We start from the raw sequence: 56,935 nt of genomic DNA on the forward strand, positions 1-56,935 counted from the left end.
GGTTGCGACGGCAAGCCCGCGTCGCCGATGACGAGCATGTCGCCATGGCCCAGCGACGCGATCAGTTGCGACAGTGCGATATTGAGCAGCGGTGATTTTTTCATGGGCGTGGTGTCGTTAGAACAGCTCGTGCAAGTGGGGGATCGACGTTTGCGCGCCGGGCTTGGTGACGCTCCAGGCGGCCGCGCGCTGGCCTTGCTGGATCGCTTCCGCCTCGTCCATGCCGGATGCCAGGCCTGCCACAAAACCGCCGATGAAGGTGTCGCCGGCGGCCGTCGTGTCGACGGCTTTCACCACTTCGGCGGGGAAGGTGAAGTCGCCGCCGTACAGGGCCGCGTGCACGCCCTTGGAGCCCAAGGTGATGATGACGTTGTCGCTGCCCAGCTTTTGCAGCGCGGCGGCCAGCGCCTTGGCATCCGCGCCTTCCGGGCTGACGCCGGCCAGCATGGCCGCTTCGATTTCATTCGGGATCAGGTAGTCAACCAGTTCCAGCACGCCTTCCGGCAGGCTGGCGGCCGGGGCCGGGTTCAGCACCACGGTCTTGCCCAGCGAACGGGCCAGCTTGATCGCGTGCACGACGGTGGCCATCGGCGTTTCCAGCTGCAGCACGACAATATCCGCCTGTTCGATCAAGCCTTGCGCCGCGTCGATGTGCGCAGGGCTGAGCAGATCGTTGGCGCCGCCGGCGATCACGATACTGTTCTGGCCGTTGTCGTCCACCAGGATGGAAGCGATGCCGGACGCCACGCCCGGCAAGGTGGTGATGTGGCTGTCGATGATGCCGTCGCCCACCAGCGCCGCGCGCAAGGTGGTACCGAACGCGTCGTCGCCCACGCAAGCGACCATGGCCACTTGCTGGGCGCCCGCCACTTTGCCGCTCAGGCGGGCGCAGGCGACGGCCTGGTTGGCGCCCTTGCCTCCAGGAATGGTTCGAAAAGCGCCGCCCGTCAGGGTCTCGCCGGGGAGGGGCATGCGCGGCACGCGCAAGACCAGGTCCATATTGATGCTGCCGATAACCACGATCATGATGTCATTCCCATCAGTTCAGTTGCAGGTGAAGAAGTAGGTGCGGAAGAAGGTAGCGTGACGGCCGCGCTGGAGCCGCGCACGTGCAGTTCCGGGGCAATGCTGCGCTGCTGGCGCGGCAAGGCGGGATCGGCGATGCGCGCCAGCAGGCAGGCGGCCGTGATGCGGCCCAGTTCGCGCGTATTTTGCGCCACGCTGGTCAAGGCCGGATGCACGAAGCTGGCCAGGTCGATATCGTCGAAGCCGACGACGGCCAGTTCGCCCGGCACGGCAATCCCGCGCTCGGCGGCGGCGCGCAAGGCGCCGAAGGCCATCAAATCATTGCAGCAGAACAAGGCGTCCGGGCGCTGGCCTGGCGGCAGCGCCAGCAAGTCCAGCGCGGCCGCATAGCCGCCCGCACTCGTAAAATCGCCATGGCGGCACAGCGTATCGGCCAGAGCCACGCCCGCCTCCGCCATGGCGCTACGCACGCCGGCTATGCGGTCATTCGAGATGCTCACTTCACGGGGACCGGCGATGCAGGCGAGGCGCCGGCGTCCCAGCTCCAGCAGATGGCGCGCGGCAAGGGCACCGCCGGCGCGGTTGTCGACGGCCACGGCATCGATGGACAGGTCGCTGGGCGCGCGGTCGAGCAGCACGGCCGGCACCTTCATCTTGCGCAGCAATTCGCCATCGCTGTCGGCCAGCGCGGACAGAATCAGGCCGTCGCAGCGCTTGGTCAGCAGCACGTTCAGATAGTCGCGCTGCTTGACGGGGTCGTCATCGGAATTGCACAGGATCACGCTGTAGCCGGCCGCGTAGCAACTGTCCTCGATGCCGCGCGCCACTTCCGAGAAATACGGGTTCGTATTATTCGGAATGATCAGGCCGATAGTGCCCGTGCTGCGGCTGCGCAGGGAACGCGCCAGCGCGCTGGGCACGTAATGCAATTGCTCCGCCGCCGCCAGCACGGCGCGGCGCGCCTCGTCGCTGACGGGGCGGGTATTGTTGAGGACGTGCGAGACGGTGGTAAACGACACCCCCGCCGCCTGCGCCACTTGCTTGATGGTTGCCATGGGCGATGTGGCGCTTAGGCGCGTTCGCCGCGGCGGCGGTAGGTGTCGAGCACCACGGCCGCGACGATCACCAGGCCCGTGACGATGCGTTTCACGGGTTCGGACACGCCCACTTGCGCCAGGCCCGCTTCCAGCACGGAAATGATCAATACGCCGATAAAGGTGCTGATGACGGAACCGCGCCCACCCATCAGGCTCGTGCCACCGATCACGACGGCGGCGATCACTTGCAATTCCATGCCCACGCCGCCGTTCGGGTCGGCCGCTTCCAGGCGCGACACCTGGAACAGCGCGCCCACGCCGGCGAGAAAGCCCATCAAGGCAAACACCAGTACTTTCGACGGTTTTGTATTGATGCCGGACAAACGCACGGCTTCTTCATTCGTGCCGATGCCGATCCAGTGGCGGCCCAGCACCGTGCGCGTGAGCACCAGGTGGCCGATGACAACGATGGCGATCGAGGCGATGAAGGCGGGCGACAGGCCGAAGGCGATCGGCGAACTGATGCCGTCAACGGCGCTGCCGATGTATTCCGTGCGCGAATTCGTCACTTGATACGCGAGGCCCCGTGCCATTTCCAGCACGCCCAGCGAGACGATGAACGAGGGAATGCGCCAGCCGACGGAAATCAAGCCCGTGGTGGCGCCGCACAGGGCGGCAACGAACATGCCCAGCAGGGCGGCGCTCCACACGGGCCAGCCCCAGTGCACGACGGCCAGCGACAGCACGGAAGCGGCCAGCGCCATCACGGAACCGACCGATAAATCGATGCCGCCGATGATCAGTACAAACGTCATGCCGACCGCCATCACCACCAGGGTGGGGATGTTGTTCGACAGGGTGCTCAAGGTCGCCAAGGTAAAGAAGTTTTCGCTGGCAAACGAGAACAGCACGCACATGGCGACCAGGGCGCCGATCAGGCCCGCATAGTTTTTCAGGTCGGCCAGGCTGCGCTGCAGATACGAAGGAGAGGAATTGGTGGTCATGGGAATCTTTCCGGCGATCAGGCCGCAGCTGGAGTGGAAGTGGGGGTCAAATAGCCGGAGAAGGCGGCCGACAGCAGAGCGTCCTGGCTCCAGGCGCCGCGCTCGAAGGTGTCGACGATGCTGCCCGCGCTCATGACGGCGATGCGGTCGCAGATCAGCATCAGTTCGCGCAAGTCGCTCGAAACGATGACGAGGCCCTTGCCCTGGCGCGCCTGTTCGGCCAGCACCTGATAAATATCAAACTTGGCGCCGATATCGATGCCGCGCGTGGGCTCGTCGAACAGCATCACGGGGCAGTCGCGGTACAGCCAGCGGGCGATCACCACCTTTTGCTGGTTGCCGCCGGATAGCTCGGCCACCGTTTGCGCGCTGTTGCGCGAGCGGATACCCAGGCGTTGGATGTAGTCGTCGGCCACCGATGCTTCGGCCGTATCGTTGAGCCAGCCGGCGCCGCTGACGGTATCGAGCGACGCCAGGGTCGTGTTGACGGCAATCGACTGGCGCAGCAACAAGCCTTGTCCCTTGCGGTCTTCCGTGATCATGGCGATGCCGGCTTTCACTGCTGCCTGCGGCGAGTGCAAGGCGGCGGGCGTCGCGCTGTCGCCGAGGAACACCTCGCCGGCATCGGCGCGGTCGGCGCCAAAGATCAGGCGCAGCAATTCCGTGCGGCCCGAGCCGATCAGGCCGGCGATACCGAGGATCTCGCCGGCGCGCAGGTCAAACGAGGTCGGGTTGACGACCTTGCCGCGCGCCAAGCCACGCACGCGCAGCAGCGGCGCGCCGATGGTGCGGCCGCTCAAGTCGACGGCATCGTCGGCCGAGCGGCCCACCATCAGGCTGACCAGGTCGGCGGCGGAGTGGCCCGCGATATCGTCGTCGCACACGAGCTGGCCATCGCGCAGCACGGCGATGCGGTCGGCCACGCGCTTGAGTTCTTCCAGGCGGTGGGAAATATAGATGATGCACACGCCTTCGGCTTTCAGGCGTTCGATTTGCAGGAACAGCAATTCCACTTCGCGGTGCGTCAGCATGGCCGTCGGCTCGTCGAGCACCAGCAGGCGGCAGGCGCCGATCAGATTGCGCGCGATCTCGATCATCTGCTGGTGGCCGATGCCCAGTTCGCCGACCAAAGTCCACGGGTCGAGACCGCCCAGGCCCACTTTCTCCATCTGTTCGCGCGCGTCGCGCTCCAGGCGCGTACGGTCGATGAAACCGAAACGCTGCGGCAGGTTTTTCAGGTACAGGTTTTCCGCGATCGACAGGGTGGGAATCAGATTGAGTTCCTGCATCACCATGCGGATGCCCAGCGCTTCGGCGGCGCCGCGCGAGGCGGGCTGGTAAGGCTTGCCGTCGAGCAGCATCGTGCCCGTGGTGGCTTGCTCCAGGCCGCAGATGATCTTCGACAGCGTGCTCTTGCCCGCGCCGTTCTCTCCCGTCAGCGCCAGCACCTGGCCAGGGGCAAAGCGCAGACCCACGCCACCGAGGACGGGGCCGACATAGGACTTGCCGATGTTGTCGAGCGTTAACAAGGGGATGGCGGCTGGCGCCGGTGAAATGTCGGTGGGCATGATAAAACTCCGCGGTAGTGGCGGCGGGGCCGGCGCCGCCTACTCGGTGAGTACGCAGGCGCCGGCCCCGGCGGGATCAAACGATCAGGACTTGGCGCCCTTGGCGACCAGTTCGACCTTGGTTTCGATGACGCCACCAAGCTCGGCCTGTTTCTTCTTCTGCGCCAGGGCTTTCAGCACGGTCTCGATGCCGAACACGGCTTGCTGCGAACCGAACTGGTCGGCGGTAGCCAGCACGCGGCCATCGGCCAGCATCGGCTTGATGGCGTTGATGTTGTCGTAGCCGACGACGAGCACTTTGCCCGTCTTGCCGGCCGCCTTGATGGCGGAAATGGCGCCGATGGCCATGTTGTCGTTACCGCACAGCAAAGCCTTGATATTCGGATTGGCGTTCAGCATGGCGGCCGCCACCGTGTTGGCAGGAGCGATTTCCCACTGACCCGACTGCACGCTGACAACTTTTGCGCCGGCCGCATTCATGGCGTCCTGGAAGCCCAAAGTGCGCTGCTGCGCGTTGTAGGTGGTGGACACGCCTTCGATGATGCCGACGGGGTCGCCCTTCTTGATTTGCTGCGCCAGGTAATCGCCGACCACCTTGGCGCCCTTGCGGTTGTCCGGGCCGACGAATGGCACGGAAATGCCCTTCTCTTTCAGGGCGCCCGCGTCGAGCTTGTTGTCGATATTGACGACGATGATGCCCGCGTCGATGGCTTTCTTCAGCACCGGCACCAGCGCTTTCGAGTCGGCCGGGGCGATCACCAGCGCGTTGACGCGCGAAACGATCATTTGCTCGACCAGCTTGATCTGGCTCGACGTATCCGTCTCATCCTTGATGCCGTTCGACAGCAAGTCGTACTTGGCGGCATTGGCCTTCTGATGCGCCTTGGCGCCATTTTCCATGGTCAGGAAAAATTCATTGGCGAGCGACTTCATCACCAATGCCACCTTTGGTTTGGCTGGCGTCTGCGCCATCGCCGGCACGGCGGGCAAGGCACACACGAGGACAGCGGCGGCAATCATTTTCAGGCGAATACGGGATGTCATGAGCGTCTCCAGAGTTGTTGGTCAAGCACGTGTACTGCATGCTTTTTAGGAAATTCGTTGCGCGCAAACGTTTGCGCGAAGCGAATAGTGCCTCAATGCCCCATACCAGTGCAAGCAAAACTGTATGTGCGGTGCAGCAAAAAGGCAGCGCCCAGAGGGAAAGGGGCAGGCTGATGCGATCAGCCTGCCGAGGGGAAATGCGCGACAGTCAGGATTTTGTTGCGGGACGGGCGCTGACCCACTGCACGGCCAGCACGCTGGCCAGTACCAGCAGCAAGCCCAGCATCGACCAGCCCGTCATGGCCTGGCCCAGCAAGGCCCAGCCCAGCACGACGGCCATCAGGGGACTGAGCAGTCCCAGCGAGGACACGGCCACGGGCGACAGCCTGGCGATACCGCGGAACCACAGCGCATACGCCAGCAGGGCGCCGGCCAGGCACAGATAGGCGTAGGCCAATACTTGCTGCAGCGACAAGGCCGGCAGCGGTGCGTCGGCCAGCCAGGCGACGGGCGCCAGCATCAGGCCGCCGAGCAGTAATTGCCAGCCCGTCAGCGCCAGCACGGGCAAGTCCGGCTTCCAGCGCCGCGTCAGATAGGTGCCGGCCGCCATGCACGCCGTGCCGCCCAGCGCGGCGGCGATGCCGACGGGTTCCCATACCGTGCGCGGCGACAACAATAAAACGCCCATGCCGGCCACACCCAGCACGCTGGCAAGCAAGGCCAGGCGGGCCGGACGGCGCCCTTCCACACCCCAGGCCAGGCCCATCACCAGCAGCGGCTGGATGGCCCCCACCACGGCCGCCAGGCCGCCCGGCAAGCGGTAGGCGGCCACGAACAGCAGGGCCTGGAACACGCCGATATTCAGCGCGGACAGGAGCAGTACGCGGATCCAGTCGCGCCGCGCGGGTAGGCGCCGCATGAGCAGCAGCAACAGCAAGCCGGCCGGCAGCACGCGGATCAGGGCCGCCGTGAAGGGCCGGTCGGGCGGCAGCAGTTCGGACGTGACGATGTACGTGGAACCCCAGATCAGGGGCGCCAGCGCCGTGAGCAGAATGTCGCCCCAGGCGGGACGGACGGAGGAAGAGGCCATACAACTATCTCGATATTAAGATAAAGCGAGTGTGGGCGCGAACTATCTTGATGTCAAGATAAACCATCCGCCGCACCGTCGGCTGACAAGCGTAAAAAAGCCCGGCATGGCCGGGCTCTGTGATGGATACGAGGCGGCAAGCTGCACCGCCTGGATCGCCGCTTAATCGCGCATGCGCCGCAGGGTCGTCACCCGCATGCCGCCCATGCTGATCTGCGCCGTGCTGCCATCGTCGCTGACGATGATGTCCATGGCCGCCTCGCCCGCGCCTTCCGGCGTGATCGTCACGGTATTGCCCTTGGTGGTGAAGGTGGCCTTGGTCGACGTCCCGTTATTGATCACGCTGTCACTTGTAAATTCCAGGACATTGCCCATCGCCGCCTGCCATTTCCCCACCGCCGGGTGGCCGCCAAAGCGGAACGCGCTCTTCAGCTTGTCCAGCATGCCGGCGCCCTGCCCGGCCGGCGCTGTGCCTATCACACCGGTCATGGCCGCCTGGCTCATCTGCGCTTCGTCGATGACTTGCCAATGCTTGTCGACCAGCGCCAGCGGCAACCGTACTTCCAGGTCGCCATCCGGCAAGCGTTGCAGGATCAGCGCGCGGTCCGCCGACTTGGCGAACCATGCCGCCTCATCGGTCAATGCCAGGGTGGCCTTGGCCATCGCCACTTGCTGTGCGCCCAGGTCGCGCACCTGGTCGTAGCCGCTGACCTTGGCCACTTTCACGCCCTTGGCCACGCACAGCTTGTCGCCGCGCAAGGCCGCCTTGCCCGGGGCAGCCAGCGCGTAGACAAATTGCGATTGCGCAACCCAGCCACCGCTGCTTTGCTCCACGGGTGCACTGTACAGCCCGCTACGCACGAGAATATCGAGCCATTGCCGGGTAGAAGTGTCGTACGAGGCAACGCGGATCTCTTCCTTCTGGTACGGCAAGTTGGTGAGGCACAGCAACTTGTCGCGCACCGCCTCGTCGGCCGCCAGGTGGGTATCGATGGCGCGGCTGAAACTGCTGGCCGAGGCCGCCTCTGGCGCCAGCAGCCACGCCAGGACGCCACCGGCCACGATGACCACCGCCAGCGCACCGCCGGCAAGGATGAGGTGGCGCCGCTGCACACCAGCCGGCCTGGCCGGCGCGGCGGGCGCCGGCGCGGCTGCGGCGGCGTTCACGGCATTGCCGCATTCATCGCAGAAGCGCGCGCCGGGGACATAGGCGGTGCCGCATTTGGTGCAGAAGTGAGCCATGGTATGCCTTACTTGAGTTTATGCGCGCATTCGCCGCAGAACACGTCATCGGACGCGACCGGTGCCTTGCAGCTTGGGCATTGCAGGCTGTCAACAGGTACGGCCGCCGGCGTGGCAGGTGCGGCTGGGGCAGTCGCCTGCTCGGCCAGGGCACGCGCGCGTTCACGCGCTTCCTCGGCTTTTTTCTTGACCGTGGCCAGGCCGTCGTTCAGGCTTGCTTCGGAGGCGCTGAAATCGACATTGCGCGTGGCGTTCAGGTAAATGATGCACACGCCCTTGGTAAAGATCAGGCCAGGCACTACGGCCGCGGCCGCCAGCAGCAAGCCGCCGCCCAGGCCGGCTGCGATGATGTAGCCGGAACCGCCACTCAGACCCGAAGCCAGGGAATACATATTCATCTGGCCGCCCAGGCCCAGGATGCCTGCGGACATGCCGCTGGTCAGCGACACGCCGGTACCGAGCACGCCAAAGATCAGCAGGGCCACAAACGAGGTGATCAGGAACAGCAGCACTTCCAGCAAGATCACGGACACCAGCTTGGTGCGCACGATCAGGTTCAGACGGGCAATGATCTGGAACACGCTGGCACCCGACCAGGCGGCAGGACCGGCCAGCGGCAGCATCACGTAGAACAGCGCAAACACCAGCACGCCCAGCACGATGGCCGACAGCGGGAAGACAACCGTGTACAGCACGGGGCCGAGCACGGGGATCTTGCAGACGAACAAGATGATGGCGATGGCGATCATGGCCGCCAGCACGATCAGGAATTCAAGGAAGACGACCGCGATCAGGCGGTGGCTCGTGTACAGCGAAACGAGCACGGCATCCACCAGGCTCATGCCCGGCTGGCCTTGCGCATCGCGCATCAGCAGGATGCCCACGGCGTTGGAACCGTAGAACATCACGAGGAAGGCCATCAAGCCGCCGAAAAAGGCCAGCAGCGGACTGCTCATGCCGCCGGCAAGCGTCGCCAGCACGCCACCGACAAGCACGGCGCCGATGAAGGTCAGGGCCAGCAGGGCAATCGCACGGAAGTTCTTGATGGCATCGGTCGCTTCGATCAGCGAGCCCACGGCGGAAGAAAAGGGAAGAGGATTATGTGCTTCGGTGGAAGTGGTCATGTAAAGCCTAGTGGAAATGAATCGGGAATGGAGCGGCCTGCCGGGCCGCCCCGTGGTACCAAGGTGTTAGTAGGCGAGCGCCAGTTGCAGCTCGCTCGCGGGCGCCTGGCGCTGGACGATCTGCAGCTTGACGTCCTGGCCGCCGACGCGCTTGCTATTCAGGTACAGCGCCGTGCGCACCGGGTAAATGCCCTGCGGCACGCCTTCCGGCATGGGAATCGAGAAGCCGCCCTTGTAAGCGCCGCTGCCGTTATTGCTGCTGACGACCTTGCGCACAGTCTTGATCAGCTCGCCATTTGGCTTGTACAGGCTCAATTCCTCTTCCACCAGCGGGTTCGGATCGCGCGTGCCGGCCGCCACTTCGATATACGAATTGGTCTGCGCCTTCTGGCCCGGACGCACGGAAGATGGCGTAAAGCCCGTCTCGTACTTCACCAGGGTCGACTGCTCGGGCAGCTTGCCCTTGTTGGCCACCTTGTAGTCGGTCTGCACCTGCTGCGCCGTCTTGACTTGCTGGCTTTGATAATTCAAGGCCACGCAGGCAAGCGCGCCCAGGCTGGCGCCCAGCGCCGCGCCGCGCACGGTATTGTTGCCGCCGCCCAGCAAGCCGCCCACGACGGCGCCGATGCCGGCCAGCATGGCCGTATTGCATTCGCCGCTGGCCGCTTCCGTGCCTGCGGTGGTGGTATTGCCGGTGGCGCCAGGGCCGCCCGGCGCGGCGCAGCCGGCCAGCATCGAGGACACGACCAGCATCGCCACCATGGGCTTGGCAATTTGTTTCAAGTTTTTCACGTTATTCTCCGGAAAGATCAAAATAGGAATGGAAGGCAAGCAGCGCGGCTTACTCGATCTGGATTTGCGACAGCGCCTTGTCCTGCGCTTCTTTCGCCTTGCGCTTGATATCGAGCGCGTAGCGGTTGCCCGTGTCCATGCGCAACACGGCATTCGCGTTGGCAATGGCACAGTCGTATTTGCGCTGGCTCATGCAATGGCTCGCTTCCGACAGGCTCTCCGTGATGACGCTTTCCAGGCCGGTCGTCTGTTTGACAGGCGCCGGTGGCGGGGTCACCTTGACGGGCTTGGCTGGTTTTTCCACGACGGGTGCCGGTGCCGGTGCCGGAGCAGGCACCGGTGCAGGTGCTGCCGCCGGTACTGACGCGGGTTCGTCCGCAGCCGCGGCAGGTGTCGCGGCAAAATCGGCCGTCGCGGGGCCATCGAGCGCAGGGTCGCTGATGGCCAGCGGCTGCTCGGCGGCAGGCGCAGGGTCCTCCAGCGCGGGCAAGGCTGGAGCGGGTTCGGATGCCGGTGCAGCTGGCTTGCCGGACAAGAAATAGTAAGCGCCCGCACCGCCCAGCAGCACCACCGCGGCGACGGCTGCGGCGACCAGTTTCATGCGCTTGCCGCCCGTTTGGCTGTCAACCGGCATGTCGGGAACGTTGTCTGCCACGGGTGCGGGAGTGGCTTCTGGTTCCGGTGCAGGCACGGGATCGGCACGGCGCTTTTCCAGCACGGGCGGTGGCGGCGGCGCGACAGGCGCCGGGATGGCAACGGGAATCGGTTCCGGGACAGCTTCCGCGACCACTTCTGCCACCGGCAGGGGCTCAGGAACGAACACACGCACTGGTTCAGGAATCGGCTCAGGAATCGGCTCAAGAACCGGTGCCGGCGACACCACTGGCGCCACGGCAAAGCTGAATGCGCACTTGGGGCAGAACTTGGCATCGGGCTTGCAGTCATGGCCGCATTGGCCACAGGCTTTGCCCGGCAGCGGGACGGCGGCAGGAGCGGCGGCAAACGTCGTGCCGCAGGAAGAGCAGAATTTTGCGCCCGGCTTATTCTCGGCCTGGCAGGAAAGGCATTTCAATTGGCATCTCTTTTCATCTAAACACTGGGTGGCGCGTACGCTGGCGCTTGCCAGAATGGCAGCTTTGTTGCCGTACGGCTAAATATCCAACGAGTATATTTTCAAACACCGAGTTGCCACAAGGGAAAATTGCCTTTTGCTCTATTCATTTTTTAAATATTGGTAAAAATCCTGCTGCCAAGGCTAGCCGCCACGCCATCCCGGGGCGCAGATAGCAAAAAACCCGGCAACGCAGTACGCGTTGCCGGGTTTCGAGAGGATGCCCCAGGTGCAGGGAACAGTGACGCTGGCTTACTTGCGCCCGCCCCGTGCCGGCGCGGGATGGCCACCCTTGGCTGGCGGCTTGCTGCCACGGCCCATCGGCACGGCGGCCGGCTTGGCCTTGGTCTTGATGGTCGACAAGATCGATGGACGTACTTTCGATTCGACGGCGCTCGCCTTCGGTGCGGCGGCCGTGCCGCCCAGGGCGATGCGGTTCTTGCCTGGCGTGACCTTGAACTTGTCCGGCGTGCCGGCGCCATGCGTCTGGCGGCTGCGTTCGCCTGCGGCCAGGCCGCCCGATTCCGACGACGTCCAGGCCGGGATCAAATGCTTGTCGCCATTGCCGATCAAGTCGCCACGGCCCATGTTGACCAGTGCTTCGCGCAGGATCGGCCAGTTGGCCGGGTCCTGATAGCGTAGGAACGCTTTATGGGTGCGGCGGATCTTGCCGCTGCGGGCCGTTTCCACCACTTCCGAGTCTGCCGTCACCTTGCGCAAAGGATTCTTGCGCGTGTGATACATGGTCGTCGCCATGGCCATCGGCGTGGGCATGAAGGTTTGCACCTGGTCCAGCTTGAAATTGTTTTTCTTCAGCCACAGGGCCAAATTCAGCATGTCCGTGTCCGTCGTGCCCGGATGGGCGGCGATAAAGTAGGGGATCAAATACTGCTTCTTGCCCGCTTCCAGGGAGAAACGGTCGAACATTTCCTTGAACTCGTCATACGCGCCGATGCCGGGCTTCATCATCTTCGACAAGGTGCCCTCTTCCGTGTGCTCGGGCGCAATTTTCAACAGGCCACCCACGTGGTGCGTCACCAGTTCCTTCACGTACTCGGGGGAACGGACGGCCAGGTCATAACGCAAGCCCGAGCTGATCAACACTTTCTTGATGCCGGGAATGGCACGCGCCTTGCGGTACAGTGAAATGAGCTTGCTGTGGTCCGTGCCCAGGTTCACGCAGATGGACGGATACACGCAGGACAGGCGGCGGCACGAGACTTCGATCTCTTTTTCCTTGCACGCCAGGCGGTACATATTCGCCGTCGGACCACCCATATCGGAAATGGTGCCCGTAAAGCCTTTGGTTTTATCGCGGATATGCTCGATTTCGCGCAGGATCGACGGTTCCGAACGGCTCTGGATGATGCGGCCTTCATGTTCCGTGATCGAGCAGAAAGTACAGCCGCCGAAGCAGCCGCGCATGATGTTGACGGAAAAGCGGATCATTTCCCAGGCAGGGATATGCGCCTTGCCATAGCTCGGATGCGGGGCGCGCGCATAATTCATGTCGTACACGCCATCCATCTCGTCCATGGCCAGCGGCAGCGGCGGCGGGTTGAGCCACACGTCGCGTTCGCCGTGCGCCTGCACCATGGCGCGCGCATTGCCGGGATTCGATTCCAGGTGGAACACGCGCGACGCGTGCGCATACATGACGGGATCATCCTTGACGACGTCGTAGGCAGGCAGGCGCACCACCGTCTTGTCGTGCTTTTCCTTGGCCATGGCCAGGCGCTCTTCGCGGCTCATGATGCGGATCGGCTTGATGACTTCGGCCGATTTCGACGCATTTTCCGTGGCGCAGGCGGTCTTGTCTTCCTGCACCATCTCGTACGGGCTGTAGTGCGGATCGATCTTGCCGGGCACGTCGACGCGGGTGGAATTGTGCACGCCCCAATCGTCGCCGGGCAACCAGCCGGACGGCACCATGAAGGCCGTGCCGCGCAAGTCACGGATATCCTTGATCGATTCGCCGGCGGCCAGGCGATGGGTCAGGTCGACCAGCGCCCGCTCGGCATTACCGAAGATCAACAAATCAGCCTTGGAATCGGGCAAGACGGAACGGCGGACCTTGTCCGACCAGTAATCGTAATGGGCGATGCGGCGCAGGGATGCCTCGATGCTGCCGATGACCACGGGCACGTCGGGATACGCTTCGCGCGCGCGCTGGGCGTACACGGTGACGGCGCGGTCCGGGCGCTTGTTCGGTTCGGCATTCGCCGTGTAGGCGTCGTCGGAGCGGATCTTGCGGTCGGCCGTATACTGGTTGACCATGGAATCCATGTTGCCGGCGGTAATGCCATAGTACAGGCGCGGCTTGCCGAGGATGCGGAACGCGTCGGCCGACAGCCAGTCCGGCTGGCTGATGATGCCGACGCGGTAACCCTGCGCTTCGAGCAGACGGCCGACCAGGGCCATGCCGAAACTCGGATGGTCGATGTAGGCGTCGCCCGTGACGAGGATGACGTCGCACTGGTCCCAGCCCAGCGCGTCCATCTCGGCACGCGACATCGGCAGGAAAGGCGCCACGGCAGCGCGGGCAGACCGCTTGGGAACGGTCGCAAATAAATTGGTAGGGGAGCTCATAGGGTACGGATTGTACCGGAATTGGCCATTTCCAACCTGACGGCCTGCTTTTTACTGTTGGATTTCAGTACAAAAAACGTTTATTTTTCAATCACTTGGGGAAAGAAGGCCCGTCCCGGCAGGACAAGGCCCGACATTTCCCACAACTTGCTTAAATGCCCATATTGGCTAAAATCTCACCCAATTCGCGTAAGGCCGGCTCCAGTTTCGGATGCTTGACGGCAAACTTGGCCGACAATTCCTGGCTGCGCTCGGCCAGTCCATAGGTGGTCGATTCTTCTTCCTGTTCCTGCGCGGCGCGCTTTTCCATCAGCAACTTGATGTCGACATCGAGTTTTTGCAGCAAACCATGCAGTTCTTCATCGACGGGGCCGCTGGTTTCCAGTGTCGAATGCAGTTGTTGCAGCGATTCCTTGAGTTTGCTATCCATGTTTTTTCCTGTCAGTCAGTAAATTGCGTGTCCAGGTACAGCTGTTCCACCTTGCTCCTGGCCCACGGGGTCTTGCGCAAAAACTTCAGGCTCGACTTGATGCTGGGATCGCTGATGAAGCAATTGATATCGATGTGCTTGGCCAAGCCATCCCAGCCGTAATGGGCCTGCAGACGCGTCACGATACCTTCCAGGGTAATGCCATTCAAATCTTGCTGACTCATATACTCTTTCGACTGCCTTCTTATTTACATCTTACTCAATTCTACGCCGCCGGCACGGAAAGCTTGCGTGCGCCATGTCAACGCAACGCAAGCTTCAGATGGGGACGCCTTACTTCGCGTTCAAGCCGCGGCGTTCCAGCAATGGTTCCACGGTGGCATCGCGGCCGCGGAAGTCGCGGAACAGTTGCAGCGCATCGACGCTGCCGCCGCGCGACAGCAATTTGCTGCGGAACCAGTCGCCATTCTTGCGCGTCAGGCCGCCGTTTTCCTTGAACCAGTTAACCGATTCCGCGTCCAGCTTTTCCGACCACAGGTAGGCGTAATACGCTGCCGAGTAGCCGCCGGAGAAGCTGTGCGAGAAATAGCTGGTGCGGTAGCGCGGTGGCACGGGTGCGTAATCGACGCCTGCATCCTTCAGCGAGGCAGCTTCAAAAGCCAGCACGTCGGTCGGGATCTGGCTCGGCGCCAGCTGGTGCCAGCGCTGATCCAGCAGGGCCGCCGACAGGTATTCCGTCGTCATGAAACCCTGGTTGAATTTCTTCGCCGCCGTGACCTTGTCGAGCAATTCCTGCGGCATCGCCGCGCCGCTCTGGTAGTGCTTGGCATAGTTTTGCAGCACTTCCGGCCAGACGGCCCACATTTCATTGACTTGCGATGGATACTCGACGAAGTCGCTCGGCACGCTGGTGCCGGCAAAGCGCGGATATTTCACGTTCGAAAACATGCCGTGCAGCGCATGGCCGAATTCGTGGAACATGGTCGTCACTTCATCGAACGTCAGCAAGGTCGGCTGGCCGGCGGGCGGCTTCGGAATGTTCAATTGGTTGGCCACCACCGGATGCGTGCCCATCAACGACGATTGCGACACGTATTCATTCATCCACGCGCCGCCATGCTTGTTGCCGCGCGCATAGAAGTCGGCGATGAACAGGGCCAGCGGCTTGCCGTTGGCGTCGAGCACGTCGTAGACGCGCACGTCCGGGTTGTACACCGGTAGATCAGTGCGCTGCTTGAAGCTGATGCCGTAGAGTTTATTGGCGGCAAAGAAGACGCCATTGTTCAGCACGCTGTTCAATTCCAGGTACGGTTTCAGCTCGTTTTCATCGAAATTGAAACGCTGCTTGCGCAGCTTGTCCGTGTAGATGGCCCAGTCGGCGGCCGCCACCTGGAAGCCGCCCTTCTCGGCATCGACCACTTGCTGCAGGTCGGCCGCTTCGCGGCGCGCGTTGGCAACGGCCGGTTTCGCCAATTCCGACAGCAGGGTGTTGACGGCCGTGGTCGTCTTGGCCGTCTGGTCTTCCAGCGAGTAGGCGGCGTAATTGGCATAACCGAGCAAGGTGGCCCGTTCGGCGCGCAATTTGGCCAGCTTCAGCACGATGGCGCGGTTGTCGAACTCGCCGCCCTGGCTGCCGCGGTTCAGCGACGCATCCATCAGGCGCTGGCGCGTCTTGCGATCCGTCAATACAGCCAGCGGCGGCTGGCCGCTGGTGTTGACGAGGGCGATGACGAACTTGCCCGTCAAGCCGCGCTCCTTGGCTGCCGAGGCGGCCATATCGATATCGCTGTCCGTCATGCCGGCCAGTTCGGCGCGCGTGTCGACGACGATGCTCTTGGCATTCGTTTCCTTCAGCACGTTTTGCGCGAAGGCAGTTTCCAGGCCCGCCTGCTCGGCGTTGTAGGCTTTCAATTTTTCCTTGTCCGCATCGGACAGCTTGGCGCCGGCGCGCACGAAATCCGTGTGGTAGCGTTCCAGCAAGCGCAGGGATTCGGCATCGAGGCCCAGCTTGTCGCGCTTGGCGTACAGGGTGTCGATGCGGGTAAACAGTTTCGGATTCAGGGTAATCGCATCGGCGTGCGCGGCCAGCTTCGGCGACACGTCCACTTCCACCGCTTCCAGCACGCTGTTCGTGTTGGTCGAGGTCATATTGCTGAAGATGCTTTGCACGCGGTGCAGCAACTGCCCCGTGCGCTCGAGGGCCACGATGGTGTTCTCGAACGTGGGCGCCTGGCGGTTGCTGGCAATCGCGTTGACTTCGGCCAGCTGGCGTTTCATGCCTTCGGCAAACGCCGGCGCATAGTGCGCGTCCTTGATCAGGCCGAACTGCGGCATCTGGAATGGCAGCGGGCTCGCTTTGAGCAGGGGGTTCTGGGCGCTGACGGCGGCGGCGGGCGCGGATTTTGCGGTGGCGGCAGCCATGGCGGACGGAGCGGCGTGGGCCAGCATGACGCTGGCGGCGATGACGAGCAGTTGTGGACGGATCATGACATCTTTCAGGAAGCGCGGGGAAGAACCGCGATCGCGTCGCGGGCCAGTGGCAGATCATAGCAGCCTGTCACACAGGCGTCATCCAACATGGGCGATCCTGTGGTGCATCACGCAAAATGCGCGGTTTACCACGGTTTACAATCAAAAACTCCAAATAAAAATGGCCGCCCGTTACGGGGCGGCCATCGATGTTCAGTACCGGCCGGGCCGGTGAACGGGTATTACTTGGCGTTCAAGCCACGGCGCTCCAGCAGCGGCTCGATCTTCGCATCGCGGCCGCGGAAGTTGCGGTAGATGTCGAGCGCATCGGCGCTGCCGCCGCGCGACAGCAGTTTATTGCGGAACCAGTCGCCGTTCTTGCGCGTCAGGCCGCCGTTTTCCTTGAACCACTCGACCGTGTCGGCATCGAGCTTTTCCGACCACAGATACGCGTAGTAGCCGGCCGAATAGCCGCCCGCGAACGCATGCGAGAAATACGTGGTGCGGTAGCGCGGCGGCGCCGGGGCGAAATCGACGCCGGCATCCGTCAAGGCGGCTTTTTCAAACGCCAGCACGTCGGTCGGGATCTGTGCCGGGGTCAGCTGGTGCCAGCGCTGGTCCAGCAGGGCCGATGCCAGGTATTCCGTGGTTTTATAGCCCTGGTTGAAATTGTCGGCTGCCGTCACTTTCGCCAGCAGTTCGGCCGGGATAGCCGCGCCCGTCTGATAGTGCTTGGCATAGTTTTGCAGCACTTCCGGCCACAGCGCCCACATTTCATTGACTTGCGACGGGTATTCGACGAAGTCGCGCGGCACGCTGGTGCCGGCAAAGCGCGGGTATTTCACGTTCGAGAACATGCCGTGCAGCGCATGGCCGAATTCGTGGAACATGGTGTTGACTTCGTCAAACGTCATCAGGGTCGGCTGACCCGCTTCCGGCTTCGGAATGTTGAGGTTATTCGCAATCACCGGCTTGCGGTTCAGCAAGGCCGACTGGCCCACGTAGGCATTCGCCCAAGCGCCGCCGCGCTTGTTGCTGCGCGCGTAAGGGTCGAGCGTAAAGATGGCCAGCTGCGTGCCGTCTTCATTGAAGACGTCGTACACCAGCATGTCGGACGTGTAGACAGGCAAGTCGGTGCGCTGCTTGAAGGTCAAGCCATACAATTTGCCAGCAGCAAAGAACACGCCCTTGGTCAGCACGCTGTGCATTTCAAAGTACGGTTTCAACTGAGTCTCGTCGAAGTTATAGCGTTCGGCGCGCACCTTGTCGCTATAGAAGGCCCAGTCGGCAGCGCCCACCTTGAAGCCGCCTTTGCCTGCATCGATGACCTTCTGGATATCGTCCGCTTCACGGCGCGCGTTGACGACGGCCGGCTTCGCCAGTTCGCCCAGCAAAGCGTTCACGGCGGTCGTGTCGTGCGCCGTCTGGTCTTCCAGCGAATACGCCGCGTAGTTCGGGTAGCCCATCAGCGCGGCACGTTCGGCGCGCAGTTTTGCGAGTTCCAGCACTTCCTGGGTATTGTCGAATTCACCGCCACGGCTGCCGCGCGCTTGCGAAGCGGCCATGATGCGTTCGCGCAGGGCGCGGTTGGTCAGCAGCGACAGCGGCGCCTGGCCCGTCGTATTGACGAGAGCGATCACATACTTGCCATCCAGGCCGCGCTTCTTGGCCAGGCCGGCAGCCACCTCGATGGCGGCCGGCGACAGGCCGTCCAGCTCTTCGCGCGTATCGACGACGACGGCCGAGGCGTTCAATTCCTTCAGCACGTTCTGCGCGAACTTGGTCGACAGGGCAGCCAGCTGGCCGTTATAGGCGCGCAGCTTTTCCTTGTCGGCCACCGACAGCTTGGCGCCGGCGCGTACAAAATCGGTGTGGTAGCGTTCCAGCAGGCGTTTCGATTCCGCATCCAGGCCCAGCTTGTCGCGCTTGGCGTACAGGGTGTCGATGCGCTTGAACAATTTGTCGTTGAGCATGATCGCGTCGCTATGGGCCGCCATTTTCGGCGCCAGTTCGCGTTCCAGGCCCTGGATCGTCTCATTCGTATTCGAACCGGACATCACGGAAAACACGGTGCGCACGCGGCTCAGCAACTGGCCCGAGCGTTCCATGGCCACGATGGTGTTGTCGAAGGTAGCTGGCTTCTTGTTATTCGCAATCGCGTTGATTTCCGCCAGGTTGGCGGCCATGCCTGCCGTAAAGGCGGGCGCATAGTCGGCGTCCTGCACCTTGTCGAACGGCGGATAGTTGAATGGCAGGCTGCTGGCCTGCGCAAACGGGTTCGAAGCGGGCAGCGTTGCCGCCGCGGTAGCGGCAGTGGCAGGTGCTGTGGTGGCGGTGGCGGCAAAAGCGGCAGCGGCTGGCGCCAGCATCAGGCTGGCGGCGATGACGAGCATTGTTGGACGGGTCATGTCTACTTTCTAGGAACGCAAGAGAGCCGCGATTGTGTCGCGGGCCAGCTTGAAATAATAACAGCCTGACACACTTGCGTCACCCGCAACGACTGACCTTAACGGGTGGGCGGGTAATGAATGGTTTTCATGCGTCCCGCTCCACGATGCCGATTTAGTAATGCGGCGGACGTTCGTTGACCAGCCCGCCATTTGCCTGCTGCGCCCCATCGCGCACATGTTCGCCCAGCTTGTGCAGCATCGCCTCAAGCTGGTCGATGCGCTTGCCCTGCTGGTACACCATCTGGTTCAGCGACTCGACCAGGTCTTCCTGCTGCGCCAGCTTGATTTCAATATCGACGAAACGTACTTCCATCTGTTCTGCATTGTCCATGTTGCTTCTGCTCATTTCTGACTGAAAGCGGCATTCTACCGCCGCAGTAGCGTGAGCCAGGACAAACCTCGTCCATTCGCCATCGGTCAGACGGCCATTGCTGCCTATTCTTTCGTTTGGCCCTCTCAAATCGCTTGACGAATGAGAACAAACGATTACAATGACTGCATCCACGCCACCCGAACCACCGCTGATCGACACGCGCAAGACGGCCGAATACCGGCGCTGGGAAGACTCGCTGCACGATGTTGCGGCCGCCGCCATCGACGCGCGCATCAAGCACTTGCAGCACGGTGGCGACTGGCGGCCAGTGGGTGAAGGCGTGTGCGAGCTGCGCTTTTTACAGACGGGACCGGGCTGGCGCGTGTATTTTCATGAAACGAACGGGGGCACCCTGATCTTGCTGCTGTTGGGCGGCAACAAATCCAGCCAGCAGCGCGACATCAAGCAGGCGCAAGCGATCCTCCGGGAGCTGAAAGCCCGGCAGGCGGCCCTCAAAAAAGCGGCGGCAAGCCCCTCCACAGGAGCACGAAAGAAATGAACCACGACATCGACCACGACACCTTCGACCTCGACGACCTGGAAGCATTGGGACTGAGCAAATTTGACCCGACACAACACCTGACCAGCAAGGCCGCTGTGGCCGCCTACATGAGCGAAATCGTCGCCACCGGCAATGCCGAACTGTTCCAGTCCGCCATGAACGACGTGGTGCGTGCCTACGGCATGGGCAAGGTGGCGGCCAGGGCCGACATCACGCGCGAAGGCGCCTATAAAGCCTTGCGCGAAGGCAGCAAGCCGCGCTTCGAAACCATTTTAAAGATGCTCGATGCGCTGGGTATGCAGCTGGCCATCGTGCCAAAAACCGCGCCGGACGGCGCCGTGGAAGCCTGAGCGCCGCTTACCCTTTCGGCGCGGCCAACAGCGCCTTCATGCGCGCCAAACGCTCCTTGGGCGAAATCACTTCCGCTTCCGTCGGCACGGCGTCGCCCACGTCGAGTTCCATTTCCTTGATGAAGCGCGACGGGTCGCAATGGACTTGCTCGCCAGCCCGCTTGCGCTTCTTGCACCACGTAATGTGCAAGGTGCGCTGGGCCCGCGTAATGCCCACATACATCAAACGCCGCTCTTCCTGGATGCGCGCGGCGATGGTTTCGGCCGGCGCGTCAGGATCGCCCTTGTGCGGCAAGATGCCCTCTTCCACGCCGACCAGAAACACGTGCGGAAACTCGAGACCTTTCGACGCGTGCAGGGTCGACATGCGCACGGCGTCCTGCTCCTCGTCCTTGCCCTCGAGCATGGTCATCAAGGCCACCATCTGCGTCAATTCCAGCACGTTCTTTTCTTCGCCATCGCGGTCCTTGCCGCCCCGGCCCCGTTCCTTGAGCCAGTTGACGAATTCCAGCACGTTCTGCCACTTGCTTTGCGCTTGGCGTTCCTCGAAGGCATCGTACAGATACGATTCGTAGTGGATTTCCTTCATCATGTCATCCAGCACTTCGGCCGCGTTGTCGCCGCTGCCGGCCGCACCCGGACGGCTGGCGCGCGATTCCAGGTCATTGATGAAGTTGCAGAAGTCGCGCAGCGGCCCCAACTGGCGGTCCGTCAGCTTGGCCTCGATGCCGCCCTTGAACACGGCCTGGAACAGCGAGCACTGCCACTGCCCCGAGAACGCGCCCAGCACCTCCAGGGTCGACTGCCCCACGCCACGGCGCGGCGTCGTCACGGCGCGGATGAAAGCCGGATCGTCATCCTCGTTGGCCAGCAAGCGCAAATAGCTAATGATGTCCTTGATCTCGGCCTTGTCAAAGAAACTCTGGCCGCCCGAAATCGTGTACGGAATGCGTTCCTTGCGCAAACACTGCTCGATGATGCGCGCCTGGTGATTGCCTCGGTACAAAATGGCGTAATCGGAAAATTTGTTCTTGCGTTCAAAATGGTCGGCCGAGATCATGATGGCGACCTGCTCCGCCTCCTGCTCGTCCGTCTGCATGCCCAGCACCTTGATCGGCTCGCCCAGGCCATGTTCGGACCACAGCGACTTTTCAAACAGTTTAGGATTGTTGCCGATGACGGCATTGGCTGCATTGAGCACGCGCATGGTGGAGCGGTAATTCTGCTCCAGCTTGATCACGCGCAAATCGGGGAAATCCGTCTCCAGGGTCTTCAGGTTTTCCACGGTGGCGCCGCGCCACGCATAGATCGCCTGGTCGTCGTCGCCCACGGCCGTAAACATCGGCTTCTTGCCGATGCCCGTCACCATCAGTTTCACCAGTTCGTACTGGCACGTGTTCGTATCCTGGTATTCATCGACGAGCAGATAGCGCAGGCGGCGCTGCCACTTGTCGCGCACGGGACCGTTGTTGCGGAACAGTTCCACCGGCAAGCGGATCAGGTCGTCGAAATCGACGGCCTGGTAGGCAGACAAGGTGGCCACATAGCTGCGGTAGATGCGCGCCGCGTTCGCCTCGTCCTCGTCCTTGGCTTGTGCCAGCGCCATGTCCGGGTCGATCAAGCCATTTTTCCACAAGGACATGGCGTTCTGGATCCCGCGAATGACCTGTTTATCGGTGGTAATGGCGAGGTCTTGCACCAGCGAAAAACAGTCGTCGCTGTCCATGATGGAAAAGCGGTCCTTCAGCCCCACGCCATTGGCTTCCTGGCGCAGGATTTTCACGCCCAGCGAGTGGAAGGTCGACACCGTCAACTGCTTGGCCTGGCGCGGCTGTTTCAACAGCTTGGCGATGCGCTCCTGCATTTCCAGCGCCGCCTTGTTGGTGAAGGTCAAGGCGGCGATGGTGCGCGGGTCATAGCCCCGGTCTTCGATCAGATGGGCGATCTTTTGCGTGATCACGCGCGTCTTGCCCGAGCCGGCGCCCGCCAGCACCAGGCAAGGGCCGTCGAGATAGGTAACCGCTTCGCTTTGGGGCGCATTCAGACCGAACTGTGGTGCTTTGGACATCAGGGTATTTCCGCAGGGAACAGCAGCCCATTGTAACAGCGTCGCGCAGGCTATTTGCATGGCGGGTCATGCCTGAAAAACAGGCAATGGCATTGATATATCGCCATCTGACGCCATCTTGACCCATGCAATGCGTGCGGCACGGCCACGCCTGGAGTACCATTCCGCCTATATCGCCCGTGTGCGCCCACTTACCGAATGGCAGTCCCATGAAATTTGAACACCTGATTGAAATCAACGATCCTTTGAACCCGCTGATCGACACCTTGACCCTGGAGCAAGTCTGGCGCGGCCTGGTCTTGCGCGCCGAGTCGCCCAAGCTGTTCGTGCCGCACCTCGATGAATGCCAGATCAGCGAGCGCAGCGATACCGGCTTCGCGCGCAGCCTGCGCTATGGCGAGCTGGTCATCAACGACAGGGTGGTGCTGGTGCCGCAACTGCAGGTGCGCTACGAAGTGCCGGCGCAAAAGGATATCAGCGCGTCCTCGCTGGTGATGACCATCGAAATGCCCGACGAAGCGAGCATGTGGGTACGCTTCCAGTACGACGACGGCCACGACGCGGCCACCGATGCGGCCAACGCCCTGTACGACGACTTCCGCCGTTCCGCCTACAAGGAGTCCGACATCGACACCGTGCGCATCATGCGCGAACTGGCAGTCGAAGGACGGCTGGATGCGGGCTTGCTGAACTAAGCGCCTGGGCTACATTCGCGCGCTGCGGCCCCACAGCTGATCAGGGCGAAACTGCAAACCCGCCTGCTCCGCACTGAGCACTTCGCGGATCGCGTGCAAGTCCACGCGCGTATCGCGCCGCAGCGGCACGTCCAGGCGCGCGCCGCGGGGGCCGATCAGTGACTGCACGTGCGGCGTGGCGGCATTCAAGCCCTTGCGCGTGACGACGCCGATTTCCCCATTGAGCAGTTTGACGAAGGTGCCGACCGGGTAGATGCCCAGCTCGCGCACCAGCAGGGACGCCAGCGGCGCATCCAGCGTGGCCTTGTCGGCCATCAGCATTTCGCGCAGGGCCACGTTCGGCAGCAAGGGCTGGCGGTAGCTGCGCTTCGAAACGCGCGCGCAATAGCGGTCGGCCAGCATGATCAGGCGCGCGCCGATGCCGATCGCCTCGCCTTGCGTGCCCAGCGGATAGCCGCTGCCATCGATATTTTCATGGTGCTGCAGCACGGCCTGCAGCCAGACGGCGTCCGTGACGCCCGCCGCGCGCAGCAGGTCGACACCGGCTTGCGGATGAGCACGCAAATAGACCCGCTCCTGCGCGTCCAGCGGCCCCGCCTTGTGCTGGAAATCCGCATGGCGTTCCAGCATGCCCACATTCATGCTCAGCGCGGCCAGCACCACGCTGCGGATCACGCCATCATCGAGTTTCAGGGCGCGCGCCAGCAGGGCCGTGATGACGGCCGTGTCGACGCTGTGGCGCACGGCAAAGTCGCCCGCGCCCTGGTTGTGCAGGATGCAAGCCAGCGCCACGTCCGCATCCAGCGCAACAGCCTCTTCCACCAGCTGCGCCAGCGGCGCGAGGGATAGGTGGCTGCCCGCCTGCCCGGCGGCAATGGCCGGCAGGACGAGGGCCAGCCCTGCCGTGACAAGGTTCAGCATGCGCAGGGCCGACGGCGCTTCCGTGGCCGTGCGCGGCACGTCCGCACTGGTATCGGCGATGACGCCATGCGCCAGCAGCAATGCGATCTGGTTCTCGCTGCTGATGACATGGCCCAGCCTGGCCAGCAGGCTGCCCGTCTCGCCGTGCACGTCCCAGGGCAGGGCCACGCCCAGGGCGAGTTCCCCCGCGTAAATGCGCCGAATTTTCACATCGTCTCCGTGTCATCGCCAGCCGCTACCCTTTTTACCATTGCGGCATGGGCGGCATGTGCCAATTGAAATGTTTTTTGCTTTTAATCAATATTTCAATGTGGCAGCGATGATCGCGCAATCATGTGAGCCTGTCTACAAAATTATATAAATCATAAAGTTGCATTCAGGGCCCAGGTGTGCAATCGGCGCAGCCGGGCGCGTGTTCCGGGTCTTTTTCCAGGTGCAGCGCCAGTTCGCGCAAGGCCGTGCGCACGCCTTCCTCGATGACGGGGTGGTAAAACGGCATGTCGAGCATGGCTGGCACCGTCAGCTGCGCCTGACATGCCCAGGCCAGCAGATGGCCCAGGTGTTCCGCCCTTGGGCCGATCAGCTCGGCGCCAAGAAAGCGCTTGCTGCCAAATTCCGCATACACGCGCAGCAAGCCCTGGTTTTGCAGCATCACGCGGCTGCGGCCCTGGTTGCCGAATGAAACGGCACCGACGGCGAAGCGGCCTGCATGGCTCACGCACAATTGCTGGTACGTCGCGCCCAGGGTGGCGATCTGCGGCTCCGTGAAGGCAATCGTCAACGGCGTGCGGCGCAAGCCTGGTTTGACGTCAGGAAAGCGCGCCGCGTTGTCGCCCGCGATGCGGCCCTCGTCGGCCGCTTCGGGCAGCAGCGGCAGTGCATTGTCGGCATCCCCGGCAATGAAGATGGCGCTCTTGCCACACTGCATGGTATGCGGGTCATGCAGGGGAATGCCGTGGCGGTCGAGTTCGATTTGCGCCGTTTCCAGGCCGATCTTGTCCACGTTCGGCGCCCGGCCGATGGCGGCCAGCACATACTCGAACTGCTCGGTTTTTTCCACGCCGGCGGCATCGCTGCTGGTGAGCAGGATGCCGCTGCCGTCCGGCGCTTTTGCCATGTGCGCGACCTTGGTCATGAATCGGATATCGAGTTCGCGCGCCAGCACGGCATCCGCCTCCCACAGCACCAGCGGGTCCGTCAGCTGCGCGACTTTATTGCCGCGCGCAAACAAGGTCACGCGCACGCCCAGCCGCGCCAGCGCCTGGCCCAGTTCCAGCCCGATCACGCCGCTGCCGACCACGGCCACGGAAGCGGGCAAGTCCGTCCACTCGAACACGGCGTCGCTGGTGATGACCCTGTCTCCCGCCGCCTGCCACTCGGGCGGCACGATGGGCGTGGATCCGGTGGCGATCACCACGCTGGTGGCCTCGACAAGCGTATGCTCATCCACCTGCAATGTGCCGGGGGAAATAAAACGTGCATGGCCACGCAGTTTTTCTTCGTCAGGGATGGCGTTGACGCCGTCGAGCACGAAGCCGACAAAACGGTCGCGCTCGCTGCGCACCCTGGCCATCACTTGCCGGCCATCGATGCGCACGGGGCCCGGGTGCACGCCAAAAGCCGGCGCGGCAGCCACGGCATGGGCCGCCTCGGCCGCCGCGATCAAGAGTTTGCTGGGCATGCAGCCCACCCTCGCGCAAGTCGTGCCGTACGGTCCGCTTTCGATCATCAGCACGCGCTTGCCCTGCATGCGCGCCGCCTTGTGCGCCGTCATGCCGGCCGTACCGCTGCCGATCACGGCCACATCCACTCGTATCGTCTTCATGGTGTTATCCATCCACTGAGGTTGCTCACAGCGTTTGATACTACCCGTTTGCCAAAAATAAGGTTTTACTTTGCAGCAATATATGCATTAGTATAACTAATCATTTTCAAAATTTATAAGCTGAGCTAATGGGATCACTCGATTATCGCGCGCTGGCCGTGCTGGACGCCGTTGCCAGCCATGGCAGTTTCGACAAGGCCGCCCTGGCGTTGGGCATCACCCAGTCGGCCGTCTCGCAGCGCATCAAGGCGCTGGAAGACGCCAGCGGGCGCCTCTTGATCATCCGTGGCCAGCCAGCCGTGCCGACGGGCCTGGGCCAGCGCCTGATCGTGCATCACCGCAACGTCAAGCTGATGGAAGCCTCGCTCGACATCGACCTGGGCAACAGCGTCAGCATGCCGGAAATCGCCATCGCCATCGATGCCGACAGCCTGGCCACATGGTTCCCCGACACGTTATCAGCCCTGCTGGCGCCACCGCGCTGCCAGCTCGACGTGCGCCTGGCCAACAGCGACAGCGCCTTGCAGATGGTGCGCGACGGCTCCGTGTTCGGCTGCGTGGCGGCCGAGTCCGGCACAGCGATCGACGCGGCGGCCGCCACCAGCGTCACGCCGCTGGGCACCTTGCGCTATGTCTGCGTGGCCACGCCCGTGTTTGCCGGGCACTGGTTCGGCGACGGTTTTATTGCCGAAGCGGTGCAACTGGCGCCGGCCGTCGTGGGCCAGCACGGCTTGCTGGCGCGTTTCCTCGCGGAACAATTGAGCATGCGTGAACCGTTTCCGCACCACACCTTGCCGGTGGAAGCGGCGCGCCGCGGCTGCGTCCAGGATGGCCTGGCCTACGGCTTGATGCCGCAGCGCCTGGCCGCACAGGCGCTGGCGACGGACCGTCTCGTGGATCTGATGCCGGGCAGCACCCTGGACGTACCGCTGAGCTGGCATGCGTGGACCCTGGACACGCCGTTTACCAAGCTGCTGTCCGAGCAGATCGTCAAGTCCGCGCGCGACTATCTGAACTAATTCAGTGACTTGATTTAAATATCCAGCGGGTCCACTTCCAGCGACCATTTCACGCGCGTCTTCATGGCGCGCAACTCCATCAGCCATTCCTTTAAAAACGCCTGCAGGGCGGGACGCGAGGCGGACTCGAGCAGCAGCTGGGCGCGGTCCACGTTGTAGACGCGCGTCATGCTCATGGGAATCGGATCGTTGATGGTCACCTGCGGGTGTTCCATGCATTCCTTGGCTGCCTGCAGGAACTCGATGGCCGTGGCCAGCTCGGGTGCTTCCGCGCGCAGCAGGGCCTGGAACAGGTACGGCGGCAGCGCCGCCTGCGTCCGCTCTTCCAGCAAGGTGGTGGCAAAGTGGTCGTAATCGTGGTTGACGACGGCGTCGTACAGGGGATGGCGCGCATAGCGCGTCTGGATCAGCACCTCGGACACGCTGCCCCCTTCCGTCTGCGCGGCGCGCCCGGCCCGGCCCGCCACCTGCATCAGCTGGGCGAACAGCCGTTCGCTGGCCCGGTAATCCTGGGAAAACAGGGCCGTGTCCGGATTCAAGATACCGACCAGGGTCAGCTTTTTGAAATCGTGGCCCTTGGCCACCATCTGCGTGCCGATCAAGATATCCACTTCGCCCCGGTGCACGGTGTCGAACGCTTCCTGCGCGCTGCCCTTCTTGCGCGTGGAATCGGCGTCGATGCGCAAGATCCGCGCCTCGGGAAACAATTGCTGCAAGCCCTCTTCCACCCGCTGCGTGCCGCGTCCCAGCGGCTGCAGGTCGACGTTGCCGCAGGTGGGGCAATGGCGGGGAATGCGCAATTCCAGGCTGCAATGGTGGCAGCGCAAGCGGTGCTCGGGCTTGTGCAGCACCATGAACGAGGTGCAGCGCGTGCAATTGCTGATCCAGCCGCACGATTCGCAGCAGATCACGGGCGAATAGCCGCGCCGGTTCAAGAACAGCAGCGACTGCTCTCCGCGCTCCATGCGCAGTTTCAAGGCGGCTACCAGATGCGAAGTCAGGCCGTCTTTCGGCTTGTCGCGCTCCATGTCCAAAATCTTGACGCGCGGCAACACCGCATTCTTGACGGCCCGTTCGCGCAATTCCAGCTTGCGGTAGCGCCCCGTCTGTGCATGGTGCCAGCTTTCCAGCGACGGCGTGGCCGAACCGAGCACGATGGGGATCTGTAATTGCCAGGCGCGCCACACGGCCAGGTCGCGCGCCGAATAGCGCAAGCCTTCCTGTTGCTTGTAGGACGGGTCGTGTTCCTCGTCGATGACGATCAGTTTGAGTTTCGGCAAGGACGCCAGGATGGCCAATCGCGTGCCGAGCACGATGCGCGCCTGGCCCTGGTGCGCGGCCAGCCAGTGCAGCATGCGCTCGCCTTCGGACAGGCTGCTGTGCAGGGTCGCCAGCATGACGCCGGGAAAGCGCGCGCGGATATTGCCTTCCAGCTGGGGCGTGAGGTTAATTTCCGGCACCAAAATCAGGATTTGCGCATCGTCCTCGCGCGCCAGCACCTGGGCACAGGCTTGCAGATACACTTCCGTCTTGCCGCTGCCCGTCACGCCGTACAGCAGGGTTGGCTTGAAACCCTGGGCGCCGCCGATGGCGTCCGCCGCTTCCTGCTGTGCCGGGTTGAGCGCCGGCATGTTCGACGGCGTGCCGTCATGCGCGTCGGCCAGCTTGCCCAGCTTCTTGATGGCGCGGTCGAGCGCCACGGTGGTCAGCACGCGCAGATTTTTCGGTAAACCCGGCAGCGCCACTTCACCGAGCGGACGCTGGTAGTAATCGGCGGCAAAGGCGGCCAGCGCCAGCCACTGTTCCGACAGGGGCGCCAGCTGGTGGCGCACGGCCAGCACGTCCTTCAGTTTCGCGGCGGGCACGTCGGTGCTGTCGGACACGCCGACAATCAGCCCCATCACTTCGCGCCGGCCGAACGGCACCAGCGCCAGCTGCCCCACTTGCGGCAGTACCACGACAGCGTCCGCACCGGCATCCACCGCCGCGTTCCAGCGGTAGTCGAACAGGGCGTTCAAGGGCGTGTCGAGCGCGATTTTCAGGATGCACGACGTCAAAATGCACTGCGACATGGAAGTAGGGCCTATCTCAATAAAAAAGCGCGCCGCAGGGGAAATGGCGCGCGGGATGTCCGGCATCAAGCCAGCGGGCCATGATACTTGTTTCACCTATCAAACGCCTAACGGCGGACAGGACAGCATGTCATCATGCCTGAAGAAAATTCTGTGGATAACTTTGTGGACAAAGCAAAATTAACTTTCAGAAAAATGTGGACAGAAAATTTCGATCGCCGTCAAGAGCGGCACGCAAGAAAAATTAACCATTTAAAATCAATGGCTTAAAAATTGATGCCCGGGAGGCTACAAATCCACAGGACATTTCCGCCGCTGTGCATAACTGAACCATTTGTAATTTATTTATACAGAAATCAGCACCACTTTGAGGCACCCGTTTGGGAAAAACGGGGGCGGCTTGCGGCAAAGTTGACAATTGCCGGGCAAGCGTTCGTTTTTACCAGCCGGGCGGCGAAACATTGTTCAATTATCATGCGCTGCAACATACACTTCACGTGAAACCTGAGCATCGACGCTAAGTATCGGTTAACAAATTACTTTTCAATTTTATCCACAGAATCTGTTGATAACTTTGTGGACAATGAAGGAATAAGGCCTGCGAACGAAAGAATAACCTTATCAATAGCAACAAAGTCCGCCGAACAAGGCATTTTTTATTTCTTAATAATCAAGCACTTGCAAAGCATCCCCGGGCATGGCTTTTCGACTGCCTCTTATTTCCGCAGCAAAAAAAATTGTGCATAAGTCGGTATTTCTTGCTAGGGCGCAGCAAAGAAAAAGGCAGGCTTCCGCTGGAAAGCCTGCCTTTTCTGTCCCTGCGCGAGGAGAGGCGCTGAAATTACTGCCCGCTGCGCATGGCGCGGCTCATGCTGTGCACGGCTTCCACCATCGCTTCAACGGATTCCGGTGGCGTGAACTGGGAAATGCCATGGCCCAGGTTGAATACATGGCCCGTGCCGGCCGATGGCGCGCCAAAGGCGTTGAGCACTTTCGCCACTTCGGCGCGGATCTGCTCGGGGCTGGCGAACAGGATGGCCGGGTCGAGATTGCCCTGCAAACCCACTTTATGGCCGACCAGCTGGCGCGCGCGCGTCAGGTTGACGGTCCAGTCCAGGCCCACGGCATCGGCGCCGATATCGGCGATCTGCTCGATCCATTGGCCACCGCCCTTGGTAAACACGATGGCGGGAATCTTGACGCCATCCTTGTCGCGTTTCAGCTGCGCCACCACTTGCTGCATGTAGGCCAGCGAGAATTCCTGGTAGGCGCCGTCAGCCAGCGCACCGCCCCAGGAATCGAAAATCATCACGGCTTGCGCGCCGGCATCAATTTGCGCGTTCAGGTACTGCGCCACGGAGGTGGCGTTAATCGCCAGGATGTGGTGCATCAGGTCCGGGCGGTTGTACAGCATCTTCTTGATGGTATGGAACTCTTTCGAGCCGCCGCCTTCCACCATGTAGCAGGCCAGGGTCCACGGGCTGCCGGAAAAACCGATCAGCGGCACGCGGCCGTTGAGTTCCGTGCGGATTTGCGTGACGGCCTTGAAGACGTAGTCGAGCGATGCCAGGTCCGGCACTTGCAAGGCCTTCACGTCCTGTTCCGTGCGCAGCGGGCGCTCGAACTTCGGGCCTTCGCCATCGGCGAAATACAGGCCCAGGCCCATCGCGTCGGGCACCGTCAGGATGTCGGAAAACAAAATCGCCGCGTCGAGCGGGAAACGCTCCAGGGGCTGCAAGGTGACTTCCGTCGCGTAATCGGGATTCTTTGCCAGGCCCAGGAAGGAGCCAGCCCGCTCGCGCGTGGCGCGGTATTCGGGCAAGTAGCGGCCCGCCTGGCGCATCAGCCAGACAGGGGTATGCTCGGTCGGCTGGCGCAGCAAGGCGCGCAGGAAAGTATCATTCTGGAGCGGAGCAAATTGTGGCATGGAAGGCAATCAATAGCTTGGAGAAGCGGTATTATCGCATCCAATCGCCGCCATTTCATTGATTCCAGTGCCGCTTTGCAGCATTTGCCACGCACAGCGATGACTTTCGTTGTGCCTGCCCTTCCATTATGATGATGCACGCCGCCGCGCGCCCTGACCCTGCCTGGCGGCCCTTGATCCCCTCACTACACGGAGCCCGCATGACCTCGACCGCATCCAGCACCCCTTATGGCATCTGGCCATCGCCGATCAGCGCGGCCATCGTCGCCGCCGGCGCCTCGCCGCTGACGCAGCTGGCCCTGGGCGGTGCGGATGGCAGCGACGTGTTCTGGCTGGCCGGACGCGCCAGCGAGGCGGGCCGCAACACCCTGCTGCGCCAGCGCGGCGCGCGTGTCGATGAACTGACGCCGGCGCCCTTCAATGTGCGCACCCGCGTGCATGAATACGGCGGCGGCGCGTATGCCGTTGCGGGCGATAGCGTGTATTTCTCGCATTTCGCCGATAATTGCCTGTACCGCGTGGACGGCGACGGCACCCCGGAAGCATTCACCACGGGCGGCAGCACGCGCCATGCGGATTTTGTGGTCGATGCGGACCGTTCCCGCCTGATCGCCGTGCGCGAGCAGCATCCGGCGGAAGGCCACGCGCATCCGGAAAACTGCCTGGTGGCCGTCGGCTTCGACGGGCGCGAAACGGTGCTGGCGCGCGGCCACGACTTTTATGCGGCGCCGCGTTTGTCGCCGGACGGCAGCCAGCTGGCCTGGATCAGCTGGGATCACCCGCGCCTGCCATGGCAAGGCACGGAACTGTGGCTGGCCGACGTGCATGCGGACGGCAGCCTCGGCTCGCCGCGCCTGATCGCCGGCGGCGCGCGCGAATCGATCTGCCAGCCGGAATGGTCGCCCAGCGGCTTGCTGCACTTCGTCTCCGACAGCAGCGGCTGGTGGAATCTGTACCGCCTGCACGGCGTCGACATCGAGGCACTGTGCCCGATGGAAGCGGAATTTGCCACGCCGCACTGGACCTTCGGCGGCAGCATGTACGGTTTTCTTTCCGACGACGAGATCGTCTGCACGTATATCCAGGCCGGCATCAGCTACCTGGCGCAATTGAATGTGGCGGCGGCCAAGCTGGAGCCGATTTCCCACCCATACCAGGAAATCCGCGAACTGCGCGTGGGGCCCGGCTTCGTCGCACTGCTGGGCGGCAGCCCCACCATTGCGCTGGAACTGGCGCGCATCGATTTGTCTAACCATGAGCTGGAAGTGCTGGCGCAATCGATCGCACACTTGCCCGCGCTCGACTATCTCTCCGTGCCGCGCAGCTTGAGTTTTACCAGCAGCAATGGCCGCACGGCGCACGCCTTCTTTTATGCGCCCACGAATGGCGACGTGCAGGCGCCGGCAGGAACATTACCGCCCGTCATCGTCATCAGCCACGGCGGCCCCACCAGCATGGCCAGCAATACCTTGAAACTGGCAACGCAGTACTGGACCAGCCGCGGTATCGGCGTGCTCGACGTCAACTATGGCGGCAGCAGCGGCTTTGGCCGCGAATACCGCGACGCGCTGCGCGGGCAATGGGGCATCGTCGACGTGGAAGACTGCATCGCCGGCGCGCGCTACCTGGCGGCCAACGGCCTGGCCGACCCCGAGCGCCTGATCATCCGCGGCGGCAGCGCGGGCGGCCTGACCACCCTGTGCGCGTTGACGTTCCACGACGTCTTCAAGGCGGGCGCCAGCTACTATGGCGTGTCCGATCTGAAGGGCCTGGACGACGATTCGCACAAATTCGAATCGCGCTACACGGATTACCTGATCGCTTCGCAACCGCAGGCCGAGGCGCTGTACCGCGAGCGCTCGCCCATCCACCACACGGATAAATTGTCGCGCCCGATGATCTTCTTCCAGGGCCTCGATGACAAGGTCGTGCCGCCGCAGCAGTCGCAGCTGATGGTCGACGCCTTGCAGGCGCGCGGCGTACCCGTCGCGTATGTACCGCTGGAAGGCGAGGGGCACGGCTTCCGCAAGGCGGAAAACATCGTGCGCACCCTGGAGGCGGAACTGTATTTCTACCAGCGCGTGTTCGGCCTGCCCGTGGCGGCCGGCGAGCCTCCCGTGCAGATCGCCAACTTGTCCGCATGAGCGAGCAGAATGGTGACCAACACCTGCTGGACGAGTTCGCCGCACTGGAGCAGCATGAACAGATGATCCTGGCCTTGCTGGCGATCACGGGCGAACCGGTGGGCAAGCATGCCGTGTATGAACACTTGCAGCGCGCCAATGTCGTCGAACCGGACGGCACGCCGTTTTCCCTGCTGGTGGTGACGAATATGCTGCTGCGGCTGACGCGCCTGGCGCTGGCGTCGGAAATCGTGGGACGGGGCTTCGCCTGCGAAGCGAGGCTGCGCTGGCCCGCCATGCGCGCCGCCATCGAACACCTGGTGTTTCGCGACCTGTGCCAGGCCATCGAGCTGATCAATCCCGTGCGCCGCAACTGGGATGGCTATGTGGAATTGCGCAGCTACCGCCAAGGCGTGGCGCGCCTGCGCATCGCCCTGCTGCGCAATGACGAGGTGCGCCACGTGGCCGCCATCCTGGCCGCCTGCATGGCGTGCTATGAAGCGCAGCAGTTGCATCCGCTGATCGAGATCTTCGGCCGGCCGTTCGAACCGGAAATGTTGTCTTTCGTCATGCCGCAACTGCAGGATGACATCCTCGCCGTGCTGCTGGGCAACGCCCCGCGCGAGCCGGCCACGGCGCACGCCATCCGCGCGTACGCGCGCGCGCATCATGCGCGCCAGGCGGCCGCCGGCGACCATATCGGCGCCGCCCTGCCATTGGCCCTGGCCGAAGACGCCCTGCTGTGCGGCGAACTCGACGCAGCCGCGCGCTACCTGGCGGGCCAGCAGGGACCGCAGGCGCTGTTTGTCGACAGCAGCATCGCCCTGTTGCGCGGCGAACACGCGCACGCCGTGGCGGGCTTCGAGACAGCCTTGAAAGGACTGCGCAAGGAGGCAGGCAAGCGCAAGCTGTGCTTCACGGGCATCGGCGGCCACCTGTACGTGCTGGCCTTGCTGCGCGGTAACGACGCCAAGCTGCTGAAGAGCGCGGAAACCTACCTCGATATCGCGCTGCACGCGCAGCCGAACCACGACAGCATCGTCTACCAGCAACTGAACACCTTGCGCCTGGTGCGCGCCGGCGTGCAACTGGCGGAAAGCATCCCCACGCGCAGCTGGGAAACGGGCTTGCAGGCGCAGCTGTTCCAGGGTTTGCTGTACTACTGGCTGGCGCTACCGCAATTGAGCGAACGCAAGGACCAGCTGCGGTCACTGGTGCAGCAAGCGGACGCGGCTGGCTACGACCTGATCGCGGCGCAGGCGGCCGGCTTGCTGGGATTGATGGGCGAGCCGCAGCAGGAGCGCTATGCGACGGCCAAGCGGGCGCAACACGGCTTGACGGACATGGCGCCGTGGTTCGAGCGCCAGGAGGCGTGGCAGCGCCAGCTGAGCGCGCTGATCAACCTGCAGCAGAACGCGCCCGCCGAAGCGCTGGGCGGCGTCTCGCGCCTCGTGTGGCTGGTGGCATTCGACCCGCGCTTCGGCCTCACGGCCGTGGAAGTGCGCGAGCAGAAGCGCGACGCGCGGGGCGGCTGGAGCAAGGGCCGCGCCATGGGTCTCAAACGCCTGGCCGAAGAGGCCGGCGACATCGATTTTCTCACGCCGCAAGACGCGCGCGTGGCGGGCAGCATCGCGCCGTTCAAACAGTATTATTCGTCGGCGCCCCGCTATGAAATCGAGCTCGACAAGGCCGCCGTCTTGCTGGTGGGCCATCCGCTCGTGTTCTGGCTCGACCATCCCGACACGCGCGTGGAACTGATCGCCGGCGCGCCCGAGCTCCTGATCAAGTCGCACGAAGGGCAGCTGTGGCTGGGCATGCAACCGCCGCTGCCCGACAACGGCAGCAATGTGATGGTGCAGCGCGAAACGCCGACGCGTTTGCGCGTGGTGCACATCCTCGACGAGCACCGGCGCATCGGCGCCATCGTGGGCCTGGGCCTGTCCGTGCCCCTGCATGCCGAGAAACAGGTGATGCAGGCGATCGGCGCCATTTCGTCCATGGTGACCGTGCAATCGGACATCGGCGGCGGCGCCGGCGACGCGGAAGCGATCACGGCCGACCACCGCCTGCACGTGCACCTGCTGCCCTACCAGCAGGGCCTGAAAATGCAGATCCTCGTGCGTCCTCTGCTCGACAACGGCGCCTATTACGCCCCCGGCAGCGGCGCCGAAAGCGTGTTTGCCGACGTGGCGGGCCGGGCAGTGCAGGCGCGGCGCGACCTGAATGCGGAACGCGAGGCGCAGCGCCAGCTGATCGGACGTTGCCTGGTGCTGGAAGAAGCGGAGGAAGAGCATGGCGAGTGGCTGCTGGGCCAGCCTGCGCTGGGCCTGCAATTGCTGGTGGAATTGCAGGCGCTGGAGCCAGACGGCATGGTGCTGGCGTGGCCCGAAGGCGAAACCATGCGTGTGTCGAAACGCATCGATAGCGGCCAGATGCGCCTGAATATCAAGAGCGAAAAAGACTGGTTTGCCGCCAGCGGCGAAGTGCAGATCGACGAAGACAAGGTAATGGATTTGCGCGCCCTGCTCGACTTGATGCAGAACAACAAAAGCCGCTTCGTGGCCCTGGGCGACAACCAGTTCCTGGCTCTGAGCGACGAATTGCACCGCCGCCTGTCCGAGCTGGCCGCATATGGCGAGGCGCATGCCGACGGCGTACACATCCACCCGCTGGCCGCCTTCGCGCTGGAAGAGCTGGCCAACGATGCGGGCGGCGTCAAAGCCGACAAACTGTGGCGCGAACACTTGCTGCGCCTGCGCGCCCTCGACGACTATCAACCGCAGTTGCCCAGCACCTTGCAGGCGGACTTGCGCGATTACCAGCTGGCCGGTTTTAACTGGCTGGCGCGGCTGGCGCACTGGGGCGTGGGCGCCTGCCTGGCCGACGATATGGGACTCGGCAAGACCTTGCAGGCGCTGGCCCTGATCCTGGCGCGCGCGCCGCACGGCCCCACCCTCGTCGTCGCCCCCACGTCCGTGTGCATGAACTGGATCAGCGAAGCGCAGCGCTTCGCGCCCACCTTGAACATCAAACTGTTCGGCAGCGGCGACCGCGCCGACATGCTGGAAACGTTGCTGCCCTTCGACGTGGTGGTGGCCAGCTATGGCTTGCTGCAGCAGGAAGCCACTATGTTTGCCGGCGTGCGCTGGCATACGATCGTGCTCGACGAAGCGCAAGCCATCAAGAATGGCGCCACCAAGCGCTCGCAAGCCGTGATGGCCCTGCAGGGCGACTTCCGCATGGTGGCCAGCGGCACGCCGCTGGAAAACCACCTGGGCGAATTGTGGAACCTGTTCCGCTTCATCAACCCCGGCTTGCTGGGGACCCTCGACCAGTTTAATTTGCGCTTCGCCGGACCCATTGAGAAAGATCAAGACAAGCGGGCGGCGGCCGGCGCGCGCCTGCGATTGCGCCGCCTGATCGCGCCATTCATCTTGCGCCGTACGAAGACGCAAGTGCTGTCGGAATTGCCGTCGCGCACGGAAATCGTGCTGGAAGTGGAATTGTCGCCGCAGGAAACAGCGCTGTACGAATCCTTGCGCCGCGAAGCGCTGGAAAAGCTGGCCATGGTGGAAGGGCCGGCATCGAAGAAAGCCATCCAGATCCTGGCGGAAATCATGAAACTGCGCCGCGCCTGCTGCAATCCGCAACTGGTGGCACCCGAGCTGGGCCTGGCCAGCAGCAAGCTGGCGGCGTTCGCCCAATTGCTGTCGGGCTTGCTGGAAAACCGCCACAAGGTGCTCGTCTTCAGCCAGTTCGTCGACCATTTGACCCTGATCCGCCAGCACCTGGAGCAGCATGACGTGCGCTACCAGTATCTCGATGGCAGCACGCCCATGCAGGAGCGCAAGCGCCGCGTGGACGCCTTCCAGGCGGGTGAGGGCGACGTTTTCCTGATCAGCCTGAAGGCGGGCGGCATGGGCATCAATTTGACGGCGGCCGATTACGTGATCCACATGGACCCGTGGTGGAACCCGGCCGTGGAAGACCAAGCCTCGGACCGCGCCCACCGCATGGGGCAATTGCGCCCCGTCACCATTTACCGCCTGGTGGCGAAACACACGATCGAGGAAGGCATCGTCGAATTGCACCAGCACAAGCGCGACCTGGCCGACAGCTTGCTGGAAGGCAGCGATGCGGCCGCGCGCATGTCGGCCAATGACATGCTGGGCATGCTGCAGGAGGGCTTGAAGCAATGAGATTGAAAAAATGAGCGGCGCCACCGCGTTCCATGCGATGATCGTTTTTCCCTGTTGCCCTCCCATGCCATGACCGACTATATCGCCACCAGCGCCGGCCAGCGCGCCACCTTTTTATGCGGCAAATCCTGGACCGCCTACGTCAGCACCTTCCTGATTGCCGTGCTGCTATTCTTTGCCGCCCTGCCGCTGGCCTTCAAGTACAACGCGCGCGCCGCCTTCGTGGTGCTGATCGGCTCGGCCCTGATCGTCGGCTACCGTCTGCTGACCATCCGCAGCTACCAGCTGTACTACGATGAAGCGGGCGTATGGCTGGCGTCCGGCATCTTGCCTTGGAAAAAGAAACTCGCGGGCGTGAAATGGCGCGACATGGATGAAGCCGTCTATGAAACGAACTTCTGGAGCTGGCTGTTCCAGTCCTATACGGTGCGTGTCAGCCAACGCTACACGCAGGAAACGGAAATCCACGCCACCGGCATGGCGCGCGGCAAGGATGCCGTGGCGGCCCTGAATGCGCGCCATCAGGAGATGCTGCGCGGCAGCGCCATCGTCGTCTAGCGCCGCGCGCGCCCGGCGCAAAAAACTGCGCAGCGGCGGCAATTAATGCTAATCTTTGGGCCGCCCAGGCAAGCAAGGCCAACCTTTCAATAGTTGTTTGTTACTTATATTATCAGTTTATTATTTTCTGATGAGGACAAACGGCAAAATATTCAAGAGATAAACTATGCTGATAAAAAATAAAGTTGCGCTCGCCGCATTGATGATGGCCTTTACCCTGGCACCGGCCAGCGCCGCCAAGAAGCCGCAGAAGCAAGGCAAGGCAACGAGCAGCAGCAGCAGCAGCAAGAAAAAAACCGTCGCCAAGAAGGCGGCCGTCGTCAGCGCCGCCACGGCAGCCACGGTAGCGGCCGTGGCCAGCGAGAACAGCAGCGACCGTTCCATGAATAACCTGAGCGGCCAGTTCCTCACGGCCCTGTGGCGCCTGGATCCGGAAAGCGCGATTTCCGTCGGCAAGTACGATGGCGCAGCCAACCTGAGCATTCCTGACGCGGCCAGCCGCCAGAAGCAACTGGCCTTCATCGAAGAATGGCTGGGCAAGTTCGGCAAGCTGAATGCCGGAAAAATGTCGGACAAGCAACGTACCGACCTGGCCTTGCTGACGAATAAACTGCAAGCGGACCGCTGGTATCTGACCACCTTCCGCGAATTCGAATGGAATCCCGCCCAGTACAACGTGGCCGGCTCCATCGACTTTATCCTGAACACGGAATATGCGGCCCAGCCGCAGCGCCTGCGCACCTTGCTCAAGCGCATCGCCAGCGTACCGCAATACTATGCGGCCGCGCGCGCCAGCATCGTCAATCCCACGCGCGAACACACGCAACTGGCCATCGCCCAGAGCGCCGGCGTGCTCAGCGTACTTGATGACCTGAACAAGACGGCACAGGGCTCCATCCTGACGCCGGCGGAAAAACAGCTGTACAACGCGCGCATCGCCGCGGCCCGCACGGCCGTGCAAGGCTACGCGGCCTGGCTGACGGAACAGGATGCAGCGCTGGCGCAGAACGGCAACGCGCGCTCCTTCCGCATCGGCAAGGAACTGTATGAGCAGAAATTCGCCTACGATATCCAGGCCAGCGTGAGCGCCGAGCAGATGTACCAGAAAGCCCTGGCCGCGCGCGAAAAGCTGCTCGAACACATGGATAGCCTGTCCGACGAGCTGTGGGTGAAAACCATGGGCAATACGGCCAAGCCGGCGGACCGCACGGCAAAGATCGGCATGGTGATCGACAAGCTGTCCAGCAACCACGTGGCGGCCGCCGATTTCGTGCCGGAAATCCGCCGCCAGATCCCGCAATTGCAGGAATGGGTGACCAGCCACAACCTGCTGACGATGGATCCGAAAAAGCCCCTGGTCGTGCGTGAAACCCCTGCCTACCAGCGCGGCGTGGCTGGCGCCAGCATCGAGGCGCCCGGCCCGTACCGTCCGCAAGACCGCACCTATTACAACGTGACGCCGCTCGATGGCGAAACACCGGAGCAGGCGGAAAGCAGCTTGCGCGAATACAACCACTGGATCTTGCAGATCCTGAATATCCACGAAGCCATTCCCGGCCACTACACGCAGCTCGTGTACGCCAACAAGTCGCCGTCGCTGGTCAAGTCCATCTTCGGCAATGGCGCCATGATCGAAGGCTGGGCCGTGTATGGCGAACGCATGATGCTCGAATCGGGCTATGGCAATAACGCGCCGGAAATGTGGCTGATGTATTCGAAGTGGAACTTGCGCAGCGTCACCAATACCATCCTCGACTACAGCGTGCACGTGCTGGGCATGACGGAAGCGCAAGCGCTCGACCTGCTGACGCGCCAGGCTTTCCAGACCAAGCGTGAAGCAACAGAGAAATGGCGCCGCGTGCAGCTGAGCTCGGTACAACTGACCAGCTATTTCAGCGGCTACAGCGAAATCATGGACTTGCGCGAACAGCGCAAGCAAGCGCTGGGCAACAAATTCGTGCTGAAGGATTTCCATGAGCAATTCCTCAGCTACGGCAGCGCGCCTGTGAAAGTCATCAAGGAATTGATGAATTAACTGGCACTCGCCATCAGCTTGCAAAGGGCGCCGCGGCGCCCTTTTTTTCGCCTTTGCATCAGCATTTGCGCCAGCGCAAACCGTCGCGGCCCATGGGCGTTAATCTGCTGTGAAGGCAGGCGCCACCGCACTCCTCACTGGCAATTGCCGATTTTCCTGCTAGGCTGGATATCAGGAGCGTCCATGCATATGCCCATCCAGTTCGACACCCTCGATTACGCCAAACGCCTCGCCTCGGCCGGCGTGCCCACCCAGCAGGCGGAAGCGCATGCGACGGCGCTGGGTGAAGTACTGGGTTCGGCCGTGGTCGTGCATGGCGAGCTGGCGGCGCTGGAGCGCAATCTGCTGGGGGAAATCAAGCTGGTGGCGCAAAAGATCGACACCCAAGCGGGCGCCCTGGAGTTGAAGATCGGTGCGCTGGAACTCAGACTCGATACGCGGATCGATGCGCTGGAGCGCAAATTCAATACCAGGTTAGACGCATTGGAACAAAAATTCGATACCAAATTAGAGGCATTGGAGCAAAAACTCGATGCCCGCCTGGAACGCCTGGACTTGCGCCATGGCGCGGACATGAAACACGTGTACTGGATGATGAGCACCCTGATCCTGCTCAACCTGGGCATCCTCAGCAAACTGATGCTGCAGTAAGCACCCACCAACTTTCTTGGCGATAAAAAAGCCGCGGCTCCCGAGGGAGGCCAGCGGCTCGTATCGGCACACGTTGCGGGCCGTCTAGGACGCTTCTTCCGGCGCCTGGGTTGCCTTGACGAAGATGGGCGCCACCAGCAAGCCCAGCTCGAACAGCAGGCACATCGGGATGGCCAGCGAGAACTGGCTGACCACGTCCGGCGGCGTGACGATGGCAGCAATCACAAAGGCGCCCACGATGATGTAGGGACGCACTTCCTTGAGTTTCGCAATGGAAACAAGTCCCATGCGCACAAGGATCACCACCACCACGGGCACTTCGAAGGTGGCGCCAAAGGCCAGACACATCGACATGACGAAATCGAGATAGTTTTCGATATCGGGAGTCACCGCGATCGACGATGGCGAAAAGTCGCTGATGAAGTGAAAGACGCGGCCAAACACGAAGAAATAGCAGAAGGCCACGCCTGCGATGAACAGCAGCGACGACGAGATGACCAGCGGCGCGATCAGGCGCTTTTCATGCGTGTACAGACCGGGGGCGATGAAGGCCCACATCTGGTACAGCACCCAGGGCAAAGCGACGATGAAGGCGATCACCAGCGTCACTTTCATCGGCACGAGGAACGGCGAAATGACGCCGGTGGCGATCATTTTCGAACCGGCCGGCAGCGAGGCGATCATCGGCTCCGCAATAAAATCGTAGATTTGCGAGGGGCCGGGCCAGTAGAACAGCACGGCACAGACGACGGCGATGCCGATCGAGGCCTTGACCAGACGGTTGCGCAGCTCGACCAGATGCGAGATAAAAGTTTCTTCCACCGGAGATTTGCTACTCATGAGTAAAAGGAGGAGGAACTGGCGCGCGGACGGAAGCGCGCCACGCGGGCGGCCGCCGACTGCACGTGCAGCTTGCCGCCATGGCGCTGCTTGTACCAGCCAGGGATGGCGGAATTGCGCACCAGCTTCTTGCGGCGGAATTCGCGCGCCTTGCGGGCCAGGTCATCGTTGGTGGCGCGCAGCATGGCTTCATGGGCATCGTGATGCCCCTCATACGAGCTGGAATCGCCGCGCCAGGCGTTTTCCACCTCGGCCAGGTTGCCGGAGATCGAGTTTTCCACGCCATGCATGGATTTCTCCACGCTTTGCTTGACGGAATGGGCCGCATCCTGCACTTCCTTCTGCAGGTTTTTCAGCTCTTCCATCTCAATTTCGCGCGACACTTCGGATTTCACCTGGTTCAGATAGCGTTGCGCGCGGCCATACAGGGTACCGGCCATGCGCGCCACTCTCGGCAACTTTTCAGGGCCGATGACTATCAACGCAACCACGCCGATGATGGCGATTTTAGAGAGACCGAGATCGATCATAAGCGGACAAGGGCTGTTACCGGACGAGGCAAGCGCCCCGCCACGCTATCAGAACTTGCTTTTCTCTTTCGTCTCGACGTCGATGGTGCTTTTGTCGGCCACTTGCGATGGCGCAGCAGGAGGGGTATTGGCTGCCGGAGCGTCATCTTCGCCCTTGACGCCATCCTTGAAGCCTTTGACGGCCTTGCCGATATCACCGCCGATATTGCCCAGTTTCTTGGTGCCGAAGACCAGCATCACAATGACCAGAACGATCACCCAGTGCCAAATACTCAATGAACCCATCACATTCTCCTTGCGGGACGGTGCCCGAATAGCGTCAACCAATGCCGGTAGTATACACGTGAACCCGGCGCACGGCGAAATCAGTGCTGGCCGCGCCAGGGACGGGGGCCACCGTACACGTGCATGTGCAGGTGATACACCTCTTGCCCGCCGTTCGGGCCGCTGTTGATCATGGTTTTGAAGCCGCCGGCAGGCGCGCCATCGGCGTCATAGCTGACGGCGCAGCCGAACTCGACGGCGAGTTTCGGCGCCAGGCGCAGCAGCTTGCCTAGCATTTCCGTATGGCTATCGTCACAATCGGACAGGCTGGCCACGTGGCGCTTCGGGATCAACAGCAGATGCACGGGGGCGGCCGGGTTGATGTCCTTGAAGGCCAGCAAGTCCTCGTCCTCATACACGATGGTCGAGGGAATTTGTTTTGCAGCAATCTTGCAAAAAATGCAGTTATCCACGCACGCTCCAATCAGGTCAGTGTTTGTCTGTCTCGCCGGCGTCGCGCAGCTCATCCTTGCGCGCCGCCTTTTCTTCCAGGCCGGACAGGCCTTCGCGGCGCGCCAGCTCGTCGAGCACCTGCTGCGGCGTCAGGTCGAACTGCGCCAGCATCACCAGCGAGTGGAACCACAGGTCGGCGCATTCATACAGAACCTTCGACGAGTCGTTGTCGCGGCGCGCATCCTTGGCGGCCATCACGGTTTCCGTCGCCTCTTCGCCGATTTTTTTCAGGATGGCGTCATCGCCCTTGGCAAACAGGCGCGCGACATACGACGTGGCGGGGTCGCCGCCATTGGCCAGCTTGCGCGATTCGATCACGGCGGCCAGGCGTTTTAACGTTTCACTCATTTGCTCTTGCTTTCCGCGTAAATCGTCTCGGGGTCTTTCAGGACGGGGTCGGTGACTTGCCATTCACCCGTTTTTTCATCGCCTTCGAACTTCTGGAAGAAGCACGAATGGCGGCCCGTATGGCAGGCGATGCCACCCGCTTGCTCGATTTTCAGCAAGACCACGTCTTCGTCGCAATCGAGGCGGATTTCCAGCACCTTTTGCGTGTGGCCCGATTCTTCGCCCTTGTGCCACAGTTTCTTGCGCGAACGGCTCCAGTACACGGCCTCGCCCAGCTCCACCGTGCGCGCCAGCGCGTCGCGGTTCATCCAGGCGAACATCAGCACGTCATTGCTGCCCGCTTCCTGCGCGATCACGGGCACCAGGCCGTGCTCGTCCCATTTGACCTTTTTCAGCCACTTGGCATTGCTTGCTACGATGGTTCCGTTTTGCATGTTCTTCTATCCTGCCTGTATTTACTGCTGATCTTTACGCCAGGCGCATGGGAATGCCCTGCTGCGCCATGAAACGCTTGGCTTCCTGTACCGTGTGCTGGCCATAGTGGAAGATGCTGGCGGCCAGCACGGCGTCCGCGCGGCCCACCTTGATGCCATCGACCAGATCCTGCAAGCCGCCCACGCCGCCCGACGCGATGACAGGGATGCTGACGGCGTCGGACACGCCGCGCGTCAAGCCCAGGTCGAAGCCGACCTTGGTGCCATCGCGGTCCATGCTGGTGAGCAAGATTTCGCCGGCGCCCAGGCTTTCCATTTTACGCGCCCACTCGAACGCGTCCAGGCCCGTGGCAGTGCGTCCGCCATGGGTAAACACTTCCCACTTGCCGGGCGACACCTGCTTGGCGTCGATGGCGACGACGATGCATTGCGAGCCGTGCTTTTGCGAAGCTTCGTACACCAGTTGGGGATTCGTCACGGCCGAGGTGTTGATGCTGACCTTGTCGGCGCCCGCGTTGAGCAGCCGGCGCACGTCTTCCACCACGCGCACGCCGCCGCCCACGGTCAGCGGAATGAACACTTGCGACGCCACGGCTTCGATGATGTCGAAGATCAGGCCGCGGTTGTCGCTGGACGCGGTAATGTCGAGGAAAGTGATTTCATCGGCGCCCTGCTCGTCATAACGGCGGGCAATTTCCACCGGGTCGCCGGCGTCGCGCAATTCCGTGAAATTGACGCCTTTGACAACGCGGCCATTCGTCACGTCGAGGCAGGGGATGATACGTTTTGCAAGCATGATGGTATCCAGATTGTCGCCAGGCCAGGGCATGCACGCGCACGCCCCGGCCAGGCAGGCTTAAACGGCGGCGTCGGTCAGTTCGTCGGCGCGTTCCTGCGCCTGCGCCAGGTCTATCGTGCCTTCATAGATGGAACGGCCGCAGATCACGCCTTCGATGCCTTCGGCCTGGACCGCGCACAGCGCTTCCACGTCGCCGATATTGTGCAGGCCGCCCGAGGCGATGACGGGGATCTTGACGGCTTGCGCCAGCTTGACGGTGGCCTCGATATTGATGCCGCCCATCATGCCGTCGCGGCCGATGTCCGTATAGATGATCGATTCGACGCCGTAGGCTTCGAATTTTTTCGCCAGGTCGATCACTTCGTGGCCCGACATCTTGCTCCAGCCATCCGTTGCCACTTTGCCATCCTTGGCATCGAGACCGACGATGATGTGGCCCGGGAAGGCGCTGCAGGCGTCGTGCAGGAAACCGGGGCTTTTCACGGCCGCCGTGCCGATGATGATGTAGGTGATGCCGGCGTCGAGGTAGCGCTCGATGGTGTCGAGGTCACGGATGCCGCCGCCCAGCTGCACGGGGATTTCCTCGATGTCGTTTTCCACGGCGAAATCCTGCACGGCTTTCAGGATGGCCTTGACGGCGCCTTCGTTCTTCGGCTTGCCGGCAAAGGCGCCGTTCAAGTCGACCAGGTGCAGCCGGCGCGCGCCTTGCATCAGCCAATGGCGGGCCATGTCGGCCGGGTCTTCGGAAAATACAGTGGCGAGTTCCATATCGCCTTGTTTCAGGCGTACGCAGTGACCGTCTTTCAGGTCGATGGCGGGAATAAGCAGCATGGTCAGTGTGGTTTAAAAGTGAGTGAGAGGCGGAAAAAAAGCCGGAGAGCCAACGTTAAGGTTGCCAGTGAACGAAGTTCTTGTACAGCTGCAAGCCAGCGGCAGCACTTTTTTCAGGGTGAAACTGTGTCGCGAAAATATTATCACGGGCGACGGCGCAAGCGAACGGCGCACCATAGACAGTCTCGCCCACCGTGTGCGCCGCCTCTTGAGGTTGAGCAAAATAGCTGTGCACGAAGTAAAAATACGCGTTGTCGGCAATGCCATCCCACATGACATGGGACGCCGTCTGCCGCACTTGGTTCCAGCCCATTTGCGGCACCTTGAAGCGCGAGCCATCTTCCTGCACCTGGCCGTCGAGCTGAAAGCGCACGACTTTGCCTGGCAACAAGCCCAGACCGGCCGCATTGCCCTCTTCGCTGCCGTCGAACAACATTTGCTCGCCGATGCATACGCCCAGCACGGGCTTGCTGTCGGCGGCGCGCAGCAGCGCTTCGAGCACGCCCGATTCGCGCAGGCTGCGCATGCAGTCAGGCATGGCGCCCTGGCCCGGCAAGACGATGCGGTCGGCGCTGTCGATATCTTCCACCGTGCCGGAAATACGTACGTCGGCTTCCGGCGCCACGGCGCGCAGCGCTTGCGCTACCGAGCGCAAATTGCCCATGCCGTAATCCACCACCACAATTTTATTCATGTTTGATCCCGGAATCTACAATATAGCGAGAGCGGCGCTTACAGGCTGCCCTTGGTCGATGGAATGATGCCGGCCGCGCGCTCGTCGAGCTCGGCAGCCATGCGCAGCGCGCGGCCAAAGGCCTTGAACACGGTTTCGCATTGATGGTGGGCATTCGTGCCGCGCAGGTTGTCGATATGCAATGTCACGCCCGCATGGTTGACGAAGCCGCGGAAAAATTCCAGGGTCAGGTCGACGTCGAAGCCGGCGATCATGGCGCGCGTAAACGGGATGTGGTATTCGATGCCCGGGCGGCCCGAGAAATCGAGCACCACGCGCGACAGCGCCTCGTCCAGCGGCACATACGCGTGGCCGTAGCGGCGGATGCCCTTCTTGTCGCCGATGGCCTTGGCCACGGCCATGCCCAGGGTGATGCCCACGTCTTCCACCGTATGGTGGTTGTCGATATGCACGTCGCCCGTCGCTTCGATATCCAGGTCGATCAAGCCGTGGCGGGCGATCTGGTCCAGCATATGGTCGAGGAAGGGCACGCCCGTATTGAGCTTTTGCTGGCCCGTGCCGTCCAGGTTGAGGGCGACGCGAACTTGCGTCTCATTGGTGTTGCGCGTGATTTCTGCGGTGCGGTTCATGGGAGGCTCTGGCGATAGGCTAAACGAGGGATGCCTTGAAGGCATCGTAAAAAAGGGAATTTTCTTCCGGGGTGCTGACGCTGATGCGCAGGCAATTGGCCAGCGCAACATGCATTTTACTCATATTTTTAATTAAAACCCTGCGGGCAAGCAGTTTTGCGCAAACATCGTCGGAATCAGCCACACGAATCAGAAGAAAATTTGCCTTCGAGGGAAACACGGTCACGCCGGGCAGTTCCGCCAGGCGCAGCGCCAGGTCGTCGCGCGCGCTGTTGAGCAGGGCCGCCTGGGCATTGAGCACGTCGAGATGATCGAGCGCGAATTCGGCCGCCGCCTGCGTCAGCACATTCACGTTATACGGCGGGCGCACTTTTTCAAATTGCGCCAGCAGGGCCGGCGCGGCCGACATGTAGCCGAGGCGGATGCCGGCCAGGCCCAGTTTCGACACGGTGCGCATCACCACCAGGTTTTCGAACTCGGGCAGGCGGCCCATGAAGCTGTGCTGCGCGAACGGCTCATACGCTTCGTCGACGACGGCGATGCCCGTGTCGCCCAGGGCCGCCAGGATGCGTTCGATATCGGCAGCGGCAAACAGGTTGCCCGTCGGGTTGTTCGGATAGGCGAGGAAGACCAGCGCCGGACGGTGCTCTTCGATCGCCGCCAGCATGGCCGGCATGTCCAGGCTGAAGTCGGCCTGCAAGGGCACGCCGACGAAATCCATGCCGGCAAACTGCGCCGAGCGCGCATACATGACGAAGGCGGGCACGGGCGCCAGCAGCACGGCGCGCTTGCCCGGCTCCTGGCGGGCGCATGCCATGGCCAGGATGGAAATGAGTTCATCGGAGCCGTTGCCCAGCATGACGTCAAAGCCGGCGGGCACGCCCAGCTTGGCGCAGATGGCCGCCTGCAGGCTGGCGTACGACGGTGGATAGCGGTTCAGCGCCACGCCGGCCAGGCGCGCGCCCAGCTCCTCGCGCAGATGCTGCGGCAGCGGATACGGGTTTTCCATCGCATCGAGTTTGATGTAACCGCTGGCATCGGCTACCTGGTAGCTTTTGACGGCCCGCACATCGGAGCGCACGGTGTTGCTGATTAACTGATCGAGGAAAGACATGCTGCAAACACTCCTGATGGAATTAAATGGAGACTAAATGACGACGTCTTCCGGCACGGCGGCGCTGCGCGCCTTGCGGGCCGGCGCTTTTTTCACGGCGGGCGGTTTCTTCACGGCGGCCGGTTTTTTGGCCGCTGCCGGTTTCTTCGCTGCCGCCTTGGCGGGCTTGGTCGCGGCCGGCGCGGCCAGTTCCTGCGTCAATGCCGCCAGCCGCTGTTCGATGATGGCGCAGTAGTCGGGGTTCAGTTCAAAGCCGACGAAATCGCGCCCGCAGCGCTTCGCAGCCAGGGCCGTGGTGCCGCTGCCCATGAACAGGTCGAGCACCACGCCGCCGGGCGGGCACGACGCCTTGAGCATGCGCTCGATGATCTCGAGCGGCTTTTGCGTCGGGTGGTCGGCCCGTTCCGGGTGTTCCTTGTGCAGGCGCGACACGCTCCACAAGTCTTTCGGGTTGTAGCCCACTTCCAGCCATTTCGCGCCGATGAAGATCGAGCGTGAACGGGCTTTCTTGGTGGCCGCGTCGTAGGCGATGCGCACCGCGTCAAGGTCGAAGTAGTAATCCTTGCGCTTGACGAAGAAGCCGATGGTGTCGTGCACCGATGAAAAGCTGCGCACGCTGCCGCCCATGGACGGCACGCGGCGGTCCCAGATGATTTCATTCATCATCGCCATGCGCTGTTTCAGCATGACGAAGATCTCTGGCGAATAGCGCCAGGTGAGGAAGATATACAGGCTGCCGTTGGCTTTCAGCTTGGGCAGCGCCGCATCGATCCATTCTTCCGTCCAGCACAGGTAGTCGGCCACCGACTGCTGGTCCGAGGCATTGCCGTAATCCTTGCCCAGGTTGTACGGCGGATCCGTCAGGATCAGGTCCACCGAGCCATCGGGAATGCGCGCCAGCCCTGCCAGCGCATCTTCGCAATAGACCCGGTTGACCCAGTCCGGCTGCTCCGCCATATTCGTCATGGCTGCGGCTTCAGACGCAGTTCGGCGCTGCGTGCGTGCGCTTGCAAGCCTTCGCCATACGCCAGCGTGGCGGCGACGCGGCCCAGGGTTTGCGCGCCCGCTTCACTGACGTGAATGATGGACGAGCGCTTCTGGAAATCGTACACGCCCAGCGGCGACGAAAAGCGCGCCGTGCGCGAAGTCGGCAGCACGTGATTGGGACCGCAGCAATAGTCGCCCAGCGATTCGGACGAGAAGCGGCCCAGGAACATGGCGCCCGCATGGCGAATCTGCTCGGCCCACTGCTGCGGGTTTTCCGCCGAGATTTCCAGGTGTTCCGCGGCGATGCTGTTGGCGATCTCGCACGCTTCCTCCATGCTGCGCACCTTGATCAGCGCCCCCCTGTCCTGCAGCGAGGTGCTGATGGTGGCCTGGCGCGGCATCGTCGGCAGCAGCTTGGCGATGCTCTCTTCGACTTGGGCGATGTAGTCGGCGTCAGGGCACAGCAGAATCGCCTGCGCCAGTTCGTCGTGCTCGGCCTGCGAAAACAGATCCATCGCGACCCAGTCCGGGTCCGTCGTGCCGTCACACAGCACCAGGATTTCCGATGGCCCGGCAATCATGTCGATGCCGACGATGCCGAACACGCGGCGCTTGGCGGCGGCCACATAGGCGTTGCCGGGGCCGACGATTTTATCCACGGCGGCAATCGTCTGCGTGCCGTAGGCCAGCGCGCCAACGGCCTGCGCGCCGCCGATGGTGATCACGCGCGTCACGCCGGCAATCGCCGCGGCGGCCAGCACCATCTGGTTTTTCACGCCGTCCGGCGTCGGCACCACCATGATGATCTCGCCCACGCCCGCCACGTGTGCGGGAATGGCGTTCATCAGCACGGACGACGGGTAGGCGGCCTTGCCGCCCGGGACGTAGATGCCGACCCGGTCGAGCGGCGTGATCTTCTGGCCCAGCACAGTGCCATCGGGCTCGGTATAGGTAAAACCGCGCAATTCCTCGCGCTGGCGTTCGTGGAAGGCGCGGATGCGCTGTGCGGCGATCTGCAGCGCCTCGCGCTGCGCCGATGGCAAGCCGTTCAGGGCCGCCTGCAATTCGGCTTGCGAAATATCAAAGGCCGCCATTTCCGCCGCGCCGCCATGCGGGATGCGGTCGAAACGGTTGGTGTATTCCAGTACGGCGGCATCGCCGCGCGTTTTCACATCGGCCAGGATTTTCGCGACCGACATTTCAATCGCTGCATCGGTGCCCGCCTCGAACGCCAGCAGCGTGTCGAGCGATTGTTGGAAACCATCCTGGCTTGAATCGAGCTTGCGTATCTGTATCGGCATAATCGGCTTTCTGCTACTGAATGTGTCTAGGCTTGCGAGGCGCGTTCAAACGCCTCGATAATCGGCTGCAAGCGCTCGCGCTTGAGCTTGAGCGCAGCCTGGTTGACCACCAGGCGCGACGAGATTTCCATGATGTGCTCGACCTCGACGAGGTTATTCGCGCGCAAGGTGCTGCCCGTGCTGACCAGGTCGACGATGGCATCGGACAAGCCGACCAAAGGCGCCAACTCCATCGAGCCATACAGCTTGATCAGGTCGACGTGCACGCCCTTGGCGGCGAAGTGCTCGCGCGCCGTGTGCACGAACTTGGTGGCCACGCGCAGGCGCGCGCCCTGGTGCACGGCCTTTTCGTAATCAAAACCGGCCTGCACCGCCACCGACATGCGGCAGGCAGCGATATTCAGATCGATCGGCTGGTACAGGCCTTCGCCGCCGTGTTCGAGCAGGACATCCTTGCCCGCCACGCCGAAATCGGCCGCGCCGTACTGCACGTAGGTCGGCACGTCGCTGGCGCGCACGATGATGACGCGCACGTTCGGATCGTTGGTGGCCAAAATCAGCTTGCGCGAGGTCTCCGGGTTTTCCAGCACCCGGATGCCGGCCGCTTCCAGCAGCGGCATGGTGTCCTCAAAAATGCGGCCTTTCGAGAGCGCCAGTATCAGCTGCGAATTGTCGCCCGTGTTCGATCCGTTCATGCTCGTTCCTTGTTATTTGATGCGTACGATGTTCGCGCCGACGGCGGAGAGCTTCACTTCCATGCGGTCGTAGCCGCGGTCGAGGTGATAGATGCGGTCGATCAGCGTTTCGCCGTCGGCGGCCAGGGCCGCGATCACCAGCGACGCCGAGGCGCGCAGGTCGGTCGCCATCACGGGCGCGCCGCGCAGCTGCTTGACGCCGGCGATGATGGCCGTGTTGCCCTCGATGGTGATGTCGGCGCCCAGGCGGTTCATTTCCTGCACGTGCATGAAGCGGTTCTCGAAAATCGTCTCGGTGACGCGGCTGGCGCCGTTGGCGATCGTGTTCACGGCCATGAACTGCGCCTGCATGTCGGTCGGGAAGCCCGGGTATTCCGTGGTGCGGAAGCTGACGGGGTTCGGACGTGCCGACATCTCGGCGCGGATCCAGTCGGCGCCGAAGGTCATCGTCAGGCCCATGGCGCGCAGCTTGTCGAGCGCCGCGTCGAGGATATCGGTGCGCACATTGCGCAGGGTGATGTCGCCGCCGGTGGCCGCCACGGCGCACAGGAAGGTGCCCGTTTCGATACGGTCGGCGATCACCGCGTGGGAAGCGCCGTGCAAGGCGTCCACGCCCTGGATCACCAGGCGGCTGGTGCCGATGCCGTCGATCTTCGCGCCCATGGCCACCAGCAGGTGCGCCAGGTCGGTCACTTCCGGTTCGCAGGCGGCGTTTTCCAGGATGGTCTCGCCTTCGGCCAGGGTCGCGGCCATCAGCAGGTTCTCGGTGCCGGTGACGGTGATCATGTCGGTGACGATGCGCGCGCCTTTCAGCTTGGCGCACTTGGCGTAGATGTAGCCCGCCTCGATGCGGATCTCGGCGCCCAGCGCTTCCAGGCCCTTGATGTGCTGGTCGACGGGGCGCGAACCGATGGCGCAGCCGCCCGGCAGCGAGACCTTGGCTTCGCCGAAGCGCGCCAGCATGGGGCCCAGCACGAGGATCGAGGCGCGCATGGTTTTCACCAGTTCATACGGCGCTTCCAGGGTGTCGATGGCGCTGCCGTTGAGGACCACGCGGTCGCCGTCCTGCCGCACTTTCAAGCCCGTCTGGCCCAGCAGTTTCAACATGGTGGCCACGTCGTGCAAATGCGGCACGTTGGTCAGGTCCAGGTCGCCCGCGGTCAGCAGACCGGCGCACAGGATGGGCAGGGCGGCGTTTTTCGCGCCGGAGATGGCGATGTCGCCGTTCAGGCGGTTGCCGCCGTTGATGAGGAGCTTGTCCATGTGCTTATCCTTGGAATTCTTCAGGTGTCAGGGTTTTCATCGACAGCGCGTGGATTTCTTCGCGCATGCGGTCGCCCAGCGCCGCGTAGACGATCTGGTGGCGCTGGATCAAACGCTTGCCGGCAAACGCGGGCGAGACGATCACGGCCTGGAAGTGCTGGCCATCGCCCTCCACTTCGAGGTGCGTGCATTCGAGGCCGGCCGACAGATAGCCGTGGATCAGTTCTGGAGTGGTGGTCACGATAAGTCCTTGATATTGAATAATGTAGTGATGGGGTGTGCCGCAATTAGTGGCGTAATCGGTAACCGCTTTTCAGCAGGCGGATCGACGCCAGCGCCAGAATCACGAGGAAGCCGGCGACGATGGACAGGCTGAGCCACGGGCTGACGTCGGACACGCCGAAGAAGCCGTAGCGGAAGCCGTCGATCATGTAGAAGAAGGGGTTCAGGTGCGACACCGTCTGCCAGAATGGCGGCAGCGAATGGATCGAATAGAACACGCCCGACAAGAAGGTGGCCGGCATGATCAGGAAGTTCTGGAAGGCGGCCAGCTGGTCGAATTTCTCGGCCCAGATGCCGGCGATCAGGCCCATGGTGCCCAGCATCGCGGCGCCAAGAAACGCGAAGACGACGATCCACAGCGGCGCGACATACGACAGGTCGGCGAACCAGCAAGTGATGGCAAACACGCCAAAGCCCACGGCCAGGCCGCGCGCGACGGAAGCGAGTACATACGCCGAGAAGATTTCCCAGTGCGACAGGGGCGTCAGCAGCACGAACACCAGGTTGCCCGTGATCTTCGACTGGATCAGCGAGGACGAGGAATTGGCAAACGCGTTTTGCAGCACGCTCATCATCACCAGGCCGGGGATCAGGAAGGCCGTGTAGCTGACGCCGGGACTCGGCTCCACGCGGCCATCGAGCACATGGCCGAATACCAGCAGGTACAGCATCGACGTGAGCACGGGCGCGGCCACGGTTTGCGTCGCCACTTTCCAGAAGCGCAGCGTCTCTTTGTAGACGAGGGTGCGAAATCCTGTCGAAATCATACGGTACCTTTATCCATGATCTGCAAGAAGATATCTTCCAGGTCGGCTTGTTGCAATTGCATTTCATCGATCTCGGTGCCCGCTTCGCGCAGGCGGGCGAGGATTTTTTCGACTTCGCTGTATTCGTTGACGCGCAGGCTGAACTTGTTCGGCGCCTGCTGTTCTTCCGGGTGCAGCACCAGGTGCTGCAGGTCGGCCGGCAAGGCGCCGTGTTTCAGGTGCACCTGCAGCTGCGAGCCGGCGATGCGGCGGATCAGGGCCGACATGGTGTCGAGCGCCACCACCTTGCCCGTCTTCAGCATGGCCACGCGCTGGCACATGGCTTGCGCCTCTTCCAGGTAGTGGGTGGTCAGGACGACCGTGTGGCCGCCTTCGCGGTTCAGGCGCGAGATGAACTTCCACAGAGTCTGGCGCAGTTCCACGTCGACGCCGGCAGTCGGCTCATCGAGCACGATCACGGGCGGCTTGTGCACCAGCGCCTGGGCCACCAGCACGCGGCGCTTCATGCCGCCGGACAGGGCGCGCATATTCGTGTCGGCCTTGCCGGTGAGGTCGAGGTTTTCCATGACCTCGTCGATCCACTTGTCGTTGTTCGGCAGGCCGAAGTAACCGGACTGCAAACGCAGGGTTTCGCGCACGGTGAAGAACGGGTCGAACACCAGTTCCTGCGGCACCACGCCCAGGTTGCGGCGCGCATTGCGGAAGTCCGTGACGACATCGTGGCCGTGGATCTTGACGGTGCCCGCGTCGGGGCGTATCAGGCCGGCGATGATGGAAATGAGGGTCGTCTTGCCGGCGCCATTCGGGCCGAGCAGGCCGAAAAATTCGCCTTCCTCGATGGCCAGCGACACGCCGCCCAGCGCCTTGAGCGATTTATAGCTCTTTTCTACATTCGTTATTTGAATTGCGGTCATGTGCTTGTTTCAAGTGTAATGCGTCTGGTGTGATGCGCCAGTTGCCGGAGACATCCAGGCCGGCAGGCCGGTGCAGGGCGCCGCCTTCAGGCGAGGACGGCGCAACAGTCAATTATAGTTGGAAAATTCGTGGAACACTTGGAGATCAATCCGGCGGCGCTGCTGGCCTGCCGGCTTGAAAGCTACTGCTGATGCGGGGAGTGGGACAGGATCAATGATGATGCAGGTCGGACGGGCTGCGTTCGGCGTGGCCGCCGGCGCTGGCGCAGTCGTCGGCGCTCAGGGTGCTCGAGACGAGCGAGCAGACGCCATACAGCTTGGTGAGGTTTTTCAGGTTGTTCGGCAGGTTTTTCAGCTCCAGCACGCCGCCGGCATCCTGCGCGGCGCGTTGCCACGTCAGCATGACGGAGACGGCTGCCGAATCGACGGCCTTGACGTTGCGCAAGTCAAACTTCGTCTGCCCCGAGCGGATGGCGTCCAGACCCTGCTCCAATGCCGAAGTGGCATTGTGCACGGTCAGGGAAGTCAGGGACTGCAAGGTGTCGAGAGAGTCTGGCATGGCGTCGGGCTGCGCTGGTCTGGAGCTGGGTCAGGAGCTATATGATAGCCGATTATTTGGCTTTGGCAGCGGGACGGCTGGCCAGGGCCTTGTTTTTCGCGGCCAGGGTCTTGATCAGGCCATCGATGCCGCCTTTGCTGATCTCGCTGGCAAAGCTGCTTTTGTACGTTTCCACCAGCCACGCGCCAAGCACGTTGATGTCATAGATCTTCCAGCCGGACGGGGTTTTCGCCACGCGGTAGTTCAGGGGCACCGGTTCGCCGCGCGCCACGTTCACCTGCGAGCGCACCTCCACTTCCGTATCGCTAGGATCGGCGCGCAGCGGCTTGAATTCCACGGTCTCGTTCTTGATCTGCGACAGGGCGCCCGAGTACGTGTAGATCAGCAGGGTGCGGAATTCCGCGGCCAGCTGCTTTTGCTGGTCGGGCGTGGCATCGCGCCAGTGGCGGCCAGCGGCCAGGGCCGTCATGCGCTGGAAATCCACGTACGGCAAGATCTTGCTTTCCACCAATTCCGTGACGCGCTTGATATCGCCAGCCTGGATGGCCTTGTCCGACTTGGCCGTGTCGATCACGTCCTGGCTGATGCGTTTGACCAATACGTCCGGCGCTTCCACGGCGGGGGCGGCCTGGGCGGCGGTGGCAAAGGCGATGGTGGCCATCGCCAGCAGTTGTTTCATCAATTTCATGGTTTACCTTTCATGGTGTTGCTATGCACCGGCTGGCGTTGATCGCAGCCGTGGTGTTCCTGTACCGGAGTTTACTCCTGCGACTTGGCCTCGGATGCAACGGTATTGCTACCAGATGTTACGAGGTCCGCAGGTGCCAGCTGGGCGGCAACCTTGGCGGGCGGCGCTTCTACCGGGGCCGCCTGGGGTTTCGCATCGTACTCCGGCTCGTAATCGCTGGTGTCGTTTTTTGGCACTTTGCGGTCGCGGCGGTCCGTATCGCCATCGAAAACCTTGCTTTCGCGCGCCTGCAGGAAGCCGTCGCGGATGAATTCATAACGGTCGAGCGCGGCGGCTTCCATCAGGTTGGTCGCGTCGAGCAGCGCAGCGCGCTTGTCGACCACGCGCGTCACCGTGCCGATATTGCGCACATTGACCGGATCCTTGTAGCGCCATGGGTCGCCCGCGATATCGAGCGGCAGGGCCGCCGTGTCGCGCACGGTCGATGGGCCCAGCAGCGGCAGCATCACGTACGGACCAGACTGGACGCCATACCAGCCCAGGGTCTGGCCAAAGTCTTCGCTATGCTTGGGGATGCCCGCCTGCGAGGCGATATCGATCAGGCCAAGGATACCGAAAGTCGAGTTCATGCTGACGCGCACGACGTCTTGCAAGCCCGCTTCACCTTTGCCTTGCAATAAGTTGTTTACGGCGCTCCACACGTCGGACAAGTTGCCGAAGAAGTTGCCCACGCCCGTTTGCACGAACGATGGCGTGACTTTCTTGTAAGCCGTGGCGACCGGTTTCAGGGCCACCTGGTCAACGGTGTCGTTGAACTTGAACATGGCGCGGTTATACCCTTCCAGCGGGTCGCGCGGGTTGGTGCCGGTGGCGCAAGCGCTCACGCTGGCGGCGATGGCCATGGCCAGGCCGATACGTACCAGGCTGCCTTGGGATTGCTTGGTCGACTCGCTCATTTGCTGTCCTTTCCTTCCGCTGCCTTGCTGTAGATGAACTGATTGATCAGGTCTTCCAGCACTGTGGCCGATTGAGTACGGGCGATCTTGTCGCCCTCTGCCAGGTTCGCCAAATCGCCGCCTGCTTCCAGGCCGATATATTGCTCACCCAGCAAACCGGCCGTCAAAATCTTGGCCGAGCTGTCTTTCGGAAATTTGTAGCCATCTTCGATGTCGAGTTTCACCAGCGCCTGGTAGGTCTTGTCGTCAAAGACGATTTCCGAGACCCGGCCCACGACCACGCCGGCACCCTTGACGGGCGCCTGCGGCTTGAGGCCGCCAATATTGTCGAACTTGGCGCTAATGGTATACGTCTTGCTGAAAGACAGCGAGCTCATATTGCCGGCCTTGAGCGCCAGAAACATCAATGCCGCCACACCCAGCAAGACGAACAAGCCGACCCAGACATCCAAAGATTTACGTTGCATAAACAATCCTAAATAATTTTTACTTGCTGCCGCCTGCGCAACATCTTGCCCAGGCCCGCTGTTTGTAGCTGATCGGCAATTACTTGCTAAACATCAACGCCGTCATCATGAAATCGAGCCACCACACCATCAACGATGAAATGACCACCGTGCGCGTGGTGGCGCCGGACACGTCTTCCGGCGTCGGCTGTGCCTGGTAACCCTGGAACAGCGCGATGAAGGTCACGGCAATACCGAACACCAGGCTCTTGATGGTGCCATTGCCGACTTCCTTCCAGACATCCACGCCGCCTTGCATCTGCGACCAGAACGAGCCTTCATCGACGCCGATCAGCACCACGCCGACCAGATAGCTGCCGATGATGCCGACGGCCGTAAAGATGGCGCCCAGGATCGGCATGGCGATCACGCCGGCCCAGAAACGGGGCGCCAGCACGCGCTGGATCGGGTTTACGGCCATCATTTCCATGGCCGACAATTGCTCGCCCGCCTTCATCAGGCCGATTTCCGCCGTCAGCGACGTGCCGGCGCGGCCCGCGAACAGCAGCGCCGTGACGACCGGGCCCAGTTCGCGCGTCAGGGACAGCGCCACCAGCAAGCCCAGCGACTGTTCGGCGCCGTACGTGGTCAAGGTGTAATACCCTTGCAAGCCCAGCACCATGCCGACAAACAGGCCGGAGACGGCGGTAATCACCAGAGAGCGGTTACCGATAAAAAACAGTTGCTCAATCACCAGACGCGGACGGCGCCACAGCCCGCCCGACGA

Annotated in this window: 55 protein-coding genes (2 of these 55 only partly in view); 10 read left to right on the forward strand and 45 right to left on the reverse strand. The window is 62.5% G+C overall.

Going from position 1 to position 56,935, the window contains the following annotated elements; genetic code table 11:
• From rbsD to CSQ92_RS25940, 17 genes are all read right to left on the reverse strand, one after another.
• Positions 1–104, reverse strand: partial view of a D-ribose pyranase gene (gene rbsD, locus CSQ92_RS25860; protein ID WP_034780878.1) — the 5' end (the start) only. Its footprint begins 289 nt before the window's first position; 104 of the gene's 393 nt are visible here — the first part of the coding sequence; its start codon is at positions 102–104; its stop codon lies off the left edge, out of view.
• A gap of 13 nt (positions 105–117) precedes the next feature.
• Positions 118–1,026, reverse strand: coding sequence for a ribokinase (gene rbsK, locus CSQ92_RS25865; RefSeq protein WP_070257812.1), 909 nt, complete (start codon positions 1,024–1,026; stop codon positions 118–120).
• The gene (locus CSQ92_RS25870) at positions 1,023–2,081 is read right to left on the reverse strand and encodes a LacI family DNA-binding transcriptional regulator (RefSeq protein ID WP_099395770.1); all 1,059 of its coding nucleotides are present in this window, start codon (positions 2,079–2,081) and stop codon (positions 1,023–1,025) included. Before CSQ92_RS25870 ends, rbsK begins: the two co-directional genes overlap by 4 nt.
• Before the next feature lie 14 nt (positions 2,082–2,095).
• Positions 2,096–3,067 (reverse strand): ABC transporter permease, encoded by a 972-nt coding sequence (locus CSQ92_RS25875; protein WP_034780885.1) that lies wholly within the window; start codon positions 3,065–3,067, stop codon positions 2,096–2,098.
• A 17-nt stretch (positions 3,068–3,084) separates the two neighbouring features.
• Complete coding sequence (locus CSQ92_RS25880) at positions 3,085–4,635, reverse strand: sugar ABC transporter ATP-binding protein (RefSeq protein ID WP_092613231.1); 1,551 nt, start codon at positions 4,633–4,635, stop codon at positions 3,085–3,087.
• An 84-nt stretch (positions 4,636–4,719) separates the two neighbouring features.
• A complete protein-coding gene (locus tag CSQ92_RS25885; RefSeq protein ID WP_034780889.1) occupies positions 4,720–5,679 on the reverse strand; it encodes a sugar ABC transporter substrate-binding protein in 960 nt (319 codons plus the stop codon).
• A gap of 208 nt (positions 5,680–5,887) precedes the next feature.
• Positions 5,888–6,769: an EamA family transporter gene (locus CSQ92_RS25890; protein ID WP_099395771.1), complete on the reverse strand. Its 882-nt coding sequence runs from the start codon at positions 6,767–6,769 to the stop codon at positions 5,888–5,890.
• A 162-nt stretch (positions 6,770–6,931) separates the two neighbouring features.
• A complete protein-coding gene (locus CSQ92_RS25895; protein WP_099395772.1) occupies positions 6,932–8,011 on the reverse strand; it encodes a zinc ribbon domain-containing protein in 1,080 nt (359 codons plus the stop codon).
• Positions 8,012–8,019: 8 nt separating this feature from the next.
• Positions 8,020–9,135: a zinc ribbon domain-containing protein gene (locus tag CSQ92_RS25900; protein ID WP_143450438.1), complete on the reverse strand. Its 1,116-nt coding sequence runs from the start codon at positions 9,133–9,135 to the stop codon at positions 8,020–8,022.
• A 66-nt stretch (positions 9,136–9,201) separates the two neighbouring features.
• Complete coding sequence (locus tag CSQ92_RS25905) at positions 9,202–9,927, reverse strand: hypothetical protein (protein WP_139144208.1); 726 nt, start codon at positions 9,925–9,927, stop codon at positions 9,202–9,204.
• A gap of 49 nt (positions 9,928–9,976) precedes the next feature.
• On the reverse strand, positions 9,977–10,999 hold the full coding sequence (locus tag CSQ92_RS25910; protein ID WP_099395774.1) for a zinc ribbon domain-containing protein: 1,023 nt from the start codon (positions 10,997–10,999) through the stop codon (positions 9,977–9,979).
• Positions 11,000–11,290: 291 nt separating this feature from the next.
• A complete protein-coding gene (locus CSQ92_RS25915) occupies positions 11,291–13,552 on the reverse strand; it encodes a YgiQ family radical SAM protein (RefSeq protein ID WP_034781012.1) in 2,262 nt (753 codons plus the stop codon).
• A 226-nt stretch (positions 13,553–13,778) separates the two neighbouring features.
• Complete coding sequence (locus tag CSQ92_RS25920; protein ID WP_034753883.1) at positions 13,779–14,057, reverse strand: DUF4404 family protein; 279 nt, start codon at positions 14,055–14,057, stop codon at positions 13,779–13,781.
• 11 nt (positions 14,058–14,068) lie between these two features.
• Entirely contained in the window at positions 14,069–14,281 is a 213-nt protein-coding gene (locus CSQ92_RS25925) for a VF530 family DNA-binding protein (protein ID WP_034780902.1), read from the reverse strand.
• A 109-nt stretch (positions 14,282–14,390) separates the two neighbouring features.
• Positions 14,391–16,544 (reverse strand): M3 family metallopeptidase, encoded by a 2,154-nt coding sequence (locus CSQ92_RS25930; protein WP_099395775.1) that lies wholly within the window; start codon positions 16,542–16,544, stop codon positions 14,391–14,393.
• A 224-nt stretch (positions 16,545–16,768) separates the two neighbouring features.
• A complete protein-coding gene (locus tag CSQ92_RS25935; protein ID WP_257219354.1) occupies positions 16,769–18,934 on the reverse strand; it encodes a M3 family metallopeptidase in 2,166 nt (721 codons plus the stop codon).
• Between the two features lie 154 nt (positions 18,935–19,088).
• Entirely contained in the window at positions 19,089–19,307 is a 219-nt protein-coding gene (locus tag CSQ92_RS25940) for a SlyX family protein (protein WP_034753936.1), read from the reverse strand.
• 160 nt (positions 19,308–19,467) lie between these two features.
• Here CSQ92_RS25940 and CSQ92_RS25945 point away from each other — a divergent pair, with 160 nt between their 5' ends.
• Together CSQ92_RS25945 and CSQ92_RS25950 are read left to right on the forward strand one after the other, a co-directional pair.
• Positions 19,468–19,848: a type II toxin-antitoxin system RelE/ParE family toxin gene (locus tag CSQ92_RS25945; RefSeq protein ID WP_218964092.1), complete on the forward strand. Its 381-nt coding sequence runs from the start codon at positions 19,468–19,470 to the stop codon at positions 19,846–19,848.
• A complete protein-coding gene (locus CSQ92_RS25950; protein WP_099395777.1) occupies positions 19,845–20,201 on the forward strand; it encodes an addiction module antidote protein in 357 nt (118 codons plus the stop codon). The genes CSQ92_RS25945 and CSQ92_RS25950 overlap by 4 nt, the downstream gene beginning before the upstream one ends.
• A gap of 7 nt (positions 20,202–20,208) precedes the next feature.
• Here CSQ92_RS25950 and CSQ92_RS25955 read toward each other — a convergent pair whose 3' ends face one another.
• Entirely contained in the window at positions 20,209–22,269 is a 2,061-nt protein-coding gene (locus CSQ92_RS25955) for a UvrD-helicase domain-containing protein (RefSeq protein ID WP_051991465.1), read from the reverse strand.
• A 209-nt stretch (positions 22,270–22,478) separates the two neighbouring features.
• Between CSQ92_RS25955 and CSQ92_RS25960 the strand changes: the two genes are divergently transcribed.
• On the forward strand, positions 22,479–22,964 hold the full coding sequence (locus tag CSQ92_RS25960; RefSeq protein WP_034780908.1) for an SRPBCC family protein: 486 nt from the start codon (positions 22,479–22,481) through the stop codon (positions 22,962–22,964).
• Positions 22,965–22,973: 9 nt separating this feature from the next.
• On the opposite strand, the gene CSQ92_RS25965 is transcribed toward CSQ92_RS25960, so the two are convergent.
• Together CSQ92_RS25965 and CSQ92_RS25970 are read right to left on the reverse strand one after the other, a co-directional pair.
• The gene (locus CSQ92_RS25965; protein WP_257219355.1) at positions 22,974–24,095 is read right to left on the reverse strand and encodes an HD-GYP domain-containing protein; all 1,122 of its coding nucleotides are present in this window, start codon (positions 24,093–24,095) and stop codon (positions 22,974–22,976) included.
• A 166-nt stretch (positions 24,096–24,261) separates the two neighbouring features.
• Positions 24,262–25,710 (reverse strand): dihydrolipoyl dehydrogenase, encoded by a 1,449-nt coding sequence (locus CSQ92_RS25970; RefSeq protein ID WP_099395811.1) that lies wholly within the window; start codon positions 25,708–25,710, stop codon positions 24,262–24,264.
• A gap of 128 nt (positions 25,711–25,838) precedes the next feature.
• On the opposite strand from CSQ92_RS25970, the gene CSQ92_RS25975 reads away from it, so the two are divergent.
• Complete coding sequence (locus tag CSQ92_RS25975) at positions 25,839–26,729, forward strand: ArgP/LysG family DNA-binding transcriptional regulator (protein ID WP_099395778.1); 891 nt, start codon at positions 25,839–25,841, stop codon at positions 26,727–26,729.
• Positions 26,730–26,743: 14 nt separating this feature from the next.
• On the opposite strand, the gene CSQ92_RS25980 is transcribed toward CSQ92_RS25975, so the two are convergent.
• Positions 26,744–28,801 (reverse strand): primosomal protein N', encoded by a 2,058-nt coding sequence (locus CSQ92_RS25980; RefSeq protein WP_099395779.1) that lies wholly within the window; start codon positions 28,799–28,801, stop codon positions 26,744–26,746.
• 135 nt (positions 28,802–28,936) lie between these two features.
• Between CSQ92_RS25980 and CSQ92_RS29520 the strand changes: the two genes are divergently transcribed.
• Entirely contained in the window at positions 28,937–29,071 is a 135-nt protein-coding gene (locus CSQ92_RS29520) for a hypothetical protein (RefSeq protein WP_256607843.1), read from the forward strand.
• Between the two features lie 571 nt (positions 29,072–29,642).
• On the opposite strand, the gene hemE is transcribed toward CSQ92_RS29520, so the two are convergent.
• On the reverse strand, positions 29,643–30,728 hold the full coding sequence (hemE, locus tag CSQ92_RS25985) for a uroporphyrinogen decarboxylase (protein ID WP_034780918.1): 1,086 nt from the start codon (positions 30,726–30,728) through the stop codon (positions 29,643–29,645).
• Between the two features lie 200 nt (positions 30,729–30,928).
• On the opposite strand from hemE, the gene CSQ92_RS25990 reads away from it, so the two are divergent.
• The 5 genes from CSQ92_RS25990 to CSQ92_RS26010 all read left to right on the forward strand — a co-directional run bounded on the left by CSQ92_RS25990 (position 30,929) and on the right by CSQ92_RS26010 (position 40,294).
• Entirely contained in the window at positions 30,929–32,872 is a 1,944-nt protein-coding gene (locus CSQ92_RS25990; protein ID WP_099395780.1) for a dipeptidyl-peptidase 5, read from the forward strand.
• Positions 32,869–37,050 carry a DEAD/DEAH box helicase gene (locus CSQ92_RS25995; RefSeq protein ID WP_099395781.1) on the forward strand — a complete coding sequence of 1,394 codons (4,182 nt, stop codon included), beginning with the start codon at positions 32,869–32,871 and terminating at the stop codon, positions 37,048–37,050. Before CSQ92_RS25990 ends, CSQ92_RS25995 begins: the two co-directional genes overlap by 4 nt.
• Before the next feature lie 69 nt (positions 37,051–37,119).
• Positions 37,120–37,608, forward strand: a complete 489-nt coding sequence (locus CSQ92_RS26000; protein ID WP_099395782.1) for a hypothetical protein — start codon at positions 37,120–37,122, stop codon at positions 37,606–37,608.
• Between the two features lie 169 nt (positions 37,609–37,777).
• Positions 37,778–39,643, forward strand: coding sequence for a DUF885 domain-containing protein (locus CSQ92_RS26005; protein WP_099395812.1), 1,866 nt, complete (start codon positions 37,778–37,780; stop codon positions 39,641–39,643).
• 183 nt (positions 39,644–39,826) lie between these two features.
• Positions 39,827–40,294, forward strand: coding sequence for a hypothetical protein (locus tag CSQ92_RS26010; protein ID WP_099395783.1), 468 nt, complete (start codon positions 39,827–39,829; stop codon positions 40,292–40,294).
• An 84-nt stretch (positions 40,295–40,378) separates the two neighbouring features.
• On the opposite strand, the gene tatC is transcribed toward CSQ92_RS26010, so the two are convergent.
• The 23 genes from tatC to mlaE form a co-directional block, all read right to left on the reverse strand.
• Positions 40,379–41,134, reverse strand: a complete 756-nt coding sequence (gene tatC, locus CSQ92_RS26015; protein WP_034780926.1) for a twin-arginine translocase subunit TatC — start codon at positions 41,132–41,134, stop codon at positions 40,379–40,381.
• On the reverse strand, positions 41,131–41,664 hold the full coding sequence (tatB, locus tag CSQ92_RS26020; protein WP_034780928.1) for a Sec-independent protein translocase protein TatB: 534 nt from the start codon (positions 41,662–41,664) through the stop codon (positions 41,131–41,133). The genes tatC and tatB overlap by 4 nt, the downstream gene beginning before the upstream one ends.
• Positions 41,665–41,712: 48 nt before the next feature.
• On the reverse strand, positions 41,713–41,949 hold the full coding sequence (gene tatA, locus CSQ92_RS26025) for a Sec-independent protein translocase subunit TatA (protein WP_034780931.1): 237 nt from the start codon (positions 41,947–41,949) through the stop codon (positions 41,713–41,715).
• 80 nt (positions 41,950–42,029) lie between these two features.
• Positions 42,030–42,401 (reverse strand): histidine triad nucleotide-binding protein, encoded by a 372-nt coding sequence (locus CSQ92_RS26030; RefSeq protein WP_099395784.1) that lies wholly within the window; start codon positions 42,399–42,401, stop codon positions 42,030–42,032.
• A gap of 16 nt (positions 42,402–42,417) precedes the next feature.
• Entirely contained in the window at positions 42,418–42,789 is a 372-nt protein-coding gene (locus CSQ92_RS26035) for a phosphoribosyl-ATP diphosphatase (protein ID WP_070257793.1), read from the reverse strand.
• On the reverse strand, positions 42,786–43,223 hold the full coding sequence (gene hisI / locus CSQ92_RS26040; protein ID WP_034753847.1) for a phosphoribosyl-AMP cyclohydrolase: 438 nt from the start codon (positions 43,221–43,223) through the stop codon (positions 42,786–42,788). Before hisI ends, CSQ92_RS26035 begins: the two co-directional genes overlap by 4 nt.
• A gap of 34 nt (positions 43,224–43,257) precedes the next feature.
• The gene (gene hisF / locus CSQ92_RS26045; protein ID WP_034753845.1) at positions 43,258–44,019 is read right to left on the reverse strand and encodes an imidazole glycerol phosphate synthase subunit HisF; all 762 of its coding nucleotides are present in this window, start codon (positions 44,017–44,019) and stop codon (positions 43,258–43,260) included.
• A 60-nt stretch (positions 44,020–44,079) separates the two neighbouring features.
• On the reverse strand, positions 44,080–44,853 hold the full coding sequence (gene hisA / locus CSQ92_RS26050) for a 1-(5-phosphoribosyl)-5-[(5-phosphoribosylamino)methylideneamino]imidazole-4-carboxamide isomerase (protein WP_034780937.1): 774 nt from the start codon (positions 44,851–44,853) through the stop codon (positions 44,080–44,082).
• Positions 44,854–44,908: 55 nt separating this feature from the next.
• Positions 44,909–45,547 (reverse strand): imidazole glycerol phosphate synthase subunit HisH, encoded by a 639-nt coding sequence (hisH, locus tag CSQ92_RS26055; RefSeq protein WP_080753288.1) that lies wholly within the window; start codon positions 45,545–45,547, stop codon positions 44,909–44,911.
• Positions 45,548–45,585: 38 nt separating this feature from the next.
• A complete protein-coding gene (gene hisB, locus CSQ92_RS26060; RefSeq protein WP_010402123.1) occupies positions 45,586–46,176 on the reverse strand; it encodes an imidazoleglycerol-phosphate dehydratase HisB in 591 nt (196 codons plus the stop codon).
• A 19-nt stretch (positions 46,177–46,195) separates the two neighbouring features.
• Complete coding sequence (gene hisC / locus CSQ92_RS26065; protein WP_099395785.1) at positions 46,196–47,290, reverse strand: histidinol-phosphate transaminase; 1,095 nt, start codon at positions 47,288–47,290, stop codon at positions 46,196–46,198.
• 33 nt (positions 47,291–47,323) lie between these two features.
• Complete coding sequence (locus CSQ92_RS26070; protein ID WP_373606066.1) at positions 47,324–48,256, reverse strand: DNA-methyltransferase; 933 nt, start codon at positions 48,254–48,256, stop codon at positions 47,324–47,326.
• Entirely contained in the window at positions 48,253–49,578 is a 1,326-nt protein-coding gene (hisD, locus tag CSQ92_RS26075) for a histidinol dehydrogenase (RefSeq protein ID WP_099395786.1), read from the reverse strand. The genes CSQ92_RS26070 and hisD overlap by 4 nt, the downstream gene beginning before the upstream one ends.
• A gap of 26 nt (positions 49,579–49,604) precedes the next feature.
• Positions 49,605–50,273, reverse strand: a complete 669-nt coding sequence (gene hisG / locus CSQ92_RS26080) for an ATP phosphoribosyltransferase (RefSeq protein ID WP_034780945.1) — start codon at positions 50,271–50,273, stop codon at positions 49,605–49,607.
• 12 nt (positions 50,274–50,285) lie between these two features.
• Positions 50,286–51,536 (reverse strand): UDP-N-acetylglucosamine 1-carboxyvinyltransferase, encoded by a 1,251-nt coding sequence (gene murA, locus CSQ92_RS26085; RefSeq protein WP_034780946.1) that lies wholly within the window; start codon positions 51,534–51,536, stop codon positions 50,286–50,288.
• A 4-nt stretch (positions 51,537–51,540) separates the two neighbouring features.
• Complete coding sequence (locus tag CSQ92_RS26090) at positions 51,541–51,777, reverse strand: BolA family protein (protein WP_034753824.1); 237 nt, start codon at positions 51,775–51,777, stop codon at positions 51,541–51,543.
• Between the two features lie 46 nt (positions 51,778–51,823).
• Entirely contained in the window at positions 51,824–52,585 is a 762-nt protein-coding gene (locus CSQ92_RS26095) for an ABC transporter permease (RefSeq protein ID WP_034780947.1), read from the reverse strand.
• Complete coding sequence (locus CSQ92_RS26100; protein ID WP_034780948.1) at positions 52,582–53,499, reverse strand: ABC transporter ATP-binding protein; 918 nt, start codon at positions 53,497–53,499, stop codon at positions 52,582–52,584. The genes CSQ92_RS26095 and CSQ92_RS26100 overlap by 4 nt, the downstream gene beginning before the upstream one ends.
• A 211-nt stretch (positions 53,500–53,710) precedes the next feature.
• Positions 53,711–54,058 (reverse strand): STAS domain-containing protein, encoded by a 348-nt coding sequence (locus CSQ92_RS26105; RefSeq protein WP_034780949.1) that lies wholly within the window; start codon positions 54,056–54,058, stop codon positions 53,711–53,713.
• 52 nt (positions 54,059–54,110) lie between these two features.
• The gene (locus CSQ92_RS26110) at positions 54,111–54,746 is read right to left on the reverse strand and encodes an MlaC/ttg2D family ABC transporter substrate-binding protein (protein WP_034780950.1); all 636 of its coding nucleotides are present in this window, start codon (positions 54,744–54,746) and stop codon (positions 54,111–54,113) included.
• A gap of 71 nt (positions 54,747–54,817) precedes the next feature.
• Positions 54,818–55,702 (reverse strand): MlaA family lipoprotein, encoded by an 885-nt coding sequence (locus CSQ92_RS26115; protein WP_070257788.1) that lies wholly within the window; start codon positions 55,700–55,702, stop codon positions 54,818–54,820.
• Entirely contained in the window at positions 55,699–56,169 is a 471-nt protein-coding gene (gene mlaD / locus CSQ92_RS26120) for an outer membrane lipid asymmetry maintenance protein MlaD (RefSeq protein WP_034753810.1), read from the reverse strand. The genes CSQ92_RS26115 and mlaD overlap by 4 nt, the downstream gene beginning before the upstream one ends.
• A gap of 79 nt (positions 56,170–56,248) precedes the next feature.
• A protein-coding gene (mlaE, locus tag CSQ92_RS26125; protein ID WP_034780952.1) for a lipid asymmetry maintenance ABC transporter permease subunit MlaE crosses the window boundary here: on the reverse strand, positions 56,249–56,935 show its 3' portion. The gene runs 96 nt beyond the window's last position; the window shows 687 of its 783 coding nt (coding positions 97–783); the start codon falls outside the window, past its right edge; its stop codon occupies positions 56,249–56,251.

The sequence above is a fragment of the Janthinobacterium sp. BJB446 genome (assembly GCF_002735655.1).
Lineage (GTDB): Bacteria > Pseudomonadota > Gammaproteobacteria > Burkholderiales > Burkholderiaceae_D > Janthinobacterium > Janthinobacterium lividum.

Excerpts from the sequence above, each read along its gene's own strand:
- rbsK (WP_070257812.1), bottom strand. The coding sequence starts at position 1,026 with ATGATCGTGGTTATCGGCAGCATCAATATGGACCTGGTCTTGCGCGTG.
- CSQ92_RS25870 (WP_099395770.1), bottom strand. The coding sequence starts at position 2,081 with ATGGCAACCATCAAGCAAGTGGCGCAGGCGGCGGGGGTGTCGTTTACC.
- CSQ92_RS25875 (WP_034780885.1), bottom strand. The coding sequence starts at position 3,067 with ATGACCACCAATTCCTCTCCTTCGTATCTGCAGCGCAGCCTGGCCGAC.
- CSQ92_RS25880 (WP_092613231.1), bottom strand. The coding sequence starts at position 4,635 with ATGCCCACCGACATTTCACCGGCGCCAGCCGCCATCCCCTTGTTAACG.
- CSQ92_RS25885 (WP_034780889.1), bottom strand. The coding sequence starts at position 5,679 with ATGACATCCCGTATTCGCCTGAAAATGATTGCCGCCGCTGTCCTCGTG.
- CSQ92_RS25890 (WP_099395771.1), bottom strand. The coding sequence starts at position 6,769 with ATGGCCTCTTCCTCCGTCCGTCCCGCCTGGGGCGACATTCTGCTCACG.
- CSQ92_RS25895 (WP_099395772.1), bottom strand. The coding sequence starts at position 8,011 with ATGGCTCACTTCTGCACCAAATGCGGCACCGCCTATGTCCCCGGCGCG.
- CSQ92_RS25900 (WP_143450438.1), bottom strand. The coding sequence starts at position 9,135 with ATGACCACTTCCACCGAAGCACATAATCCTCTTCCCTTTTCTTCCGCC.
- CSQ92_RS25915 (WP_034781012.1), bottom strand. The coding sequence starts at position 13,552 with ATGTCGCGTGCCGAGATGGACGCGCTGGGCTGGGACCAGTGCGACGTC.
- CSQ92_RS25920 (WP_034753883.1), bottom strand. The coding sequence starts at position 14,057 with ATGGATAGCAAACTCAAGGAATCGCTGCAACAACTGCATTCGACACTG.
- CSQ92_RS25925 (WP_034780902.1), bottom strand. The coding sequence starts at position 14,281 with ATGAGTCAGCAAGATTTGAATGGCATTACCCTGGAAGGTATCGTGACG.
- CSQ92_RS25930 (WP_099395775.1), bottom strand. The coding sequence starts at position 16,544 with ATGATCCGTCCACAACTGCTCGTCATCGCCGCCAGCGTCATGCTGGCC.
- CSQ92_RS25935 (WP_257219354.1), bottom strand. The coding sequence starts at position 18,934 with ATGACCCGTCCAACAATGCTCGTCATCGCCGCCAGCCTGATGCTGGCG.
- CSQ92_RS25940 (WP_034753936.1), bottom strand. The coding sequence starts at position 19,307 with ATGGACAATGCAGAACAGATGGAAGTACGTTTCGTCGATATTGAAATC.
- CSQ92_RS25945 (WP_218964092.1), top strand. The coding sequence starts at position 19,468 with ATGACTGCATCCACGCCACCCGAACCACCGCTGATCGACACGCGCAAG.
- CSQ92_RS25950 (WP_099395777.1), top strand. The coding sequence starts at position 19,845 with ATGAACCACGACATCGACCACGACACCTTCGACCTCGACGACCTGGAA.
- CSQ92_RS25955 (WP_051991465.1), bottom strand. The coding sequence starts at position 22,269 with ATGTCCAAAGCACCACAGTTCGGTCTGAATGCGCCCCAAAGCGAAGCG.
- CSQ92_RS25960 (WP_034780908.1), top strand. The coding sequence starts at position 22,479 with ATGAAATTTGAACACCTGATTGAAATCAACGATCCTTTGAACCCGCTG.
- CSQ92_RS25970 (WP_099395811.1), bottom strand. The coding sequence starts at position 25,710 with ATGAAGACGATACGAGTGGATGTGGCCGTGATCGGCAGCGGTACGGCC.
- CSQ92_RS25975 (WP_099395778.1), top strand. The coding sequence starts at position 25,839 with ATGGGATCACTCGATTATCGCGCGCTGGCCGTGCTGGACGCCGTTGCC.
- CSQ92_RS25980 (WP_099395779.1), bottom strand. The coding sequence starts at position 28,801 with ATGTCGCAGTGCATTTTGACGTCGTGCATCCTGAAAATCGCGCTCGAC.
- CSQ92_RS29520 (WP_256607843.1), top strand. The coding sequence starts at position 28,937 with ATGCCTGAAGAAAATTCTGTGGATAACTTTGTGGACAAAGCAAAATTA.
- hemE (WP_034780918.1), bottom strand. The coding sequence starts at position 30,728 with ATGCCACAATTTGCTCCGCTCCAGAATGATACTTTCCTGCGCGCCTTG.
- CSQ92_RS25990 (WP_099395780.1), top strand. The coding sequence starts at position 30,929 with ATGACCTCGACCGCATCCAGCACCCCTTATGGCATCTGGCCATCGCCG.
- CSQ92_RS25995 (WP_099395781.1), top strand. The coding sequence starts at position 32,869 with ATGAGCGAGCAGAATGGTGACCAACACCTGCTGGACGAGTTCGCCGCA.
- CSQ92_RS26000 (WP_099395782.1), top strand. The coding sequence starts at position 37,120 with ATGACCGACTATATCGCCACCAGCGCCGGCCAGCGCGCCACCTTTTTA.
- CSQ92_RS26010 (WP_099395783.1), top strand. The coding sequence starts at position 39,827 with ATGCATATGCCCATCCAGTTCGACACCCTCGATTACGCCAAACGCCTC.
- tatC (WP_034780926.1), bottom strand. The coding sequence starts at position 41,134 with ATGAGTAGCAAATCTCCGGTGGAAGAAACTTTTATCTCGCATCTGGTC.
- tatB (WP_034780928.1), bottom strand. The coding sequence starts at position 41,664 with ATGATCGATCTCGGTCTCTCTAAAATCGCCATCATCGGCGTGGTTGCG.
- tatA (WP_034780931.1), bottom strand. The coding sequence starts at position 41,949 with ATGGGTTCATTGAGTATTTGGCACTGGGTGATCGTTCTGGTCATTGTG.
- CSQ92_RS26035 (WP_070257793.1), bottom strand. The coding sequence starts at position 42,789 with ATGAGTGAAACGTTAAAACGCCTGGCCGCCGTGATCGAATCGCGCAAG.
- hisI (WP_034753847.1), bottom strand. The coding sequence starts at position 43,223 with ATGCAAAACGGAACCATCGTAGCAAGCAATGCCAAGTGGCTGAAAAAG.
- hisF (WP_034753845.1), bottom strand. The coding sequence starts at position 44,019 with ATGCTTGCAAAACGTATCATCCCCTGCCTCGACGTGACGAATGGCCGC.
- hisA (WP_034780937.1), bottom strand. The coding sequence starts at position 44,853 with ATGCTGCTTATTCCCGCCATCGACCTGAAAGACGGTCACTGCGTACGC.
- hisH (WP_080753288.1), bottom strand. The coding sequence starts at position 45,547 with ATGAATAAAATTGTGGTGGTGGATTACGGCATGGGCAATTTGCGCTCG.
- hisB (WP_010402123.1), bottom strand. The coding sequence starts at position 46,176 with ATGAACCGCACCGCAGAAATCACGCGCAACACCAATGAGACGCAAGTT.
- hisC (WP_099395785.1), bottom strand. The coding sequence starts at position 47,290 with ATGTCTTTCCTCGATCAGTTAATCAGCAACACCGTGCGCTCCGATGTG.
- CSQ92_RS26070 (WP_373606066.1), bottom strand. The coding sequence starts at position 48,256 with ATGACGAATATGGCGGAGCAGCCGGACTGGGTCAACCGGGTCTATTGC.
- hisD (WP_099395786.1), bottom strand. The coding sequence starts at position 49,578 with ATGCCGATACAGATACGCAAGCTCGATTCAAGCCAGGATGGTTTCCAA.
- hisG (WP_034780945.1), bottom strand. The coding sequence starts at position 50,273 with ATGAACGGATCGAACACGGGCGACAATTCGCAGCTGATACTGGCGCTC.
- murA (WP_034780946.1), bottom strand. The coding sequence starts at position 51,536 with ATGGACAAGCTCCTCATCAACGGCGGCAACCGCCTGAACGGCGACATC.
- CSQ92_RS26095 (WP_034780947.1), bottom strand. The coding sequence starts at position 52,585 with ATGATTTCGACAGGATTTCGCACCCTCGTCTACAAAGAGACGCTGCGC.
- CSQ92_RS26100 (WP_034780948.1), bottom strand. The coding sequence starts at position 53,499 with ATGACCGCAATTCAAATAACGAATGTAGAAAAGAGCTATAAATCGCTC.
- CSQ92_RS26105 (WP_034780949.1), bottom strand. The coding sequence starts at position 54,058 with ATGCCAGACTCTCTCGACACCTTGCAGTCCCTGACTTCCCTGACCGTG.
- CSQ92_RS26110 (WP_034780950.1), bottom strand. The coding sequence starts at position 54,746 with ATGAAATTGATGAAACAACTGCTGGCGATGGCCACCATCGCCTTTGCC.
- CSQ92_RS26115 (WP_070257788.1), bottom strand. The coding sequence starts at position 55,702 with ATGAGCGAGTCGACCAAGCAATCCCAAGGCAGCCTGGTACGTATCGGC.
- mlaD (WP_034753810.1), bottom strand. The coding sequence starts at position 56,169 with ATGCAACGTAAATCTTTGGATGTCTGGGTCGGCTTGTTCGTCTTGCTG.